The organism is Rummeliibacillus sp. TYF-LIM-RU47 (assembly GCF_008638315.1).
Classification (GTDB): domain Bacteria; phylum Bacillota; class Bacilli; order Bacillales_A; family Planococcaceae; genus Rummeliibacillus; species Rummeliibacillus stabekisii.
Genome location: NZ_VVIR01000008.1, coordinates 1 through 45,828 on the forward strand (window position 1 = coordinate 1; position 45,828 = coordinate 45,828).

Here is a 45,828-nt window from a genome sequence, read left to right on the forward strand (position 1 = left end):
TCAAATAGTCTAGTAATGATGGCAAAGAGGTCACACCCGTTCCCATGCCGAACACGGAAGTTAAGCTCTTTAGCGCCGATGGTAGTTGGGGGCTTCCCCCTGTGAGAGTAGGACGTTGCTAGGCAATAGTTAAGGTATTAAGCAGATTATGCTTAATACCTTTTTATTTTGTTTAATTGTTACTAGTGTAGAATTCTATTCTAGTATTTAAAGGTAGGACCCTTTATTTACACTTTTACCACTTAGTCATTATTGAACATGCTATCCATTTGTCTAAATTTTCTCATCATCATGCACTTTAAATTTGTTGATATCTTTATAAATATTAATTGTATGTTCTAGGAAGTAGATTTTAGTAACTCAATGAAGCATAGAGATAAATTATTTTGAAAATATATAAATTATCCATAATGCTAGACGAATACGTAGCATATGATTAAATACACGTGTTTAGCACATAGCTATACTGGCCTCAATAAGATTAGTAAACGTCTTTGGCAACATGTATAATAAACATACCAGTAGTCATGAAAGGATATAGAGATGAGTAAATTATTTTTCACATTTGAAGGTCCAGAAGGAGCAGGCAAAACAACAATTTTAAAAATGGTTGTTAGTAAACTGCAAGAAGAGGGAAAGAAAGTAGTAGCGACACGAGAACCAGGCGGAAGTATAATTGCTGAAAAAATACGCCAAGTTATATTAGATCCCTCTCATTTAGAGATGGATCCAAAAACAGAAGCGTTATTATATGCGGCGGCTAGAAGCCAGCATTTTGTTGAAAAGATAAAGCCTTCATTAGATGAAGGAAGTATCGTTTTGTGTGACCGTTTCTTGGATTCTTCATTAGCTTATCAAGGTATAGGCAGAGGCCTTGGTATTGATGCGGTAAAGAGCATCAATGAATTTGCTATAGGAAATCGCTTGCCTGACGCAACGATTTTGTTTGATATAGACCCTCAAGTAGGACTTGATCGAATAGCCGCGCATAGTGAGCGCGAGGTCAATCGATTAGATGCAGAAAGTTTAGCTTTCCATCAAAAGGTACATCAAGCATACTTACAATTAGCAAATAAATATCCAACTCGCATTTATAAAGTAGATGCCAATAAGCCCCAAGAAGAAGTTTTTCAATCTGTATGGAAAATTATGATCGAATTATTGAACTAATGAATTATTACTGTGTTTTAAAGTGTGGTATAATAGAAAAAAGAAATAGAGGAGTGAATGCCGATGAAATTAGTTGTGGCAGTAGTTCAAGATCAGGATAGTAACCGTCTTTCTAACGCTTTAACGAAACATGATTTTCGCGCAACAAAATTGGCCAGTACTGGAGGTTTCCTTCGTTCAGGTAATACAACCTTCTTAATTGGTACTGAGGATTCACTAGTTCAAAAATTATTAGGCGTTATTCGAGATAATTGCCGCTCCCGTGAACAAATGGTAGCTCCTATCTCACCGATGGGTGGAAATGCAGATGCATATATCCCTTATCCAGTAGAAGTAGAAGTAGGCGGCGCAACTGTCTTTGTATTACCTATCGAACAGTTCCATCATTTCTAAACGGTGGAGGGAACATTTTTTTGAAGATTAATCAAGATTTACGGATCGGTGTAGACACAACTAGACAAAAATTGCCTAATCACCAGCCAACTGCACGTTTTGGAGATTTTGTTGTTCAGTCAGGACAACGAATGCAAACAGAGCAATTAACAAGACTGTTAGGTGATATATCGACCGCTGGTGATCGTATTGCAAAATCCAAAAACCTTCGTGATTTAGCTAAATTTAAAATGCTTGTGAAGCGATTTTTAAAAGAAGTCATCTCTTCGGGGATGGAATTAAAGCAATCGCATACCTGGAACCGTTTTGGGGAAGGGCGTCGGTTGAAAATAGTGCAAACCATTGATGACAAACTAATTGAACTGACGGAGGACCTTTTAAATGAAGAAAAATCTTCCGTTGATTTATTAGCTAAAATAGGTGAGATTAAAGGATTGTTAATCAATCTTTATACGTAAAGCCCGTGTTATTCGGTACGCCGAAGCACGGGATTTTTTCAAAACAAGAGGGTGTGATGGAACCGTGGAGAATATAGAAGACTTACTTCAACTGCAGCCTATTGTAACGAAACAGCTTCAAACCATATTCGAAAAAAATCGTGTTGGACATGCCTACATTTTTGAAGGCTCTAAAGGAACTGGCACTGAAGAATTAATGCTTTTTTTTGTTCAATTAATTTTATGTGAAAATCCCCGTTTGAATGTTCCATGTGAAACATGCAGAAACTGTAAGCGTATCCTGTCTGGCAATCATCCTAACCTTCACCAACTATACCCGGATGGACAATTTATAAAAGTAGATGCAATAGACACATTGCTTAGTGAGATGAGCAAGACAGGCTTAGAAGCAGGGCGTAAGGTTTATGTGATACATAGCGCTGAACGTTTAAACGTAAAGTCAGCCAATAAATTGTTGAAGTTTTTAGAAGAACCTGAAGGAAACGTGACAGCCATATTTCTAACAGAAAATATAAATGCTATAATTCCAACGATCCGCTCTCGTTGTCAACATATTAAATTTAGAGATATACCACGAAATTTATTGATTGAAAAATTAACGGAGAGTGGAATTACCCAATCTATGGCAGCAACAGTCAGCATGTTGACCCATAATGTTGAGGAAGCTTTTGCTCTTGCAAAGGATGAGTCGTTTGCACAGGCAAGAAAAACAGTGTTAAAATTGGTAGAAGCAACCTTTAAAAATGTACATGAAGCAATGCTTATCATACATGAAGACTGGTTGCCTCAATTTAAAGAAAAAGAGCAAGTAGAAATTGCTTTAGATTTAATGCTGTTTGCCTTTCGTGACATTGTCTCCATTAAAGCTAATTCAGAAGTAATGTGCACATACCCAGATACGTTACCCGTATTCAAGGATGCTGCACTTCGAACAAGCTTCAATACATTATCAACCCAATTGCAAGCAATATTAACAGCTCGCAGGCAATTGAAAAGCAATATGAATAAAACGCTAATGATGGAACAGTTGATTTTAAATTTGCAGGAGGTAAAATCCTTTGTATAAAGTAGTTGGTGTCCGTTTTAAAAAAACGGGTAAAATATATTATTTCGACCCTGGCGACTATCTGTTAGAAAAAGGCCAATACGTCATAGTTGAAACAGCAAGAGGCGTAGAATACGGGAAAATTGTTGTAGCAATGAAGGAAGTTGGAGAAAATGATGTCGTATTGCCGCTTAAACAAGTAGTTCGTCCTGCTGATGAACGTGACCGCATTCAGGTTGATGAAAATGAAACTGAATCAACACGTGCGTTTGGAATTGCCACGGATAAAATAGTAGAACATAGTTTGGAAATGAAATTAGTAGATGTTGAATATACGTTTGACCGCAATAAAATTATTTTTTATTTTACAGCTGAAGGCAGAGTTGACTTCCGAGAATTGGTTAAAGATCTTGCAGCTATTTTCCGTACACGTATCGAGCTCAGGCAGATAGGTGTTCGGGATGAAGCGAAAATGTTAGGTGGAATAGGACCATGCGGCAGAATGCTTTGCTGTTCTACCTTCTTAGGAGATTTTGAACCTGTGTCCATAAAAATGGCAAAAGATCAAAATCTCTCGCTCAATCCTTCTAAGATTTCAGGTCTATGCGGTCGCTTAATGTGCTGTTTAAAATATGAAAACGACGAGTATGAAGAGGCGCGGGCACATATGCCAGACATTGGTGAAACAATTAGAACGCCGGATGGCAGAGGAAAAGTCAGCGGCCTAAATATTTTAGAAAGAATACTTCAAGTGGAGTTATATGAGGAGCAGCGAATATTAGAATACACATTGGACGAAATTCTTCAATACGAAAGTTCAGTTCAATAGATAATAACGAGGTGGCTTGAGTGAAGGACCGTAATTTTTTAGATACTGTTATGGAGTTCGAACAACAGCTTGAATCGATGCAAAAACAATTTGAGGCATTGAAGAAATTTGTTGCACTCATGATGGAAGAGCATCAAACATTACAGATGGAGAACAGCCATCTGCGTTCTCGCTTAGAAGAAGTCCTTTCTGTCCATCAGAAAGAGAACGAAAAAGAAGCCATTCAAGAGAAGCAAAATGCGATGGATATAGGGGAGGGCTACGATAATTTAGCCCGTCTCTACCATGAAGGATTTCATGTTTGCCATGTTCATTTTGGCAGTTCACGAAAAGGTGAAGACTGTTTATTCTGTTTGTCATTCTTAAATAAACAATAATAATAAAAAGGCTGATTCCACATAAAAGATCGTGGTGGTCAGTCTTTTGCTATGTGGAGGATTTTTAATGGAAGACTGGTTAAAGGAAGATGAAAGAATGGACTATTTATTGGCAGAGGATTTGCGCATAATCCAAAGTTCATCTGTATTTTCATTTTCACTGGATGCTGTGTTGTTATCGAAATTTGTTAACGTTCCTTTTCAAAAAGGAAAACTGGTGGATTTATGTACAGGCAATGGTGTAATTCCTCTCTTTTTAAGTGCGCGTACAAAAGGGCATATCACCGGTGTAGAATTACAAAGTCGGTTGTATGATATGGCTGAAAGAAGTGTACGCTATAACAAATTAGAAGAACAAATAACCATCATACAAGGAGATGTACGTACCATTTCACCCCAACTAGGAGTAGAAAAATATGATGTGGTGACATGTAATCCTCCTTACTTTCCTGCACATGAGGCAAGTGAAAAGAACCTTAAAGAGCATGTTGCAATTGCTCGACATGAAATTCACTTGAAGTTGGACGAAATGATTTATTCAGCAAGCAAACTCTTAAAGCAGGGTGGGAAGGCAGCGTTTGTACATAGGCCTGGTCGCCTTTTAGATATTGTGACCGCAATGCGAAACAATCGATTAGAGCCAAAACGGATACGCTTTGTCTATCCGAAAGAAGGTAAGGAAGCTAATACACTCCTAATTGAAGGCATAAAAGATGGCAAGGCTGATCTAAAAATATTGCCTCCTCTTTATGTGTATGGTGAGGATGGTGCTTATACACCAGAAGTAAGAGAGATGCTATATGGCGACAACGAATAAACATATGATGTATGTGGTAGAATGCAGCGATGGCAGTTATTATACTGGCTATACTAATAATTTAGAGAAGCGTTTGGCTGCACACAATGCTGGTAAAGGTGCAAAATATACGAAACCGAGATTGCCTGTACACTGTATTTACGCTGAAGCATTCCATACAAAGCAAGAGGCCATGAGTGCAGAATACCGTTTCAAACAATTATCTAAAAAGCAAAAGATCGACTATATTGCAGCATGGAGTGAAAAAAGTGAAATCACAAAAGAGTTCAATGCATGAACAGCAGAGTTGCTTGTACTTAGTAGCGACACCTATAGGAAATTTAGAAGACATAACAATGCGTGCCATCCGTATTTTAAAAGAAGTAGATATTATTGCAGCGGAGGATACACGGAATTCTAGAAAAATTTGCAACTATTTTGAAATCGACACACCCTTAACCAGCTATCATGAGCATAATCTGGAACAGGGAGGAGAAAAAATCCTACACTATTTACGAGAGGGAAAAAAGGTTGCATTAGTTAGCGATGCTGGTCTGCCTTGTATTTCTGACCCTGGAGCAGATATTGCAGCTAAGGCAATTGATGAAGGATTTGCAGTCATCCCTATACCAGGCGCAAATGCTGCACTTACAGCTTTAATCGCATCTGGCCTTACTCCTCAGCCATTCTTTTTTTACGGCTTTTTAAGTCGAAATAAAAAGGAACGAAAAGAATCTTTAGAGAACTTAAAAAAACGTCAGGAAACCATTCTTTTTTATGAAGCACCTCACCGCTTAAAAGACACTCTTAAAGACATGCAAGCCATATTAGGCGATCGAAAAATCGTCATGGCACGTGAATTGACAAAGAAATTTGAAGAATTTTTGCGTGGTACTTTAGAAGAAGCGGTTGAATGGGCAATGGCTAATGAAATCCGAGGAGAATTCTGCTTAGTAGTAGAAGGAAGCAAAGAAGCAGAGGAAAATGAAGAAGATAACTGGTGGACACAGCTGACAATAGAAGAACATGTCAACCTTTTAATCGAAGAACAAGGTATGTCGTCAAAAGAAGCAATTAAAGAAGTAGCAAAAATACGGAAGCTAAGTAAGCGAGAGGTTTATCAAGCATACCATGTCGAATAAAAAACAATAAGAAAAAATGAAAAGGCCCATGTGGATGAGTAGCATTCCACGTGGGCCTTTTCACTAATATATTAAACAAGATTCATGACGGCTCTCAAAAATTGTTTTAAAAATAACAAACGGTAGCTAAAGCACCTCTCGATGATATGCTAAGCCTTATTTATTTAATTTAGATTGGATTTCTTTAATAAGAATTTGTGCGCCTTCAGGGCTAAGGATTAGATTGCCTCCAGCTAGGCGGAAGTTATCATCTGATACTTCGCCAGTTACAGCACAAGTCATATTAGGCATATATTTTTTTAAGATGATTTTATCGTCATCCACGTAAATTTCTAGTGCATCTTTTTCAGCGATACCAAGAGTACGGCGAAGCTCGATGGGAATAACCACGCGTCCAAGTTCATCAACTTTACGTACAATACCTGTAGATTTCATAATTAGTGTTCCTCCTATATAAGCTATATATTATTGTTTTTCGTCAAAATTCGACATAATATTCCTTGACTAAGCATTAGTATACCAACTAATACCATATACGTCAATTATTTTTCAAGTTATTTTTTCAACAATTTTCAAGAAATTACCGTTCTTTAAGGAGATTTATCTTATTGGATGTTTTTATTTTGAACAATATTTGTATTTATATACGCTATTTATCTTATTTTTTCAAGAAACACTGTAATACGATGTTATTCGACACGATTTGACAAAAACTGAAGAAGTAATCTTTAATTGAAAGGTTTTTCCGTCTCCTATAGAATAGGAAGTATACTGTAAAGCACTGGAGGAAGTTTTCGTGACAAATGAAAAGAAAACATTCTATATCACAACCCCGATTTATTATCCAAGTGGCAAGTTTCATATTGGTACTGCCTATACAACGGTAGCTGCTGATACAATGGCTCGTTATAAACGTTTGCGCGGTTTTGATGTTAAGTTTCAAACTGGTATGGATGAACATGGCCAGAAGATTCAAGAAAAAGCAGAAGAGGCGAATAAAAATCCGCAAGTATATGTAGATGAAATCGCTCAAGCAGCTAAAAAACTTTGGAAGCTAATGGATATTTCATATGATGACTTCATTCAAACAACTGAAGATCGTCATACAAAGGTCGTAGAAAAAATCTTTAAAAAGTTTTTGGATAATGGCGACATTTATAAAGGAGAATATGAAGGTTGGTATTGTACGCCTTGTGAATCGTTTTTTACAGAAACACAGCTGGATAATGGCAAATGCCCGGATTGCGGTAGACCAGTCCATAAGGTAAAAGAAGAATCCTACTTCTTTAACATGAAAAAATATGCTGATCGTCTTTTGGCATACTACGAAGAGAATCCAACTTTCATTGAGCCTGAATCACGAAAAAATGAAATGATTAACAACTTTATCAAGCCAGGTCTTGAGGATCTTTCTGTATCTCGTACTTCATTTGATTGGGGAATACGGGTTCCTGGCGATCCAAAACATGTCATCTATGTATGGGTAGATGCATTAACGAACTATATTACAACATTAGGGTACGATACAGACAATGATGCCGAATTTAAAAAATATTGGCCTGCAGATGTACATGTAGTAGGAAAGGATATTGTGCGCTTCCATACAATTTATTGGCCGATCTTCCTAATGGCATTAGATTTGCCACTTCCTAAAAAAGTATTCGCTCATGGCTTTATTATGATGAAGGATGGTAAGATGTCCAAGTCTAAAGGTAATGTCGTATACCCCGAGATGCTAATAGAGCGCTATGGATTAGATGCTACTCGCTACTTCTTACTCCGTGAGCTGCCATTTGGACAAGATGGTGTATTCTCGCCTGAAGCATTTGTCGAAAGAGTAAACTTCGACCTTGCAAATGACTTAGGAAACCTGTTAAACCGTACGATTTCGATGATGAATAAATATTTCGATGGCGTCATCCCAACTGAAGGACTTATTCCAACAGAGTTCGATGAAGCATTAAAGATCCAGGCAAAAGAAACAAAAGCACGTTACGAAGAAAATATTGAAAAAATGCAATTTAGCCAAGTGTTAAGTGACATTTGGGCACTTGTTTCTCGTACAAATAAATATATTGATGAAACACAGCCATGGGTACTTGCCAAGGATGAAGAGCTTCAAGGCAAGCTTGGAACAGTTATGTATAATTTAGCTGAAAACCTACGCAAGATCGCTATTATGGTTCAGCCATTCATGACCCAAGCTCCAAAAGAAATCATGCACCAGCTTGGTTTAAGCGAGGGTTTACTTGCTTGGGAAACATTAGATGATGAAAATGGCATTCCAGCGAAAACGAAAGTGATCGATAAAGGTGTTCCAATTTTCCCACGTCTAGATCCAGAAGAAGAAATTACGTATATCCGCGATCAAATGCGCGTTTCGGTTAAAACAGAAGAGCCGAAAAAAGAGGAAGAACCAAAAGAGGAATTTCCTGAAATAACGATTGATGATTTCATGAAAGTCGATTTGCGCGTGGCTACGGTTACAGCTTGCGACAAGGTGCCTAAAGCAGATAAATTATTAAAGCTTCAACTGGATTTAGGCTATGAAAAGCGTCAAGTTGTGTCAGGTATTGCGCAATATTACAAATCAGAGGAATTAATTGGACGCAAAGTAATTGTGGTAGCCAATTTAAAACCTGTAAAACTTCGTGGCGAATTATCTCAAGGGATGATTTTAGCCGGCAGCAAAGATGGTATTTTAACACTGGCAACAGTTGATGAAAAGCTTGAAAACGGCGCCCAAGTAAAATAGAAAAGAAAAAAGCCTGCCTATAAAGCAGGCTTTTCTTTTCAAATAAGCTTCATATTAGAGAAATTTGTAAAACGGTTTTTTTTAGTTTTTTAGACCTATTAAGCGAATATATTTTATGTTTCGACAGTTATCTTTATGAGTAAAAAGTATAGAAACAGATGAAATGTTTGTAATATAAATGTAATTTGACTGTGAAGCGTGAAATAATTTAATTCGTTACAATGAAATTCATGTGAGGAGAATGAAAATGTTTATCGATACACACGTCCATTTAAATTCTGAACAATACGAAGAAGATCTTCAACAAGTTATTGACCGTGCGTTAGCCAATAATGTAAAGAAAATGGTAGTAGTAGGTTTTGACCAGCCGACGATCACACGTGCAATGGAACTGGTGGAAACATACGACTTTCTTTATGCAGTAATTGGCTGGCATCCAGTAGATGCAATTGATTGCACAGAAGAAGATTTAAATTGGATTGAGCGTTTAGCTGCCCACCCGAAAGTTGTAGCTATTGGCGAAACAGGATTAGATTATCACTGGGATAAATCGCCAAAAGAAATACAGCAAGACTTACTTAGAAAACAAATTCAACTTGCGAAACGGGTAAAACTGCCGATTGTCATTCACAATCGTGAAGCAACAAATGACTGTATCCGCATTTTACAAGAGGAAGATGCTTCAGAAGTAGGCGGTGTTATGCATTGTTTCAGCGGTAGTGTAGAAACAGCTAAAATCTGTATTGGGATGAATTTTATGATCAGTTTAGGCGGACCAGTGACATTTAAAAATGCCAAAAAACCAAAAGAAGTTGCTGAAGCTATTCCCCTAGACTATTTGATGGTGGAAACAGATGCGCCATTTCTTGCTCCGCATCCTCATCGCGGTAAAAGAAATGAACCTTCCTATGTACCTTTAGTTGCGGAAGAAATTGCAAGACTAAAAAACATAGCAGTGGAAGAAGTAGCCGAAGCTACAACGCAAAATGCACTTCGTTTCTATAACATTTCAAATTAAAAGACTGAACAAACGTCTCCCACACAAAAAATATGAATAGTTTTCATTAGTTAGGAATAATACTAGTTACTGGAAGTTAAATTACCAATTAGTATTTTTCAAAAAGCAAAAAGGAGGCGTTTTTTCATGATGAAAGAAAAGTTGTCTATAACAAAGAACTTAAAAAGAATATTTGGCGTGACAGTCTTAGCTATTATGGCATCACCTGTATTGACGAGCTCTATTTTTGCAGAAAATAGCTTTAATATACAGCAGAACCAACAGGTACAAAGCAATGAAAATGCAATGGATAGAGGAGACACTTCGACTACTGTCGCTGGCTTTTTAAAGCAACCCGCAAATGATGCAGCACAATCGGAAGTTCGAGTAGAAAAGGCCATCGATGTAGTGGAAAACTCCCATAAAAAAATTACAATGGTCAGCTCAGCCCGCAAATATCATACGACAGACCGTTTGAACTTGCGTAAGGGACCGGGTACAAAATACAAAGTAAAAACATTGATACCTAAAGGCCATAATGTAACATACAAAGGTCGCAAAGGAAACTGGTATAAAGTTAGCTACAAGAACCACACAGGCTATGTAGCAAAACAATATTTACGTATTGGTATTAAGAAAGTATCAAAACCTGTATCTAACAAATCAATGTATGTTTCTTCTACAGCCTATACAGCTTATTGCAAAGGATGCTCAGGTAAAACAGCTACAGGGATCAATCTGCGCAAAAATCCATATAAAAAGGTGATTGCAGTCGATCCTAAAGTGATTCCATTGCGTTCTATGGTGTATGTGAACGGATATGGTCTAGCAGTTGCTGGCGATACCGGGGGGGCCATTAAAGGCCGTAAAATTGACGTCTTTATGCCATCGAAGAAAAAAGCATATAGCTGGGGACGACGTACTGTTAAAGTCACTATTCAAAAGTAAAGTTAAGATTTCCTAAGTGAGAGCTTCCTTATCGATTGATGATAAGGGAGCTTTTTCGTATTTAATTGAATCTTCATGGATAGCTTTGTATATGCTTATAACCAAAGATCCCATAGAAACTGTACAAACTATACAATAACCAATAAAATAAACAAAGGAACTTCGAAGAAAAGAGGACTTATAATCCGTGGACATTAAGGAAATTATTGTAGTTGAAGGAAAAGATGATACAACAGCGATTAAAAGAGCAGTAAATGCCGATACAATTGAAACAAACGGATCAGCTATCTCAGATGAGACACTGCGAAATATACAACACGCCCAACATGTAAGAGGTGTCATCGTGTTCACTGACCCAGACTATCCTGGCAGGCGTATTCGTGCCATTATTGAGGAACGAGTTCCTGGTGTAAAACATGCATTCTTGCCCAAGGAAAAAACAAAAGCTAAAAACGGAAAAAGCTTGGGGATTGAGCACGCAAAGGACGAAGATATACGCATGGCACTATCCAAGGTGTATTCGCCCCAGCAATCTGAAAAATTTATAAGCACGATTACAATAGACGATTTACTAGCAGCTCACTTGCTCTCTCATCCTGATGCTAAAAAACGGCGTGAACGATTAGGAGAGTTGTTAAACGTAGGTGCAACAAACAGCAAACAATTGATCAAAAGGCTGACAATGTTCCAAATTACAGAACAACAATTCGGTGAAGCCATTCGACAAATGAATCAGGAGGAAAAAAATGAATAAAGATATAGCTACACCACTGCGCACTCAAGAAATACTAAAAAAATATGGCTTTTCATTTAAGAAGAGCCTAGGACAAAATTTCTTAATTGATCCTAATATTTTACGTAATATTGTAAGCCATGCAGAGTTGACAAAGGAAAGTGCTGCCATTGAGATAGGACCGGGAATCGGAGCACTCACAGAGCATTTGGCGCGCTCTGCGGGTAAAGTTATTTCTTTTGAAATAGACCAACGTTTACTGACTGTACTTGCTGATACGTTGAGTCCTTATGATAATGTGAAAATTATTCATTCCGATATTTTAAAAGCGGATGTATCCAACATACTAGCAGAGGAATGTGAAAATTATAATGATATAATGGTGGTTGCAAACCTCCCTTATTACGTTACAACCCCAATCCTATTAAAATTATTAATGGATAAATTGCCGATTCGCGGTATGGTGGTTATGATGCAAAAAGAAGTGGCTGACAGGATATCAGCGGTTCCAGGGACTAAAGCATATGGCTCTCTGTCTATTGCGGTGCAGTATTATATGCAAGCTGAAGTAGTGATGACTGTTCCGAAAACAGTATTTATGCCTCAGCCAAATGTCGATTCGGCGGTTTTACGCCTTCTCCGTCGTGAAAAACCGCCGGTAGAGGTGATTAATGAAGCGTTCTTTTTTGAGGTAACGCGGAGTTCGTTTGCTCAGCGTCGCAAAACAATACTAAACAATCTGCAATCACAGTTGGAGAACGGAAAAGCGAAGAAGGAACAAATTTTATCTGCGCTTGCAGAGGTGAATATAGATCCAACGCGTCGCGGTGAAACCCTTTCTATTGTTGAGTTTGGAAGATTAGCTGATGCCTTATTACCTCACTTCCAAAAATAACCACTATATTGATATAATGATAAAAAATATTTTTTTATAAAAAATTTATTGACAACGTTTTATCAGATTGATAAAATATAAATTTTATGTTGACAATATTTCAGACATTTTGTATAATGGTTATTAGTGAGGTGTAAGCGAAAATGCCAAAAACTTTAGCCGACATTAAAAAGTCGTTAGATTGTCATTTGGGTAGACGTTTGCAATTAAAAGCAAACGGTGGTCGCAAGAAAACGATTGAGCGCGCTGGAATATTACGTGAAACATATCGCGCAGTATTTGTAGTTGATCTTGATCAAGACGATAACGCGATTGAGCGTGTGTCTTACAGCTACACAGATATCTTAACAGAAGCAGTAGAAATAACATTTGATGATGAGGTTGCAACAGGTGTTGCTGCAGCTAAATAAGCAAACAGAACTATAAACCAAAGCATTTTGTACAGCACTCTAGAAACACTCTGGCATACAGAGAATGTTTCTAGAGTGTTTTTTATATTGTTGGTTATACTAAAAGTCCAGGCGTTAAAGGGAGGAATTTCGTATGGCGAGAAAGTCGATTATGTCCGAACAGTTGAAAATAGAAATCGCAAAAGAATTAGGCTTTTACGATACGGTTCAACGTGAAGGATGGGGCGGAATCAAAGCGCGAGATGCCGGAAATATGGTGAAGAGGGCTATTGAAATGGCGAAAGAGTCTTTAGCGGACGGCCAAAAGCAGTAAATATTTTCACGTATATTAACAAATAGACGCACTGGAAAAGGCAGTTCTTCCTAAATGATAGGAAGGCTGCTTTTTGTTATATCCCAGGTATCAAGCGAATGGCCCATCAAACATAACCTGTGGTAAAATAGTGTGAAGTAGACAAAGAACGGAGATTGCTTCTTCTTTTATATTTGAAAGGAGGCGGAGGTATGCTTTATGTAAAAGCACCTGCCAAAATAAATTTAACGCTGGATGTACTATACAAAAGGAAAGACGGCTATCATGAGGTTGAAATGATTATGACGACTGTGGATTTAGCAGATCGCGTTGGTTTATCAAAACGGAGTGATGGGCAAATCCATATACACTCAAGTAGCACCTTTGTGCCGGATGACCAACGAAATTTGGCATATCAAGCAGCCAAGCTATTACAAGATACATACGGAGTCAAAGATGGTGTCTCAATTTCTATTGATAAGCAGATTCCAGTAGCTGCTGGTCTAGCAGGAGGAAGCAGTGATGCCGCTGCAACATTAAAAGGGTTGAATACTCTTTGGAATTTGGGGTTATCCATTGACCAATTGGCAGAATTGGGAGCGGAAATCGGATCAGATGTTTCTTTCTGTGTATACGGTGGGACCGCTATAGCCACAGGCAGAGGCGAAAAAATCAAACATATCGCAACTCCACCTGCATGTTGGGTTATACTGGCAAAGCCTGCGATTGGCGTTTCAACAGCAGCAGTGTATGGCGGTCTAGATATGAATAAGGTCGAACATCCAGACACACAACAAATGGTACAAGCTATTGAAGATAAAGATTATTCTCGATTATGCAACAGTGTTGGTAATGTTTTGGAGAGTGTAACATTAGAACTTTATCCCGAGGTATCCATTATTAAAGAGCAAATGAATAGATTTGGAGCAGATGCCGTATTAATGAGTGGCAGTGGGCCAACAGTATTTGGCTTAGTTCAAAATAAAGCACGGGTGAGTCGCATCGTCAACGGCCTGAGAGGCTTTTGCGATGAAGTATATGCAGTGCGTTTAATTGGTGAAAGAGATGCACTTGCTTAAAGACGCATAATTGTGGTATTTTTTGATTAAAACATTCGGGTAAAAGGAGAGGGTGCTATGAAATGGAAGCGCAGTGAGCGTCTTGTTGATATGACGCATTATTTATTGGAGCATCCACAAAAGCTAATCCCCCTTACTTTTTTTTCAGAGTTATATCAATCTGCTAAATCCTCCATTAGTGAGGATTTAACGATTGTAAAAGATACATTTGAAGAAAGAGGGATTGGGGTTTTAGTGACAGTTCCCGGAGCAGCAGGCGGGGTCAAATATATACCCAAGGTGTCTGAGAAAGTAGTCAAAGAGGTAATTGACGAATTAATAAGTGAGTTAGGCCATTCCGACCGTCTATTGCCAGGCGGCTATTTATTTATGACGGATTTACTTGGCAATCCCGAATTAATGAATAGAGTAGGGAAAGTGTTTGCATCAGCTTTTTGTAGCCAGGAAATAGATGTCATTATGACAGTTGCGACTAAGGGAATTTCGATAGCTCATGCCATTGCAAGACACTTAAACGTACCGGTCGTAGTCGTGCGCAGAGATAACAAAGTAACCGAAGGCTCAACTGTCAGCATTAACTATGTTTCAGGCTCATCACGCCGCATTGAAACGATGGTTTTATCGAAACGTAGTATGAAAAGCGGTCAAAGAGTGCTTGTTACAGACGACTTCATGAAAGTCGGCGGCACGATGAATGGCATGAAAAACCTGATTGAAGAGTTTGATTGCACACTAGCAGGAATGGCTGTACTAGTAGAGGCCGCACATACAGATGAACGTTTAGTCGATAATTATTACTCTTTAGTGAAGTTAAAAGAAGTAAATGAAAAAGACCGTACGATCAAATTAGAAGAAGGCAACTATTTTTCGAAAGGCGGATATGACAGATGAAAGTAATCTCAACAAAAAACGCTCCAGCAGCAATTGGACCATATGTCCAAGGAATGGTAGTCAACAATACTTTTTACAGTTCAGGCCAAATTCCGTTAACAGCGGAAGGGGAATTTGTTGGCGGAGATATTACGGAGCAAACAAATCAAGTATTCGAAAACGTCAAAGCAGTTTTGGCTGAAGCAGGTTCTTCATTAAACCAAGTGATTAAAACGACAGTCTTTTTAACTGATATGGAAGACTTTGCAGTAATGAATGAAATCTATGCCGAACATTTTGGCGCACATAAGCCAGCTCGCACAACAGTGGAAGTATCAAAATTGCCAAAAGATGCAAAAGTTGAAATCGAAGTAATTGCTTTAGTATAAAACAAAAGGCCACAATTTTGTGGCCTTTTTATTTTGTTTAAAGTAATATTTTAAATTTTATAAAAATTTTTTATAATAAAGAAGGGATTAGCTCTCTGCTTATAGAATTAGGATGTTAATAGATTCTATCTAACAACTAAGATGAGAGGTGGTGAGAAAATGGAAGTAACTGATGTAAGACTTCGCCGTGTAGAGACTGATGGCCGCATGCGCGCCATTGCTTCCATCACACTGGACAACGAATTCGTTGTGCATGATATACGTGTGATTGATGGGAATGCTGGATTATTTGTAGCAATGCCAAGCAAAAGAACGCCAGACGGAGAGTTCCGAGATATTGCCCATCCAATCAATTCTGGCACACGATCTAAGATCCAAGAATCTGTATTACATGCTTATGCCAATAGCCACGAAGAAGAATTTTTGGTGCTAGAGGAAGAGAAAGTTTAATAGCAAAAGAAGCAAGGGCCAATTCTTATTGAATGGGCTCTTTTTTATGTTGGAATTTCCTTTTATGTAAAGATTATTAATCTAGCCTGCATATATAGTCTATTACCACATTTTTCCCTAAATAAAACCTCCCATAATAGAATTAAAAGAGTTATGATAAAGAGGAAGAACTTTTTAGAAAAAGAATTATATAATAAATGGTTTCTTAATGATTTGTCAAGTCGCAATGTCTTGAAAATATGTTTAGTTTGCTTTATAGTCAAAAGAGAAAAAATCTGTTTGACTGGAGGACTTGTAAGTATGACCAATATTTATGCCGTAATCTTGGCTGCTGGCCAAGGCACACGTATGAAGTCCAATTTATATAAAGTTCTTCATCCTGTTTGCGGAAAACCAATGGTAGAGCATGTGGTAGACAATATTCAACAGTTGGATGCCAGCCGTATTGTTACAGTGGTAGGACACGGTGCAGAAAAAGTGCAAGAACAATTAAACGATCGTAGTGAATATGTTCTGCAAAAAGAGCAGCTTGGCACTGCGCATGCTGTTCAACAAACAGAATCTTTGCTTCAAAATTTAGATGGTACAACACTGGTGATTTGTGGTGATACACCACTTATACGTCCAGAAACAATGAAAGCTCTCTATGAACATCATGAAGCAAATAAAGCAAAAGCGACAATTTTGACAGCTATAGCTGAAGACCCTACAGGTTATGGACGTATTTTACGTAGCAGCGATGGCAAGGTTGCACAGATTGTTGAGCAAAAAGACGCAACAAAAGAACAACAAGAAGTGACGGAAATCAATACAGGCACATACTGTTTTGATAATAAAGCGCTTTTTGAAGCTTTGAAAGAAGTAAAAAATGACAATGCACAAGGCGAATATTATTTGCCCGATGTGATTGAAATCTTACAAAGTCGCGGAGAAATTGTAGAAGCTTACGTGACTAAAGAATTTTCGGAAACACTAGGTGTTAATGATCGAGTAGCATTAGCACAAGCTGAAAGAATTATGCAATCTCGCATTAATAAGAAACATATGCAAAATGGTGTAACAATCATTAATCCAGACAATACTTATATTAGTGCTGAAGCTGTAATAGGCCGTGATACGGTGATTCAACCAGGAACGATGATTGAAGGCCCATCTAATATTGGCGAAAATTGTCTTATTGGGTTGAACAGCCAAATCCGAAATAGCCAAATAGGCAACCGTACAAAGATTGATCATTCTGTCATAGAAGACAGTCGGATTGATGATGATGTAGCAGTTGGCCCTTATGCACATATTCGTCCTGCAACGCACATTATGGATCGCGCTAAAGTCGGCAACTTTGTCGAATTGAAAAAGACAACGCTTGGCGAAGGAAGCAAGGCATCGCATCTTACATATCTAGGCGATTCCACAATCGGCGCAGATGTAAATATTGGATGCGGTACTATTACAGTCAACTATGATGGCAAAAATAAATACGAGACGATTATTGAAGACAACGCATTTGTTGGCTGCAACGCCAATTTAATTGCACCGGTTACTATCGGCAAGAATGCATTTGTTGCTGCAGGTTCAACCATTACGAAAAATGTACCAGAAAACGCTCTTGCTATAGGACGTACAAGACAAGAGAATAAAGAAAACTATGTTAACAAATTAAAATAATTAAAACATTAACAGGAGGCCAACATGCCGTATCAATATGCTAACTCAAATTTAAAAATCTTTTCATTAAATTCAAATGAACCACTTGCTGCTGCAATCGCAAAAGAAGTAGGTGTAGAGTTAGGGAAATGTTCAGTCAAACACTTTAGCGATGGAGAAATCCAAATCAATATTGAGGAAAGCATTCGTGGGAACGATGTGTTTATCGTTCAATCTACTTCAGCGCCAGTAAACGAAAACTTAATGGAATTGTTGATTATGATTGATGCGTTGAAACGTGCTTCTGCTCGCACAGTTAACGTCGTAATGCCTTATTACGGATATGCACGCCAAGACCGTAAAGCGCGTTCACGTGAACCTATTACGGCAAAATTAGTGGCTAATCTATTAGAAACAGCAGGCGCAACACGCGTACTTGTTCTTGATTTGCACGCACCACAAATCCAAGGCTTCTTTGATATTTTAATTGACCACTTAATGGGTGTTCCTCTATTAGCGGATTACTTCAAGAAAAAAGGCTTTAATCCTGAAGACGTAGTTGTTGTTTCACCAGATCACGGTGGAGTAACACGAGCTCGTAAAATGGCAGAGCGTTTAAAAACACCAATTGCCATTATCGATAAACGCCGTCCAAAGCCAAATGTAGCAGAAGTGATGAACATTGTAGGGAATGTAGAAGGAAAAATCTGCATTTTAATCGACGACATTATTGATACAGCAGGCACAATTACAATTGGTGCGGAAGCACTTGTCAAAAGCGGCGCTAAAGAAGTATATGCATGTTGTACGCATCCTGTTCTTTCAGGTCCTGCAATTGACCGCATCGAAAATTCAGTAATCAAAGAATTAGTTGTAACCAATTCAATTCAGTTGCCAGAAGAAAAGAAAATTCCAAAAATCAAAGAATTATCAGTTGCGACTTTGTTGGCAGATGCCATCGTACGCATTTATGAGAATAAATCTGTAAGTAAATTATTTGATTAATGTTTCGTAGTCTTTCCATCCACATCCTATAGCTTAGGGTGTGGATTTTTGTATTTGATAGGTTTCGTTTATCTTTTGTAAGGGTATATACATAAAGCATTAGTTATTTTGAGGAAGGGGACGAAAATCTATGAGCACTGTCATTCAAGCGAATTCACGTGAAACCGGACATCATTCCAATCTTACAAGTCTTAGAAAAGAAGGGTATGTCCCAGGCGTAGTTTATGGCTTCCAAGTAGAATCAACACCCATTGCCGTTAGTGCAAGAGAACTCGAAAAAACATTAAGAGAAGATGGTCGTAACGCCGTCATTACGTTAGAAGTAGAAGACAAAAATGTTCAAGCCGTTCTAAATGATATCCAAAAGGATAATTTAAAGGGCGATTATCTCCATATCGACTTTTTAGCAATCAACATGTCTGATGCATTAGAAGTAGCTGTTCCGATTACGGTCGTTGGAGAATCCACAGGCGTTAAAGAAGGCGGTGTCTTGCAACAGCCAAATCGTGAGCTGACATTAAATGTGAAACCTTCTGATATACCTGAGAGCATCGAAGTAGATATTTCAGGGTTAGCCATTGGCGATACAATTACCATTAATGATATTCGTGATCAAGTCGAATTTGAGATTGTCGATGATGATGAATTGACACTTGTGACAATTTCAGCGCCAGTCTCAGCGGCAGAGCTAGAAACAGACACAGAAACAGAAGAGCCTGTTGCCGATAATGGAGCTGATGAATAATATATACTATTAACCTTGTGCTTTCTTAATTGAAGGCCCAAGGTTTTTATATTTTAATTAAATTTTTTTGAGACAAAGATTAATTAATATATTTTTGTTTTCCCATATAGTGTTCGACAAAAAAACTGTTTTTTCAACTTGCTTATTGTACTTTTAAACTTGGTAAGGTATTTATATATGCTAATATAACCTGTTTCTGTTATATTGGATTAAAGTGAATGAACCGCATCAAATAATGTTTATGTGATAAAATAACTGGGATTAGTAGTAAAGGAAGATGCAAAAATGAAACTTGTGATTGGCCTAGGTAACCCAGGCAAAGAATATGAACATACGCTCCATAACGTTGGTTTTGATACGATTGATTTATTAGCGGAAAAATGGGGTATATCATTAAATCAACAAAAATTTAATGCAATTTATGGAACTGCACATCTTCCAGAAGGAAAAGTAATGGTGATGAAGCCACTTACTTACATGAACCTTTCTGGTGAAGCGGTGCGTCCTTTAATGGATTATTTTGATATTGAGCTGGAAGACATTGTGGTCATCTATGATGATTTAGATTTAGAAAAGGGAAAATTGCGTTTGCGTCAAAAGGGTAGCGCAGGTGGCCATAACGGCATAAAGTCGTTAATCCAACACCTAGGCACACAAAATTTTAATCGTATTCGTATAGGAATTGATCGTCCACCTGTAGGAATGAAGGTAGTCAATTATGTTCTAAGCCACTATCAAAAAGAAGATTTGCCGACTATGGAAGATGCATTTAAAAATGCCGCAGAAGCTTGTGATTATTGGTTGACGAAGCCTTTTGTTGAAGTCATGAATAAGTTCAACTAATTCTTCAAGCATAAAAAACTGAAAGCTGTCTATACTTTTACTAAAGGGAGGCATGCTTATGGCTATTCGTTACAAATGTCGTCATTGCAGTACGGAGATTGGTGTATTGCCATTTGATTCTGATGATAGTATTCGCAAACTGCATCAACTCAATGAAAAAGATGCCCAAGAATTTATCCGTCATGAGCAAAATGGCGATACGACCGTAGATAGTATATGTGAACACTGTGAAGATTCGCTAAAGAAATTCCCAAATTATCATGCATTAAAAAATTGGTTACAGTGAAACGCTTTGGCGCTTTTTGCGTCCAAGGCCTTTTTCTGTATGTTCTATAAATAAAGTCCGAGAGAGAAGGGAGATTTGTATGGAAATTTTGCGTCATCTATTGACTAGCGATCCGCAAGTACAAAAATTATTAGATGAAATAAAGAAGGGACAGGGAGCAGAGCTGGTAACGGGTCTGTCGGGCAGCGCGCGTCCCGCATTTTTAGATACAATATTTTATACTCTGCAAAAGCCGCTTTACATAATTTCGCCAAACTTGTTGCAAGCGCAAAAAATGTATGATGATTTGGCTAAACTGATAGGAGAGGACATGGTCCATTACTATCCAGCTGACGAATTTATTGCCGCTGATATGGCCACATCCAGTCCAGAGCTCAGAGCAGCACGTATTGAAACATTGGATCATATGATTCATCAACAAAAAGGAGTATATGTTATTCCTATAGCTGGTATGCGTAAAATAATGGCTCCGAAAGAAGTATGGATGAATTTAAATTTAACTGCCAAGCTTGGTGAAGAAATCGACGTAGAAGAATGGTTGAACCAATTAGTGACAATGGGGTATTCAAGAAGCCAAATGGTCACCTCTCCTGGTGAATTTGCACTGCGAGGTGGTATTTTAGATATTTATCCTCCTTATTCTGAAAATCCTGTTCGCATCGAGTTATTTGATACAGAAGTTGATTCTATTCGCACATTCTCAGCAGATGACCAACGTTCTATTAATAAACTAAAGAATATACATCTCTTACCTGCGACAGAATTTGTTGTGACAAAGAATCAAAGGCAGCAATTCGCGCAAAAGCTGGAAAGTGCATTAAGTGAGAGCTTAAAAAAGGTAAAGAAAAAAGAGATACAAGAACAATTATATCAAAATGTTCAATTGGATATAGAATTGCTTCAGCAAGGTGAGCTGCCGGAGTTTGCTAATCGTTACGGATCTCTGTTATATGAAAAACCTGCATTCTTGGGCGACTATTTTGCGAAAGATGGGCTTGTTGTATATGACGAGTACGGAAGAATCCAAGAAGTAATGGAAGCTTGGGAAAAAGAAGAGAAAGAGTGGTTCATTTCCCTTATAGAAGAAGGAAAAATGGTGCATGCAGTGAAGCCTTCTTATTCAATGAAAGAGGTCTCGGCTATGATTCAATTGCCAATACTTTACTTTTCATTGTTTGCCAGAAATTTCTCTGGCGTACGTTTCCGAGATATCACTAGCCTTTCTTGCAAGCCGATGCAGCATTTTCATGGTCAAATGCCGCTGTTAAAAGGGGAAATTGAGCGTTGGCAGCGTGAAAAATTTACAGTACTGTTTATGGCGGAAGATGGAAGTCGTCTACCAACTATCCAGACCACTTTAGAAGATTACGATATTCATATACAAATTGGAACGCCTGAGGCAGAAGGCATTTTTGCGATTACGGGTAATCTTTCCGCAGGTTTTGAACTACCGATGCAACGTGTGGCAGTAGTGACAGAAGAAGAGTTGTTTAAACAAAAGCCTAAAAAGAAAAGAAACCGCGCTCAAAAAATGTCCAATGCAGAGCGGATTAAAAGTTATACAGAAATCAAGTCTGGCGATTACGTGGTCCATGTGCATCATGGGATCGGCAAATATGTAGGAATTGAAACGCTAGATGTGGGGGGGAAACATAAGGATTATCTCCATATCCGTTATCGTGCAGACGATAAATTGTATGTGCCTGTCGATCAAATTGATTTGATTCAAAAGTATATTGGTTCGGAAGATAAAGAAGTGAAACTCCATAAGCTTGGAGGTACAGAGTGGGGCAAAACGAAAACAAAAGTATCGAGAGCTGTCCAAGATATCGCTGATGATCTGATCAAGCTTTATGCTAAGCGTGAAGCAGAAAAAGGATTTGCCTTCTCTCCAGATGGAGATGAGCAACGGGCATTTGAAGAAGCATTCCAGTACGAGGAAACAGAGGATCAACTACGGACGATTCAAGAAGTGAAAATAGATATGGAAAAAGAAAGGCCAATGGACCGCTTAGTATGCGGAGATGTAGGTTATGGCAAAACAGAAGTGGCCATACGGGCTGCATTTAAAGCTGTACTAGACGGCAAGCAAGTAGCCTTTTTGGTCCCAACTACTATTTTGGCTCAGCAGCATTATGAAACGTTACTAGAGAGATTCCAAGATTATCCTGTTACAATCGGCGTACTGAACCGTTTTCGTTCTCGCAAGCAACAAAATGAAACTATAAGCGGACTGAAAGCTGGTACGGTAGATATCGTAGTAGGCACACACCGCCTTTTATCAAAAGATGTCGTGTATAAGGATTTAGGTTTATTAGTTGTCGATGAAGAACAACGATTCGGTGTAACACATAAAGAGAAAATTAAAAAATTACAAACAAAAGTAGATGTATTAACATTAACGGCAACACCGATTCCCCGCACATTGCACATGTCGATGGTCGGAGTACGTGATTTATCTGTAATCGAGACACCACCAGCTGACCGCTTCCCTGTTCAAACGTATGTAATGGAACATAACGGTGCACTTGTGAGAGAAGCGATTGAACGCGAATTAGCACGTGATGGGCAAGTATTCTATCTGCACAACCGTGTAGAAGATATTGCGAAAAAGGTTGAAGAGATTCAAATGCTTGTGCCTGATGCAAGGGTCGGCTCTGCCCATGGCAGAATGACTGAAAGAGATTTAGAAAACGTCATTTTAAAATTCCTTGAAGGTGAATACGATGTATTAGTCACGACCACCATCATTGAGACAGGTATTGATATTCCTAATGTTAACACACTGATTATTAATGACGCTGATCGTATGGGGCTGTCGCAGCTGTATCAATTAAGAGGGCGTGTCGGCAGGTCTAGCCGTGTGGCGTATGCCTATTTCATGTATCAACGTGATAAAGTCTTAACTGAAGTAGCAGAACAACGGCTACAGGCAGTAAAAGAATTTACAGAGCTTGGTTCCGGTTTTAAAATTGCGATGCGCGATTTATCTATCCGCGGAGCAGGTAACTTGCTTGGTGCACAACAGCATGGCTTTATTGATTCAGTTGGATTTGATTTGTATTCACAAATGTTAGAAGAAGCGATTACGGAGCGGCAAACAGGCGTGAAAAAGGAAGAAGAAAAGGATATTGAAATCATTATTCCATTTGATGCATATATTCCAGATACTTATATTCCTGATGGCTATCAAAAAATCCAAATGTATAAACGCATTAAGAGTATGGATGAAGAAGAAGACTACTCTGAGATTATTGATGAGCTGCAAGACCGATTCGGAGATTTCCCAGTTGAAACGGAACGCTTGTTGCGTATTGGCCGTATGAAGGTATGGGCGAAACAAGCAGGAGTAGAATCAATCAAAACGAAAAATAAAATCATCACGATTGAAATCTCGGAAGAAGGTACTGCCAAACTAGATGGAGGCAAAGTTGTAGCCGAATCAATGGTATTTGGTCGGGCAGTAGGCTTCCAATTGGAAGGCCAAAAATTACTTTTAACGATAGATGAAAAGAAAGCAGAAGCAAAATCAACGTTTGACATATTAGAAGCTTTGCTGAAATTATTGCCAACAGCACTCCGTGAAAAGACGGAGGCATAGAACTAATAATTGTTATGTATAAATTTCCCTTTATAAGGCCAAACTACCGACAAGACTATTTATGAAATCTTGTCGAAAGTGAGGCATTCGAATGAAGGCAACAGGCATTGTACGACGGATCGATGATTTAGGGCGCGTAGTCATTCCAAAAGAAATAAGAAGGACTTTGCGTATCCGGGAGGGAGATCCTTTAGAAATTTTTACTGATCGAGAAGGCGAAATTATACTTAAAAAATATTCACCTATTAATGAGCTAGGTGATTTTGCACTTTCTTATGTAGATACATTATTTGAAACATTAGGTACGAGCGCTTTGGTTAGCGATAGAGATCAGGTAATTGCTGCCGCAGGTGTTTCAAAAAAGGATTATTTGCATCGTGCCATTTCTCCTTTTGCAGAAGAACGTATTCTACAAAGGAATTTGATTGTAGAGAAGCATGAGAGTTCGATTGAAATTGTCCCTGGACAAATAGAACAGATCAAATCATATTGTATTGCACCGATTGTTGTAGCAGGAGATGCCATTGGCGCAGTCTATATTTTATCTAAAATGCACTTTATTGGTGATACGGAACAAAAGGTCGCAGAAACAGCGGCACACTTCCTAGCGAAGCAAATGGAAGGATAGAAAACGGTAACAGACTGCTTATATAAGCAGTCTGTTTTTTTGTAAGGCGGTCAGAAGTGTATCTCCTTACTCAATTTACACATATGCTATACTTTGGTAGTAAAAAGAGTTTGTTTTAGAAATGAGTGAGAAATATATGCCTGAAAAGTGGGGTATGAAGGTATATTTAAAGGGCGTGGCAATGCTAACGGTGGCCTCTCTTTTTGTGAAAGTACTGAGTATGGTGTACCGCATTCCTTTTCAAAACCTAGTAGGAGACCGAGGCTTTTATATTTACCAGCAGGTCTATCCTTTTGCTGCTATATTTGTCACATGGACTTCAAGCGGACTAGCTGTAGCTATTTCAAAAATACTGGCAGATGAAGATGCCAATAAACATACGAGTGAGTGCAATGCAATATTGCGATTTTTATTTAGCGTTTTAGCTGTGATATCTGCCATTTTATTTATAGTACTATTTTTTGGCGCTCCTTTTTTTGCAAAGATGATGGGAGATCAAGAGCTAGCCGGATTAATAAAAGTAGCTTCATTTGTTGTATTTTGTATTCCATTTCTTTCAATATACAAAGGATTCTTTCAATCAATTGGGAACATGCAGCCGGTTGCCTATGCGCAAATGATAGAGCAGGCTGTAAGAGTAGCGATCATTATTGTAGGTACTTGGCAAGTTGTTGCTATGACACATTCGCTATATGCAGCTGGCGAATTGGCAATGGGGGGGACTGTAGCCGGTGAACTGGCAGGAGTTTTTCTGTTAGTTTGGTTTGGAAGGAAATCCTTTTTCTCTCATGAAGGCTTAAAGAGTATTCCTATTCAATCATTGAATAAATGGGCAATGACCAAAAAGCTTTTGCTTTTCAGCTTCAGTGTCAGCTTGAGCAGTTTGATGCTACTGCTGTTTCAACTAGTTGATTCATTTACTATTTTCAGTGCGTTACAAAAAATGGGCTTACCTTCTTTACAAGCGATGGAAACTAAGGGGATTTATGATCGGAGTCAACCGCTCGTACAGGTAGGGTTGGTGATTGCTTCCTCACTTTCACTCGCTATTGTGCCGTTGATTGCCCATAACCAAAAAAACAGGGAGCATGCTAAACGATACATCAAAATCACCTATCGTGCCTCTCTTTTATTTGGTGTAGCGGCTGCTGTCGGATTAATTCTAGTGATGCCAAATATAAATAAAACATTATTTGAAACAGCCGATTTATCGAATGTCTTATCGATTTTTATCATTCAAATTATATGGCTTTCACTCATATTGACCATCACAGGGATACTACAAGGGTTAGGTAAATTAAAAATACCATCGTTTATTTTATTGATGGGTATTTTGGTGAAATGTTTATGTAACTCTTTATTTGTACAAACATTCGGTATAGCAGGGGCAGCTATTGCAGGGAATATGGGCTTAATGATGTCAGCCATCGTACTGGTTGCTTATTTAAAAAAGTTACAAACTATAAAACTGGCTCCATGGCGTTTCTACAAAGGCATGACGGTGGCCGCCCTTCTTATGGCGTTTGTCCTTGTATTATTCTCCGTCTTTTTAGAACCTTATGCTAGAAACTTCTCTGATGGAAGAACGATGGCTTTATGTCTAACGATCATAAAATCATCGATTGGCGCTTTCATCTTTCTGACTACGTTAGCAAAAATGCGTACGCTAGCAGTTCGAGAATGGTTCCTATTGCCTCTAGGAAAATACATGGCCGCCTACCAACTCCGGTTGGGAAGAATGAGGAGAGATACAGAAGAAAAGGTTCGACAATGATTTGTTAGCCTGCTACCAACTCGATATAATGAAAAATGAATTCACATAACATGCAGTATTTACAAGTAAGAAAGAAGCACAAGATTAAAGGAGAGAATGTGTATGCATCAACTGACTATAATAGGCTTAGGAGCGGGAGATTTCGAACAATTGCCAATGGGTGTCTATAAAGCACTCAAAGCAGCTAAAAAGGTCTATGTTCGAACAAATGATCATCCTGTACTAACAGAATTGGCTAAAGAGGGACTAACATTCGAAAGCTTTGATGCTGTGTATGAAAAACATGATGACTTTTTGCCCGTCTATCAAGAGATTGCTGATTCACTGCTTCAAGCAGCAGGGAAGGACGAGGTTATATATGCTGTGCCTGGCCATCCACTAGTTGCAGAAATGACAGTGCAGCTGCTGATCGAAGCAGAGAAAGAAGGAAAAGTAAGTCTCAAAATAGAAGGTGGTCAGAGCTTCTTGGATGCTGTGTTTGGCGCATTGCGAATTGATCCAATTGATGGCTTTGAATTAGTTGATGGCAGTACATTTTCAATACATGAGACCAATATGTACAAGCACCTACTGATTGCACAAGTGTATGACCAATTCAGTGCATCAGAGGTAAAGTTAACTTTAATGGAGAAATATCCGGCTGAATATCTAGTGACCATTGTGACAGCTGCTGGATCGAAGGATGAAAAGTTGCGCACTGTTCCATTATTTGAACTCGATCATGGTGTTGAAGTAAATAATTTAACAACTGTTTATGTGCCACCTATTAAAAAGAGAGAAGACGGTTTAAGAGAGTGGTCTACATTCCGCGATATTATTGGAGTGCTTAGAAGCCCTGAAGGATGTCCATGGGACCGGGCACAAACACACGAGAGCCTTAAAAAGTATATGCTGGAGGAAGTGCATGAGTTCCTTCAAGCAGTCGAGGAACAAGACGAAGACCATATGATTGAGGAGCTTGGCGATGTATTGTTACAGGTCTTCTTGCAAGCACAAATCGCAGAGGATGATGGCTTCTGGAATCTAGAGGACGTTCTTCAGGGGATTGCTTCTAAAATGATCCGCCGCCATCCGCATGTTTTTGGCGAAGTAAAAGTAGATAATGCGGAAGACGTAGTGAAGAACTGGGAAGAAATCAAGAAGGAAGAGCATCAGCCTACGAAAACAGAACCACTTTTAAAAGAAGGGTATCGTGCAACCTCTTCACTGCAAACTGCATATAACTATCAAAAAATTGCCGCTAAGGTAGGCTTTGAATGGCCAGACGTTGAGGGAGCATGGGCGAAGGCAAAAGAAGAGTGGGAAGAATTCCAAGAAGAAATAAAAGACGGTACAGATGAAACAAGGCTCGATGAGTTCGGCGATGTGCTTTCTACGCTTGTCAATTTAGCACGCGTCTATAAGATCCCAGCAGAAGAAGCGATGATCCATGCAAACGCAAAATTTGCAAAAAGGTTTGGATATGTAGAACAAAAGGTAATGGCTGGACGAAAGGATTTTAAAAAATACACACTTGAGGAATTAGATGAGTTTTGGGAAGAAGCAAAACAATTACAAAGTAAGGAGTCATAGATATGAGATTAGATAAATTTTTGAAAAACTCTCGGCTGATCAAACGCCGTACATTAGCAAAAGAAGTAGCAGACCAAGGACGTATTACTATTAATGGAAAAGTGGTAAAAGCAAGCAGCCCCGTAAAAGTAGGCGATGAATTAGCGATTCGTTTCGGCCAAAAAATCGTGACTGTTCGCGTGGAGGAACTAAAAGATATCGTCCGCAAAGAAGAGGCTGCAAATATGTTTACCATTTTGAAAGAAGAAAAAGTAGAGAAAATTGAGCCAGAATTTATTGATGACGAAGAGTAGCAACTAACAAGAAATCAAAATATAGTCGAAGTGGAAATAACGTAGACTGCTGAGGCATAGCACGATGCATGTCCTTAGGAAGTTTAATGTTTCCACTTCTTTTCAAAATTAAATCAGTAAACAACTCCCCATTTTCTAGCTCTCTCATTTTCTAGCCCCATATTCCTTTTCTACCGACAATAGGTATTTACTTAGACCGGAACCATGCTCCCCTTTTTAAACTGTAGAGAATTTTCACTTTCCCCTCATATTCCTCATTCTCCTAACATATAGATTAGTAGACAGGCTAAGGAGGGGAAAAATGATGACATTCCAACAAGAAAACGCGACTTATACTATTCCAACAGGAGACCACTTGCTAACGGTTCGAAATCGCAAGCGAATGGATGTGACATCTGTAAAATCGATTGAACGCTTTGACCAAGAGGAGTTTTTAGTACTCACCTCTCAAGGACATTTGCAAATTCGAGGAGAAGATTTAAGAATTGTCCATTTAGATGTAGATAAAGGGCTTCTGACTTTAGAAGGGTCAGTGAAGACACTGCAATATGATGAAGAGGATAGCGGCATATCAAAAGGCATTTTGCATAAATTATTTGGATGACCGTTTCACAACAGTTCCTTAGTATAGCAGCACTCATAGCTAGTGGCGTTATAGGGGCCGCAATTATTGATTTGGTACGATCTTTCAGCTTTTATGCCGCACCCAAATCGCTCTTGCGAAAAGGCTATATCCTATTTGAATTAACAGCATGGATTCTTTTAGGGATTGGAACATTCCTACTATTAATGGTTGTTCGAGATGGAGAATGGCATTTTGTAGATTTTCTTTCACAATTGCTGGGCTTTTGCCTGTACCAATTATTTTTGCAAAGCTTAGTTCGATTCTGTGGAAGACTGTTTGTCAGACTTGTCATCCATCCGATTTGGTTTATTATTCGCCTCATTATAGGCATAGTCCGACAAATCATTAGGATAATTGTTAAAATTGTTATGATTATTCTATTTCCGTTACGATTTGTTGTCGAAAAAATTAAAAATTTTACTCTTAAAAAATAGGGTAAAATTAGATATAATGGCATTAATGCTAAATGAAAGGGTATAGTTCCTTGCTTGAAGGAATTATACCCTCTTATGGGGAAGTTAGAAATCACCAAGTAAAGGAGGTTAGGGTTACCACCCGCTTATATGCAAAAACCATCGAAGCAAATGTACAAAAAAACTACACAAATGCCAACAGACTATGCAAGAGCAGAGATGCAAAAAAACAGCACACATCAAAAACGCAAGATTGGCTTATATCGTCGTCTTGGGGTTATGACACTTCTATTTGTTCTTATGGCTGGTTCCCTTTTCTTTATGTTGGCGAAACAAAAGCACACTCTCGCAGTGAAAGAACAACACAAAACGGAGCTGCAGAAGACGCTTGCAAAGCAAAAAGAGAAGCAGGAAGATCTAAAAATTCAAATTGCTAAATTGAATGATGATGATTACATCGCAAAACTTGCAAGGAAGGATTTATTCTTATCGGAAGACGGAGAAATTATTTTTTCAACACCTAAATCGTCTGAAAAGGATAAGAAAAAAACAGATTCAAAAGAGTAGTCTTATTGACACTCTTTTTTTGTTGGCTATAATAAAGATAAGAATCAAAGAACACATATTTGAATATAAGACTAATAAGTCGCTTACATTTTAAGGAGGAGCATTTTTTTTATGTCAATTGAAGTAGGCAGCAAGGTACAAGGTAAAGTAACAGGAATCACAAATTTCGGAGCATTCGTAGAGCTGCCAAATGGCTCAACAGGTCTTGTTCATATTAGTGAGGTTGCTGACAACTATGTTAAAGACATTAATGACCATTTGAAAGTTGGAGAAATGGTCGAAGTAAAAGTAATGAATGTAGAAGCAGACGGTAAGATTGGTCTATCCATTCGCAAGGCAAAACCTCAACCTGAGCGACCAGAACGACCAGAACGTCCTCATCGCCCACGTAACAACAACCACCGTTCAAATGACCGTGGTGAACATCGCCAACCTAAGGAAAACTTTGAGCAAAAGATGGCTCGCTTCCTTAAAGACAGTGAAGATCGTCTTTCAACTTTGAAGCGTGCACAAGATTCAAAACGTGGTGGCCGAGGTGCAAGAAGAGGGTAACTTGCTATCTATTTTAATCGTAGAAAAAGTGTATTAATCAATTTACTAATAAACGAAAGTGAAACTTCACTCAGTATAGGGAGACCTTCTACTGATGTTGATGTCTTACTGTCCGTTCTTACGGTCGCCCTGAGATATTCATCCAGAGGCGGCCGCTTTTTATCTATAATTCTTTCGAAATACAAAAAAGAAGCCTTCCAATTGGAAGGCTTCTTTTTTTATGATGGCGGCCGAGGGGATCGAACCCCCGACCTTACGGGTATGAACCGTACGCTCTAGCCAGCTGAGCTAGGCCGCCGTGTTAGCAACATAATACATAATACAAGAATTGTTTTCACTATGTCAAGCGCTTTTTGTTTTATTTTTATAAACTATGTGATTTGCCGTCGAACGATTTTTAAAATATTGAACACAAACAGACAAAATTTACAGTCATATCCATGTATAATGGCAGAAATATATATAAGAATATTGGAGGTATGTCACGATGAGAAAAGAATTTATCCAATCAAATAAACTATCCATACCTAAAGTTTCGATCGGCCTGAAGCAGGCTTATCCGGTGCTTTTTGGGCTAGCACTTTGCTTTTCTGCTTTTTTCTTATCCAAAGCAGTCCTATTTGAGGCGATTGTTCCCTTCTTCTTGCCTATTATGGCTGTTGTATATGCCAATCATCGAGATTACTTTATGTGGGCCCTTTTCGGAGGAATGCTTGGTAGTGTGACATTGGGCGTTGGCGAGTCCTTGATTCACATAGGCGAACTAACCATCTTTGTACTATTGCTAAAGACGTTCATACGCAAATTGCCAATTGCTTTCGTTGTAGGAATTTCCGTTTTGCTTATGCAAGTGACTTGGCAAATGATTTCTTATCACGGTGAGCCACCTTCCATGATTTTATTATATGTGGGATATGAGAGTATATTATCAATCTTTATGACTTTATTTTTAATGCAGTGCTTATTACCGATGCCTGCACTATGGAATGCTTCCTGGACATTGGAGCGGATTGGCGCTGCTCTGGTAGCCCTCGCTATAATGTTGACATCTACAAATAATATTGTATTGAATATCCTGTCACCTACTTACATTGCACTGCAGCTAGTCATACTAGGTGCTGCCTATGTAGGGGGCGTGACATTATCAACCGCAATCGCTGTATTAATGGGTACGATTATCAGCTTGTCTCATTTATCCTTTAGTGGAATGATTGCAGTGTATGCATTGACTGGGCTTTGTGCAGGTATATGTAAGAAGGTGGGTAAATTCGGTATCATCATAGGCAGTGGCATTGCGACGGCATTTTTTATGCTCTACGATGCAACATTGCCGATTGATCAAACATATTGGATTGCGCTGGGTATCGCTGCATTATTGTTTTTAACTATACCAAAAAGCTGGCTCTCATATTGGCAGCAACAATTATATCCGAATCATGAGGATACCCTGTTAGAAAGACAGCGTTGGCTTACAGAAAAGGTAACTATGAAACTGACCAATTTTAATGACTTTGTGACATTTATGAAAGAACTTGTGAATGATCGTTTTAGCATAGTGGAGCAGCAAGAAGAAGAAATAGAGGCAAGACCACTGTCCCCGTGTGAAACATGCTATCAATTTGAACGGTGCTGGGGGAAAAAAGAGGAAATGCGCTCGATAATGGAGCAGTGGCTCAAGGCAGATACCATTAATGATCACGGAGCAAAAAAGCAATCAGAAGATAAATTGCGCTACAAATGTGTACGCTCCCCATCCCTATTGAATGCTTTAGCAGAATACGTATCAAAGCAGCAGTTAAGCGGACAATTTCATCATGGAAAGAAAATGATTGCCTTACAACTAAGAGATATGTCGCTGCATATTGACCATGTGATGAAAGATATGACGAATGACGCCGTCTCTTTCCAACAGCATGAAGATTTGCTAGTGTCTCGCTTTAAAGAAATAGGAATTGATTTCTTCCAAATTGATATCTTGGCAAATGAACCGGGTAATAGGAAAGTAGTTTGCTGTATCCCATTCAAAAAGGCTCAATGGGAAACAGACCAAATGGTAGCTGAACGACTTATTTTACCTGCCTTACAGGATGTTTTTAAGGAGCCATTTGAAATTAACCAAACGATTAAAAAGACCAAACCCTATGCGCATTTGCAAATCACCTTTCAATCAGCTATTCGTTTTGATCTTTCGTATGATGTCTTATCTACATCTAGAGACAATACGATGTACTCTGGTGACTCACACGCAGTATTCTCGCTAAATCCGGGTCTTACAGCGATTATGCTGTCAGATGGAATGGGGCATAACAAGCAATCCCATAAAGAAAGCAGGAAGCTCATTCGCTTAATGCGGGAATGCTTGCATCATCAAATGTCTCCTGAAACGGCTATGCATACACTTCACTATGTGATGTCACTTAAACAGGAGGAAATGTATGCCACAATGGACTTTGCTTTAATTGACTTACAGCATGGCAAGTTGTGGTCTTGGAAAGCGGGCAGCATGGCAACTTACTTGGTAAGGGGGAGAGAGGTAACACGACTTGAAAGTGCCAGCGAACCATTTGGTATCTATACATCCTACTCAGTAGAAGCAGAGCAAAGGACACTTAAAGCAGGGGATATTATCTTTATGTGTACAGACGGACTTTTCTTTGAAGATATGCCATGGGAAAAACAAGAAAAAATGCTTCGCAATTGTCTTCTGCAACATAGAAGCTTGCCAATTAATGAAATATGTCCAGAAATTATGAGATCATTCCGGAATAATGACAAACCAGTCGATGATTGTACAATTGTTTGCGTTGAGATTCAGCATAAAACAGTTGATTGGTCATTATTTAAGCCAACTTTCCAAGAAACTTCACACAAAAGAGTGGTAAACTAACAGTGAGGTGAGAAAATGGCGCCGTTCGAAACGAAAGTAAAAGAGTATATTCAGCAATATGGGTTATGTCATAAGGAAGATCGATTGCTTGTAGCTTGTTCTGCTGGGGCAGATTCAATGGCTTTACTGCATTTTCTCTATCAAGAAAAAGAGAGACTGGGTGTTTCCGTTGCAGCTGTCCATGTCAACCATATGTTAAGAGGAAGCGAATCGGAAGAAGACCGTCGATTTGTAGAAAGCTTTTGCCAGGATAAAGGGATACCGGTCTATGCTGCCGATATCCCAATTCCCGCTATACTAGAAAAAGAAAGTGGCAATATGCAAGCGGTGTGCAGAAGAGAACGCTATGCCTACTTTAAAGAAGTCATGCAGGAAACAGAAAGCACAAAGCTTGTTGTAGCCCATCATGCAGATGATCAAATAGAAAGTGTCATTATGGCACTTACCAGAGGTTTATTAGAAGGCGGCATGCAAGGAATTAAACGGTGTCGCCCTTTTGCAAACGGCGAATTGATTCGTCCGTTTCTTTCTGTGACAAGGGAAGAAATAGTAGATTATCTACAAAGAAATCATCAAGGCTACAGGGAGGATTCTAGCAACAAGAAGGATTCTTATACACGCAATCGCATCAGGCACCATGTTGTACCACTCCTAAGAGCTGAAAATGAAAACATTGCAGAAGCTATTATGCACTACACAGAAAAAGTGCAAGAGGATGAACAATTGTTACAAAGCTATGCAGAACAAGCGTTACAAGAGCTATTAGTTGAAAAACAGCGTGATTTATGGAAAATTAATATCAAAGCATTCCATAATCAACCCCTTGCTTTACAAAGAAGAATCATTCTACTACTATTAAAATATCTTTACGAAAATCCAAACATTGAACAAAGCTACACACTTAGCAATGCTATATTAAAACTGACACAATCAACAGATGGAAATGCAACAATTAATTTACCAAAAGGAGCCCTAGCAATACGGGAGTACGACCAGTTGTCGCTTGTAAAAGCACATAAGGAGTCACCTGCACTAATCGCTAGAACATTGCGATTTGGCCAATGGATTGATTTGCCGAATGATTTGCGTATGTATATAGGGAAAGCAGACCATGCTGTTCCTACGAACACCACATCCTTCGCAAAATGCTACTTTGTAAATACTTCAGATTTTGCACTACCATTACATATTCGTGGCAGAATGGATGGCGACCGTATCGATTTGCTAGGAACAAATATAAAAAAACGAGTATCTCGCCTTTTTATAGATGAAAAGATTCCTGCGGCGTTAAGGGAGAATTGGCCAATTGTCACATCTGATGATAATTTGGTGATTGCAGTTCCTGGGCTCCGCATGAGCAACTATCTTTCTACTAGCAAGCGGGCAGAAGATGATGCCCTATTCATCATCGACAAGAGAGTTCTATCATAAAACCTAAAGGGAAATGAAGAATACTCTCGCCGGTTGAAATTTTCGCTTTACCATGTTGATTTACTACCAAGGAGGAAACACAAGATGCTTGAGAAAGACATTGAAAACGTATTAATTTCAGAGGAAGAGCTACAGCACAAAATTAAAGAACTTGGCGAATCGTTAGCTGCTGAGTACCAAGATGATTTTCCATTGATGATCTGCGTATTAAAGGGTGCTATGCCGTTCATGGCAGATTTAATCAAACGAATGGATTCTTATGTTGAACTAGATTTCATGGATGTTACAAGCTACGGAAACGCAACTGTTTCTTCTGGTGAAGTAAAGATTGTGAAAGACTTAAATACAAGTGTGGAAGGCCGCGACATCATCATAGTAGAAGATATTATTGATAGTGGATTAACTTTAAGCTATTTGGTTGATTTGTTTAAGTACCGCAAAGCAAAATCAATAAAAATCGTAACATTATTGGATAAACCATCTGGACGCAAGGTAGATTTAAAAGCGGATTATGTTGGTTTTGAAGTGCCGGATGCATTTGTAGTCGGCTATGGTTTAGACTATGCAGAAAAGTATCGTAATCTTCCATATATTGGTGTATTGAAGCCTGCTGTATATTCAAACTAAGACGTTTTCTCGCTGTAAACAAATTTTCCGGGAAACGTGCTAGATAAAAGGCTTTTCATTGTACTAACCAAAAGTTCATATGTTAAGATTTACTATAGTTTTTCTGTTTATCTTGTGAGGAGGCTGGGGATGAATCGAATATTTCGATACACCATATTTTATTTATTAATTTTCCTCGTGATCATTGGGATTTTTGGTACGTTTAATAATGCGAACCAACCTACAAAGGAAATTCAGTATCACGAGTTCATTACAGCATTAGAGAACGGCAAGGTAACTGAGGCTACTATACAACCGGATCAGTTAGTTTATGTCGTCAAAGGGAAAATCGAGGGATATAAAAAAGGCGAATCATTCGTAACAAATATCCCGCGTGATGACCAAGAGTTAATGAATGAAATTCGTAAAGAAGCTAAAACGAGTTCTAAAATTCACTTCTTAGGCGCACCAGAATCAAATGGATGGATACAGTTCTTTACAGGAATCATTCCATTTGTAGTCATCTTTATTCTGTTCTTCTTCTTGTTGAACCAAGCTCAAGGCGGCGGCAATCGCATGATGAGCTTTGGTAAAAGTAAAGCAAAACTTTATGATGACCAGAAGAAAAAAGTTCGCTTTACCGATGTAGCCGGTGCGGACGAAGAAAAACAAGAATTAGTAGAGGTTGTAGATTTCCTTAAAGACCATACTAAATTTGCTGAAATTGGCGCACGTATACCTAAAGGGATCTTATTAGTGGGCCCTCCTGGTACCGGTAAAACATTATTAGCTCGAGCTGTAGCAGGGGAAGCAGGTGTACCATTCTTCTCAATCAGTGGTTCTGATTTCGTCGAAATGTTCGTCGGTGTTGGTGCTTCTCGAGTACGTGATTTATTTGAAAACGCTAAGAAAAATGCTCCATGTATTATCTTTATTGATGAAATCGACGCAGTTGGTCGTCAACGTGGTGCTGGATTAGGCGGCGGTCATGATGAACGTGAACAAACGCTTAACCAATTGCTTGTTGAAATGGATGGCTTTGGCGCAAATGAAGGTATTATCATTATCGCCGCTACAAACCGCCCAGACATTTTAGACCCTGCACTCTTACGTCCGGGTCGTTTTGACAGACAGATCACTGTTGGTCGTCCAGACGTCAAAGGCCGTGAAGCTGTACTTAAAGTACATGCTCGTAAAAAACCTTTAGATGAGTCAGTTGACTTGAAAGCTATCGCACAGCGTACACCAGGTTTCTCGGGCGCTGATTTAGAAAACTTATTGAACGAAGCTGCATTAGTGGCTGCACGCGAAAATAAGAAAAAAATTGATATGGGCGATATTGATGAAGCAACAGACCGCGTTATTGCTGGTGTTGCGAAAACAAGCCGTGTCATTTCTGAGAAAGAGCGCAATATTGTTGCATTCCATGAAGCTGGCCACGTTGTTGTTGGTTTAACATTGGATGAAGCAGAAAAAGTCCACAAGGTTACGATTGTGCCACGCGGTCAAGCAGGCGGATATGCAGTAATGCTACCAAAAGAAGACCGTTATTTCATGACAAAACCAGAGCTACTTGATAAAGTTGCCGGTTTACTTGGTGGACGTGTAGCAGAGGATATCGTCTTTGGCGAAGTATCTACTGGCGCACATAATGACTTCCAGCGTGTAACAAGCATTGTACGTTCTATGGTTACTGAATATGGTATGAGCGATAAACTTGGCCAATTGCAATTTGGTTCAAGCCAGGGAGGCAACGTCTTCTTAGGTCGTGATATCAATTCTGAACAAAACTACTCAGATAAGATTGCATATGAAATTGACCAAGAGATGCAATTTATGGTTAAAGAACAATATGAACGAACAAAACGAATCTTGACAGAACGCCGTGACCTTCTAAATCTGATTGCTACTACTTTACTTGAAGTAGAAACATTGGATGCTGAACAAATTGAGCACTTAGAAAAATACGGTAAGCTTCCTGAACGTTCATACGAAAGAAAAACACATCACGAAGCGGTTGTGGAAAGCAAAGAATCAACGGATGCTGATATCGTAACAGAAACAAAAGTGAATCCTTCAGGCAGTGGAGACCCTACTGTTTCTGATCTTCCAAAAAACGATAATCATACAAGCCGCAACGATAATATCTAGACAGTAAGCCATACTGTAAAGTGAAAAGCTGATCCCTTGCTAGAAGGTGGTCAGCTTTTTCCTATACTAAGGAGATATGCTTTTAGTGATGGGATAGAAATGAGGGGAATACTTTTGATATTAGTGATGGATGTAGGGAATACCAATATTTCGATAGGTGTGTATAAAGAAGATAAACTGCAACATCATTGGCGTTTAAAAACAGATGTGCACAAAACGGAAGATGAGTATGCCATGCAAATAAAAATGCTGTTTATGCACAAATCTTTATCTCTATCCGACATACGTGGTATTATAATTTCCTCAGTAGTGCCACCGATTATGTTTACCTTAGAATTAATGTGTAAAAGATATTTTGCTGTAGAACCCCTCGTGGTGGGACCTGGCGTTAAAACAGGGTTGAATATCCATAGCGAAAATCCTAGGGAGATCGGTGCTGACCGCATTGTTAATGCAGTAGCTGCCATCCATGAATATGGAGCTCCGCTTATTGTTGTAGATTTTGGTACTGCCACTACGTATTGTTATATTGATGAAAAAGGTCGTTATCTAGGCGGAGCTATTGCGCCTGGTATTTCAATCGCAATGGAAGCCTTATTTACCAAGGCTTCGAAACTTCCTCGCGTTGAATTGGCCCGCCCTCAAAGTGTTATCGGGAAAAACACGGTTTCCTCCATGCAAGCAGGCATTGTCTACGGGTATATAGGACAAGTTGAGGGAATAGTAAATCGTATGAGGCAAGAAGGTAGCGAAGGAGCTTTAGCCGTTGCAACAGGCGGCCTAGCAGAACTGATTGCAAAAGAATCGCGGGTTATTGATGTTGTAGATCCCCTTTTAACATTAAAAGGATTACATTTAATTTATAAAAGAAATCAAGAAGAAAAGAGGAATAAAAATGGCTGATTATTTAGTAAGAGGGCTTGGATTTAATGGGAGTGTACGTGCGTTTGCTGTAAGTACAACAGAAACAGTAGGAGAAGCGCAACGACGCCATGATACATGGCCAACTACTTCTGCTGCATTAGGGCGTACAATGACAGCTGCTGTCATGATGGGTGCTATGCTAAAAGGTGAGGATACAATCACGGTTAAGGTGGAAGGTAACGGGCCGATTGGTCCAATGGTTGTGGTAGCCAATGCTAAAGGTGAAGTGCGCGGCTATCCTACACACGCTCATGTTGAATTTGATTTAAATGAAGTAGGCAAATTGGATGTACGACGAGCAGTTGGTACAGAAGGAACGCTTACAGTTGTAAAAGATCTTGGATTACGTGAACACTTTACTGGTCAGGTGCCAATCGTTTCAGGTGAAATTGCTGAAGACTTTACCTATTACTTTGTAAAATCAGAGCAAGTTCCTTCTTCTGTAGGTCTTGGTGTACTTGTCAATACGGATGATAGCATTTTGGCTGCTGGTGGCTTTATCATTCAAGTAATGCCTGGTACAGATGATGAAACAATTACTGACATTGAAAACCAACTATCAAAAATTGAACCTGTTTCAAAAATGATTCAAAAAGGTTACTCTCCTGAACAAGTGTTAGAAGAAGTGCTTGGAAAAGATAACGTTGAATTCTTAGATACTATGCCTGTTCAATTTAAATGTACTTGCTCAAAAGAACGTTTCGGCGCTGCTATATTGAGCCTTGGCGAAAAAGAAATTCAAGATATGATCGATGAAGATGGTATGGCAGAAGCTCAATGCCATTTCTGTGAAGAAAAATATCACTACTCAAAAGAAGATTTAGAAGGTTTTATTGACGAAATTCGTGCTCAAAAATCTTAATGCGATAAATGTAGCTGCTTATAACTAGGGACGGAAATGATTGACAAACCTAATTGCAAAAGCATAAAATAAAGATAATAAAACCAACAAAAATACTAGGGTTTAGGAGTGGAGATAATGAGTAAAATTGTAAATTCAGTAGTGGATTTAGTAGGCAATACACCGATCGTCAAGTTAGATAATATAACTGGTCCAAACGACGGGAATGTTTATGTAAAACTCGAATACTTCAACCCAGGTAGCAGTGTAAAAGACCGTATTGCTGTTGCAATGATTGAGGCAGCTGAGAAAGAAGGCAAGTTAAAGCCTGGTAGTACGATTATTGAACCGACAAGTGGGAATACAGGTATCGGTCTTGCAATGGTTGCAGCTGCAAAAGGATACAAAGCAATTCTTGTCATGCCAGATACGATGAGTATGGAAAGACGCAATTTATTGCGTGCCTACGGTGCAGAGCTTGTTTTAACACCAGGTGCTGATGGAATGAAAGGCGCTATTGCTAAAGTGGATGAATTAGCTAAAGAGAACGGCTGGTTTGTACCACAGCAATTTGAAAACCCTGCTAATGCTGAAATACATCGCCGGACAACAGGACCGGAGATTATAGAAGCATTTGAAGGACTTAACTTAGATGCGTTTATCTCTGGTGTAGGAACTGGTGGTACGATTACAGGAACTGGCGAAGTGCTGAAAGAAAAATACCCTAATATTGAATTGATTGCAGTGGAACCAAAAGACTCAGCAGTTCTATCAGGCAATAAACCGGGCCCTCACAAAATTCAAGGAATTGGGGCAGGATTCGTACCTGAAGTCTTAGATACAGAAATCTATACCTCTATATTACCAGTTGAAAATGAAGATGCCTTTGAAACAGCGCGTAAAGTAGCGAAAGAAGAAGGAGTCTTAGGTGGTATTTCTGCAGGTGCAGCGATGTATGCAGCGATTGAAACAGCTAAACGCCTAGGCAAAGGAAAGAATGTTCTTGCATTACTTCCTGATAATGGTGAACGTTATTTAAGTACACCTTTATATCACTATGATGATTAATTCATATTCAAGAGAATGCCTGTCCTTTATGGATAGTGCATTCTTTTTTTCTGCCATGCAGCCGGTTCGCCCCCTTTTCCTGATGTACAAGGTATTGATATACTGATTGTAGGAATAGACAAAGGAGCGCAAGCACATGAAGTTAATGAATAACCAACCGTTAGTCATTCATGGCCATACACTTGATTTTGGCAAAGAAACGATTGTTATGGGCATTTTAAATGTAACACCAGATTCTTTCTCTGATGGAGGAAGATTTGATGCAGTAGATAGCGCATTGGAACATGCTAAAAGAATGGTAGCAGATGGAGCGAAGATTATAGATATAGGTGGAGAATCTACAAGACCGGGCCATACTGCCGTTACGGCAAAAGAAGAAATGGCGCGTATCCTACCTGTCATACGTGCTATTCGTAAGGAACTAGATGTATTAATTTCTGTCGACACATTCAAATCAGAGGTAGCAAGAGCTGCGGTAGAAGCGGGAGCACATATTATTAATGATATATGGGGAGCTACATATGACTCAGAGATTGCTAAAGTAGCCGCTGAATACAAAGTGCCCATTATTTTAATGCATAATCGGCAGGATGAAAATTATGGTGAAGATTTCTGGGGCAGTGTAAAGAGTGATTTAGAAAGAAGTATTGAAATCGCTCGTCAAGCCGGTGTGGATGATCGTTTTATTTGGCTAGATCCAGGCATTGGCTTTGCGAAGACGCATGAACAAAATATTGAAATGATGAAGAATCTGTCAAACCTTGTGGATATGGGCTACCCTGTATTACTAGCAACTTCACGGAAAAGAATGATCGGCAATGTACTCAATCTTCCGGTAGATGAACGTATGGAAGGTACAGCTGCTACTTGTTGTTACGGTGTCGATAAAGGATGTCATATGGTACGGGTTCATGATGTGTTGCCAATTGCTCGCATGATGAAAATGCTGGATGCACTAAGATAAAAATGCGTTTAATGCGAGTTACTACAGCTTCACTAGATGTGAATTAATTTAATGAAGCTCAACGGCCAGTGTAAAGTTTTAAGGTCTACCTGTTCATTAAGTCGATATAGAGGATAAGGAGTGAATGAGATGGATTATATTCATATAAGAGATATGGAGTTTTACGGTTATCATGGAGTTTTAAAGGAAGAAACTGTGTTAGGTCAAAGATTTCGCGTTACTGTAGCCCTGGCTACTGATTTGAAGAACGCTGGCCAAACTGACAAGTTAGATAATACCGTTAGTTATGCGGATGTATATACGCTATGTGAAAAAATCGTAGAGGGTAAACCTTACAAACTGATTGAAGCAGTAGCTGAAGAAATTGCTAATGTTATTCTTGAGACTTATAAAGTGGAAGTCAAAGGCATACGTGTGGAAGTGATCAAACCTGACCCTCCGATTAAAGGCCACTATAAGGAAGTAGCAGTTGAGATTACAAGAGGTGCTTTCAATGAATGATGTATATATTTCTTTAGGTTCAAATATGGGGGATAAAGCAGAAACGCTCAAACAAGCGGTACAAATGCTTCAAAGTAATCCTGAGGTAGATGTAGCGAATACTTCTTCTATTTACGAAACAGACCCGGTAGGTTATACAGACCAAGATCTATTTTTGAATATGGTGGTGCATGTACATACAACACTGTCAGCTTTACAAATGCTTGAGGTTTGCCAGGAAATTGAACAAGAATTAAAGAGAGAACGTTTGATTAGATGGGGGCCGCGTACAATAGACCTTGACATTTTGCTCTATAATCATGACAATATTGAAACAGAGAAACTGATTGTGCCCCATGAAAGAATGCACGAAAGAGCGTTTGTTCTTGTTCCATTGCTTGAAGTGACACCAAATCTTTACTCCCCTCGTACGCGAGAGTCGTATCAGAAAACGCTCCAAAATATAGGGCAGAGTGGTGTAAGACAATGGAAGAATCGGAGTTCTCTTGATTTTTAATACAAAGTGTTATGAATATAAGCATATCTTCCGCATTGGGATGATGAAGCGATAATTACTAAATCCTAAAAGGGAGGAAAAACATTGGCTACACAAGAAAAACCTTTTCAAATAGGCGATATTGTCATGGATAATCGCGTTGTACTTGCACCAATGGCTGGCGTCTGCAATTCTGCATTCCGTCTAACTGTAAAAGAGTTTGGTGCAGGTTTAGTATACGCTGAGATGATTTCAGATAAAGGGATTGTCCAAAGGAACAGAAAAACCTTAGACATGCTTTATATAGATGAACGGGAAAATCCGCTTTCCCTCCAAATCTTTGGAGGCGATAAAGAAACGTTAGTAGAAGCAGCTCAGTATGTGGACAAATATACGAATGCGGATATTATAGATATCAATATGGGGTGCCCCGTCAATAAAATTATTAAATGTGAGGCAGGGGCTAAATGGCTCCTTGATCCGGATAAAATTTACGAAATGGTTTCCGCTGTTGTGGATGCAGTCGATAAACCAGTCAGCTGTAAAATGCGTATCGGTTGGGATGAAGACCACGTGTATGCAGTGAAAAATGCTCAGGCCGCAGAACGTGCGGGTGCAGCGGCAATTGCAATGCATGGACGTACACGTTTGCAAATGTATGAAGGGCATGCAAATTGGGACATTTTAAAAGAGGTGAAAGAAAATATCTCTATTCCGTTTATCGGAAACGGTGATGTTGAAACACCTGAAGATGCTAAACGCCTATTAGATCATACAGGCGCTGATGGCGTGATGATTGGTCGAGCAGCACTTGGGAACCCATGGATGATCTATCGGACAGTAGAATATTTGAAAACGGGAAGGCTCATGCCGGAACCGCCAATACGTGAAAAAATTGAAGTATGTTTATTACATTTTGAGCGTTTGCTCGTGCTGAAAGGCGAAAATATTGCAGTCCGCGAAATGCGTAAACATGCTTCATGGTATTTAAAAGGATTGCGTGGCAACGGAAAAACACGCAATCAAATCAATCAAGCTGAGACAGCTGAAGAGCTGCGCGCTATTTTAAATGAACTAGTCTTAGAAACAGAAGAAAGCGAAAATGATGCGTCTTCTATTCAAATTGGTTAATTACGAGAAGAGCTGCCACTAAGATTGTGGCGGCTTTTTCCTTACCTTAGCAATAGTTGTAAAATGAAAATTGAGCAGAAAGACGTGAATCAGTTGTAAAAATTGTGTACAATAACTAGTATGGGCTATTTAGCGGCACAACTATAAGGAGTGAAAATTGTGGCAGAAGAATTAAATGACCAGCTATTGGTGAGACGCCAAAAGATGGATGCAATAAAAGAACAAGGCTTAGATCCGTTCGGTGGACGTTTTGAACGTACACATTTAACAAATGAAATAAAAGAACAATTTGCGAATTTCTCAAAAGAAGAATTAGAAGAGAAAGAACATGAAGTGGTAATTGCTGGCCGTATCATGACAAAACGCAGCAAGGGGAAAGTTGGATTTGCAAACATCCAAGATCTTGGCGGGCAAATTCAAATCTATGTACGTAAAGATGCAATCGGTGAAGAAGCTTATGATATTTTCAAACATGCGGACCTTGGTGATATTGTCGGTATTAAAGGGACTGTATTCATTACCCATGTTGGCGAATTAACAATTAAAGCATTAGAATTCACATTCCTATCTAAATCTTTGCGTCCATTACCTGAGAAGTATCACGGCTTGCAAGATGTAGAGCAACGCTACCGTCAACGCTATTTGGACTTAATTTCAAACGAGGATAGCAAAAAGACATTTATCGCTCGCAGTCAGATTATACGCTCAATCCGTAATTTCTTAGATAATAAAGGCTATTTAGAAGTAGAAACACCTATGTTGAACTCAATCGCAGGTGGAGCAGCAGCTCGTCCGTTTGTTACGCACCATAACGCGTTGGATGCAACTATGTATATGCGTATTGCGATTGAATTGTATCTAAAACGCCTAATTGTCGGCGGCTTGGAAAAAGTCTATGAAATTGGACGAGTATTCCGTAACGAAGGCGTGTCAACTCGCCATAACCCAGAGTTTACACTACTGGAATTATATGAAGCGTATGCAGATTTCCATGATATTATGGACCTTACAGAAGATTTATTTGTCCATGTGGCAAGTGAAGTAATGGGTACAACACAAATTCAATACGGTGAAGACACAATTGATTTGTCTAAAGGCTGGAAACGTCTGCACATGGTAGATGCTGTTAAAGAAGCAACAGGCGTTGATTTCTGGAAAGAGATGACGAAAGAAGAAGCTTTAGCAGTAGCACGTGAGCACCATATCGATGTGAAAGAAACAATGGAAGTTGGCCATATTATTAATGAATTCTTTGAACAAAAAGTAGAAGAATCACTAGTACAACCAACATTTGTCTATGGACATCCAGTGGAGATTTCTCCACTAGCTAAGAAAAACCCTGAAGATCCTCGCTTCACGGATCGCTTTGAATTGTTCATTGTCCGTCGTGAACATGCCAATGCGTTTACGGAACTAAATGATCCAATTGATCAACGTGAACGTTTCGAAGGTCAAATGCGCGAAAAAGAGCAAGGAAATGATGAAGCGCATGAGATGGATGAAGATTTCTTAGAAGCATTAGAATACGGCATGGCTCCTACAGGTGGTTTAGGTATTGGAATTGACCGTTTAATTATGCTTTTGACTAACTCACAATCTATTCGCGATGTATTGTTATTCCCATTAATGCGCAATCGTGATTAATAGAAACAATGCTTATCTAACTGTAGGCAAATCCATTACTTTGGGTTTGCCTACAGTTTTTTATATATATAAATGTTACGTTTCTAATTTAGTGGTGATGGATTTAATAACTTAACCCGACTTGTCTTGAGAAATGTTATTCGTATGATAGTAAGTAGAACACGATAATCGATAAAAATAGAAACATATAGTTTGGGGGCCAAAACCAACTTAATTGGTGAATTATTAGAATGTCGGAATTTGCTTTTTACCTTTTGTCTAATTTCCCTTGCAGAGAAAGGTTTTTGTTGATATACTTATCTGGTTGCCTAATTTAGATTAACTGAGATTGAAAATTCTTTTGATAAAGTTTGTTAAAAGTGTTGACTTAGTTAAGTAGACTTGGTATTATATTTAAGTCGCTTATGACGAACAAATGAAGAACAACAACAGAATAAAAAGTTGTTGACTCCAAAAAGAAGTTATGGTAGACTTAATAAGTCGCCAAAACAGGCGATAAAAAATGAACCTTGAAAACTGAACAAGCAAGATGTTAATCATTTAAACTTACTAACAATTGTTAGTTTTAAAGTCATCATCGTAAAGATGATGCGCTAGTGAAATTTTGAGCAATCAAACACTTTTATGGA

At 38.8% G+C, this 45,828-nt stretch carries 47 protein-coding genes, 1 tRNA gene, 1 rRNA gene and 2 pseudogenes; 48 read left to right on the forward strand and 3 right to left on the reverse strand.

Translation table 11 applies throughout. The features are described from left to right. Positions 1–8 precede the first annotated feature (8 nt). From rrf to rsmI, 10 genes are all read left to right on the forward strand, one after another. A 5S ribosomal RNA gene (rrf, locus tag F0527_RS16410) occupies positions 9–124 on the forward strand. Positions 125–543: 419 nt separating this feature from the next. Further along, on the forward strand, positions 544–1,170 hold the full coding sequence (gene tmk / locus F0527_RS16415; RefSeq protein WP_150285657.1) for a dTMP kinase: 627 nt from the start codon (positions 544–546) through the stop codon (positions 1,168–1,170). Between the two features lie 63 nt (positions 1,171–1,233). Further along, a complete protein-coding gene (locus F0527_RS16420) occupies positions 1,234–1,563 on the forward strand; it encodes a cyclic-di-AMP receptor (protein WP_066791257.1) in 330 nt (109 codons plus the stop codon). Positions 1,564–1,583: 20 nt separating this feature from the next. Next, entirely contained in the window at positions 1,584–2,021 is a 438-nt protein-coding gene (locus F0527_RS16425; RefSeq protein WP_066791258.1) for a YaaR family protein, read from the forward strand. A 64-nt stretch (positions 2,022–2,085) separates the two neighbouring features. Then, positions 2,086–3,087, forward strand: coding sequence for a DNA polymerase III subunit delta' (gene holB, locus F0527_RS16430; protein ID WP_150285658.1), 1,002 nt, complete (start codon positions 2,086–2,088; stop codon positions 3,085–3,087). Beyond that, the gene (locus tag F0527_RS16435; RefSeq protein WP_066791262.1) at positions 3,080–3,895 is read left to right on the forward strand and encodes a PSP1 domain-containing protein; all 816 of its coding nucleotides are present in this window, start codon (positions 3,080–3,082) and stop codon (positions 3,893–3,895) included. The genes holB and F0527_RS16435 overlap by 8 nt, the downstream gene beginning before the upstream one ends. 20 nt (positions 3,896–3,915) lie before the next feature. After that, positions 3,916–4,272, forward strand: coding sequence for a DNA replication initiation control protein YabA (gene yabA / locus F0527_RS16440; protein WP_066791264.1), 357 nt, complete (start codon positions 3,916–3,918; stop codon positions 4,270–4,272). Between the two features lie 67 nt (positions 4,273–4,339). Next, positions 4,340–5,089: a tRNA1(Val) (adenine(37)-N6)-methyltransferase gene (locus F0527_RS16445; RefSeq protein WP_150285659.1), complete on the forward strand. Its 750-nt coding sequence runs from the start codon at positions 4,340–4,342 to the stop codon at positions 5,087–5,089. Then, positions 5,073–5,366 carry a GIY-YIG nuclease family protein gene (locus F0527_RS16450; RefSeq protein ID WP_150285660.1) on the forward strand — a complete coding sequence of 98 codons (294 nt, stop codon included), beginning with the start codon at positions 5,073–5,075 and terminating at the stop codon, positions 5,364–5,366. The genes F0527_RS16445 and F0527_RS16450 overlap by 17 nt, the downstream gene beginning before the upstream one ends. Beyond that, on the forward strand, positions 5,338–6,210 hold the full coding sequence (gene rsmI / locus F0527_RS16455; protein WP_150285661.1) for a 16S rRNA (cytidine(1402)-2'-O)-methyltransferase: 873 nt from the start codon (positions 5,338–5,340) through the stop codon (positions 6,208–6,210). The genes F0527_RS16450 and rsmI overlap by 29 nt, the downstream gene beginning before the upstream one ends. Positions 6,211–6,366: 156 nt before the next feature. On the opposite strand, the gene F0527_RS16460 is transcribed toward rsmI, so the two are convergent. Beyond that, positions 6,367–6,645 (reverse strand): transition state genes transcriptional regulator AbrB, encoded by a 279-nt coding sequence (locus F0527_RS16460; protein WP_066791272.1) that lies wholly within the window; start codon positions 6,643–6,645, stop codon positions 6,367–6,369. 361 nt (positions 6,646–7,006) lie between these two features. On the opposite strand from F0527_RS16460, the gene metG reads away from it, so the two are divergent. The 22 genes and pseudogenes from metG (at position 7,007) to F0527_RS16565 (ending at position 28,419) form a co-directional block, all read left to right on the forward strand. After that, positions 7,007–8,965: a methionine--tRNA ligase gene (metG, locus tag F0527_RS16465; protein WP_150285662.1), complete on the forward strand. Its 1,959-nt coding sequence runs from the start codon at positions 7,007–7,009 to the stop codon at positions 8,963–8,965. Between the two features lie 247 nt (positions 8,966–9,212). Further along, positions 9,213–9,983, forward strand: coding sequence for a TatD family hydrolase (locus tag F0527_RS16470; protein ID WP_150285663.1), 771 nt, complete (start codon positions 9,213–9,215; stop codon positions 9,981–9,983). 414 nt (positions 9,984–10,397) lie between these two features. Continuing rightward, a pseudogene (locus F0527_RS17290) lies at positions 10,398–10,571 on the forward strand (SH3 domain-containing protein); the annotation flags it as partial. Between the two features lie 51 nt (positions 10,572–10,622). Continuing rightward, positions 10,623–10,910 (forward strand): annotated as a pseudogene (locus tag F0527_RS17295) (3D domain-containing protein); the annotation flags it as partial. A 187-nt stretch (positions 10,911–11,097) separates the two neighbouring features. Then, positions 11,098–11,664 (forward strand): ribonuclease M5, encoded by a 567-nt coding sequence (rnmV, locus tag F0527_RS16480; RefSeq protein WP_150285664.1) that lies wholly within the window; start codon positions 11,098–11,100, stop codon positions 11,662–11,664. Next, the gene (gene rsmA / locus F0527_RS16485; RefSeq protein WP_150285665.1) at positions 11,657–12,538 is read left to right on the forward strand and encodes a 16S rRNA (adenine(1518)-N(6)/adenine(1519)-N(6))-dimethyltransferase RsmA; all 882 of its coding nucleotides are present in this window, start codon (positions 11,657–11,659) and stop codon (positions 12,536–12,538) included. Before rnmV ends, rsmA begins: the two co-directional genes overlap by 8 nt. 143 nt (positions 12,539–12,681) lie before the next feature. Beyond that, positions 12,682–12,948 carry a biofilm formation stimulator Veg gene (gene veg / locus F0527_RS16490; protein ID WP_066791286.1) on the forward strand — a complete coding sequence of 89 codons (267 nt, stop codon included), beginning with the start codon at positions 12,682–12,684 and terminating at the stop codon, positions 12,946–12,948. A 133-nt stretch (positions 12,949–13,081) separates the two neighbouring features. Beyond that, positions 13,082–13,261, forward strand: coding sequence for a small, acid-soluble spore protein, alpha/beta type (locus F0527_RS16495; RefSeq protein WP_066791287.1), 180 nt, complete (start codon positions 13,082–13,084; stop codon positions 13,259–13,261). 191 nt (positions 13,262–13,452) lie between these two features. Continuing rightward, positions 13,453–14,319 (forward strand): 4-(cytidine 5'-diphospho)-2-C-methyl-D-erythritol kinase, encoded by an 867-nt coding sequence (gene ispE, locus F0527_RS16500; protein WP_150285666.1) that lies wholly within the window; start codon positions 13,453–13,455, stop codon positions 14,317–14,319. Positions 14,320–14,376: 57 nt separating this feature from the next. Then, the gene (gene purR / locus F0527_RS16505) at positions 14,377–15,210 is read left to right on the forward strand and encodes a pur operon repressor (protein WP_066791290.1); all 834 of its coding nucleotides are present in this window, start codon (positions 14,377–14,379) and stop codon (positions 15,208–15,210) included. Continuing rightward, positions 15,207–15,578 (forward strand): RidA family protein, encoded by a 372-nt coding sequence (locus F0527_RS16510; protein ID WP_066791291.1) that lies wholly within the window; start codon positions 15,207–15,209, stop codon positions 15,576–15,578. Before purR ends, F0527_RS16510 begins: the two co-directional genes overlap by 4 nt. Positions 15,579–15,737: 159 nt before the next feature. Then, a complete protein-coding gene (gene spoVG, locus F0527_RS16515) occupies positions 15,738–16,028 on the forward strand; it encodes a septation regulator SpoVG (RefSeq protein WP_066791293.1) in 291 nt (96 codons plus the stop codon). A 300-nt stretch (positions 16,029–16,328) separates the two neighbouring features. Continuing rightward, positions 16,329–17,693 carry a bifunctional UDP-N-acetylglucosamine diphosphorylase/glucosamine-1-phosphate N-acetyltransferase GlmU gene (glmU, locus tag F0527_RS16520; protein ID WP_150285667.1) on the forward strand — a complete coding sequence of 455 codons (1,365 nt, stop codon included), beginning with the start codon at positions 16,329–16,331 and terminating at the stop codon, positions 17,691–17,693. A 24-nt stretch (positions 17,694–17,717) separates the two neighbouring features. Next, on the forward strand, positions 17,718–18,677 hold the full coding sequence (locus tag F0527_RS16525) for a ribose-phosphate diphosphokinase (protein WP_066791297.1): 960 nt from the start codon (positions 17,718–17,720) through the stop codon (positions 18,675–18,677). 130 nt (positions 18,678–18,807) lie between these two features. Then, the gene (locus tag F0527_RS16530) at positions 18,808–19,422 is read left to right on the forward strand and encodes a 50S ribosomal protein L25/general stress protein Ctc (RefSeq protein ID WP_150285668.1); all 615 of its coding nucleotides are present in this window, start codon (positions 18,808–18,810) and stop codon (positions 19,420–19,422) included. A gap of 285 nt (positions 19,423–19,707) precedes the next feature. After that, positions 19,708–20,265 (forward strand): aminoacyl-tRNA hydrolase, encoded by a 558-nt coding sequence (gene pth, locus F0527_RS16535; RefSeq protein WP_150285669.1) that lies wholly within the window; start codon positions 19,708–19,710, stop codon positions 20,263–20,265. A 58-nt stretch (positions 20,266–20,323) separates the two neighbouring features. Continuing rightward, complete coding sequence (locus tag F0527_RS16540) at positions 20,324–20,551, forward strand: anti-sigma-F factor Fin family protein (protein WP_066791303.1); 228 nt, start codon at positions 20,324–20,326, stop codon at positions 20,549–20,551. 79 nt (positions 20,552–20,630) lie between these two features. Further along, entirely contained in the window at positions 20,631–24,152 is a 3,522-nt protein-coding gene (gene mfd, locus F0527_RS16545; RefSeq protein ID WP_150285670.1) for a transcription-repair coupling factor, read from the forward strand. A gap of 91 nt (positions 24,153–24,243) precedes the next feature. Then, positions 24,244–24,780 (forward strand): stage V sporulation protein T, encoded by a 537-nt coding sequence (gene spoVT / locus F0527_RS16550; RefSeq protein ID WP_066791307.1) that lies wholly within the window; start codon positions 24,244–24,246, stop codon positions 24,778–24,780. Between the two features lie 121 nt (positions 24,781–24,901). Continuing rightward, positions 24,902–26,554 (forward strand): putative polysaccharide biosynthesis protein, encoded by a 1,653-nt coding sequence (locus F0527_RS16555; protein WP_223823637.1) that lies wholly within the window; start codon positions 24,902–24,904, stop codon positions 26,552–26,554. 102 nt (positions 26,555–26,656) lie between these two features. Beyond that, positions 26,657–28,126 (forward strand): bifunctional methyltransferase/pyrophosphohydrolase YabN, encoded by a 1,470-nt coding sequence (yabN, locus tag F0527_RS16560; protein ID WP_150285671.1) that lies wholly within the window; start codon positions 26,657–26,659, stop codon positions 28,124–28,126. Between the two features lie 2 nt (positions 28,127–28,128). Continuing rightward, positions 28,129–28,419: an RNA-binding S4 domain-containing protein gene (locus F0527_RS16565; protein WP_066791312.1), complete on the forward strand. Its 291-nt coding sequence runs from the start codon at positions 28,129–28,131 to the stop codon at positions 28,417–28,419. Here F0527_RS16565 and F0527_RS17155 read toward each other — a convergent pair. Then, positions 28,400–28,567: a hypothetical protein gene (locus F0527_RS17155; RefSeq protein WP_190323520.1), complete on the reverse strand. Its 168-nt coding sequence runs from the start codon at positions 28,565–28,567 to the stop codon at positions 28,400–28,402. The genes F0527_RS16565 and F0527_RS17155 overlap by 20 nt on opposite strands. Before the next feature lie 156 nt (positions 28,568–28,723). On the opposite strand from F0527_RS17155, the gene F0527_RS16570 reads away from it, so the two are divergent. The 4 genes from F0527_RS16570 to F0527_RS16585 all read left to right on the forward strand — a co-directional run bounded on the left by F0527_RS16570 (position 28,724) and on the right by F0527_RS16585 (position 30,576). Further along, positions 28,724–29,023, forward strand: coding sequence for a YabP/YqfC family sporulation protein (locus F0527_RS16570; protein WP_066792039.1), 300 nt, complete (start codon positions 28,724–28,726; stop codon positions 29,021–29,023). After that, complete coding sequence (gene yabQ / locus F0527_RS16575) at positions 29,020–29,478, forward strand: spore cortex biosynthesis protein YabQ (RefSeq protein ID WP_066791313.1); 459 nt, start codon at positions 29,020–29,022, stop codon at positions 29,476–29,478. The genes F0527_RS16570 and yabQ overlap by 4 nt, the downstream gene beginning before the upstream one ends. A gap of 129 nt (positions 29,479–29,607) precedes the next feature. Then, positions 29,608–30,024, forward strand: coding sequence for an FtsB family cell division protein (locus tag F0527_RS16580; protein ID WP_066791314.1), 417 nt, complete (start codon positions 29,608–29,610; stop codon positions 30,022–30,024). A gap of 111 nt (positions 30,025–30,135) precedes the next feature. Continuing rightward, on the forward strand, positions 30,136–30,576 hold the full coding sequence (locus F0527_RS16585; RefSeq protein WP_066791315.1) for a S1 domain-containing RNA-binding protein: 441 nt from the start codon (positions 30,136–30,138) through the stop codon (positions 30,574–30,576). Positions 30,577–30,800: 224 nt separating this feature from the next. Here the strand turns inward: F0527_RS16585 and F0527_RS16590 are convergent. Then, positions 30,801–30,874 (reverse strand) — tRNA-Met (locus F0527_RS16590). 189 nt (positions 30,875–31,063) lie between these two features. Between F0527_RS16590 and F0527_RS16595 the strand changes: the two genes are divergently transcribed. The 12 genes from F0527_RS16595 (at position 31,064) to lysS (ending at position 45,199) form a co-directional block, all read left to right on the forward strand. Further along, a complete protein-coding gene (locus F0527_RS16595; RefSeq protein WP_066791317.1) occupies positions 31,064–33,463 on the forward strand; it encodes a SpoIIE family protein phosphatase in 2,400 nt (799 codons plus the stop codon). Positions 33,464–33,478: 15 nt separating this feature from the next. Continuing rightward, positions 33,479–34,894 (forward strand): tRNA lysidine(34) synthetase TilS, encoded by a 1,416-nt coding sequence (gene tilS, locus F0527_RS16600; RefSeq protein ID WP_150285672.1) that lies wholly within the window; start codon positions 33,479–33,481, stop codon positions 34,892–34,894. An 84-nt stretch (positions 34,895–34,978) separates the two neighbouring features. Further along, positions 34,979–35,521, forward strand: coding sequence for a hypoxanthine phosphoribosyltransferase (gene hpt / locus F0527_RS16605; RefSeq protein WP_066791321.1), 543 nt, complete (start codon positions 34,979–34,981; stop codon positions 35,519–35,521). Positions 35,522–35,650: 129 nt separating this feature from the next. Next, positions 35,651–37,651: an ATP-dependent zinc metalloprotease FtsH gene (gene ftsH / locus F0527_RS16610; protein ID WP_066791322.1), complete on the forward strand. Its 2,001-nt coding sequence runs from the start codon at positions 35,651–35,653 to the stop codon at positions 37,649–37,651. 114 nt (positions 37,652–37,765) lie between these two features. After that, positions 37,766–38,554 carry a type III pantothenate kinase gene (locus F0527_RS16615; protein ID WP_184117621.1) on the forward strand — a complete coding sequence of 263 codons (789 nt, stop codon included), beginning with the start codon at positions 37,766–37,768 and terminating at the stop codon, positions 38,552–38,554. Beyond that, positions 38,547–39,437, forward strand: a complete 891-nt coding sequence (gene hslO, locus F0527_RS16620; protein ID WP_150285674.1) for an Hsp33 family molecular chaperone HslO — start codon at positions 38,547–38,549, stop codon at positions 39,435–39,437. The genes F0527_RS16615 and hslO overlap by 8 nt, the downstream gene beginning before the upstream one ends. A 117-nt stretch (positions 39,438–39,554) precedes the next feature. Next, positions 39,555–40,484 (forward strand): cysteine synthase A, encoded by a 930-nt coding sequence (cysK, locus tag F0527_RS16625; RefSeq protein WP_066791325.1) that lies wholly within the window; start codon positions 39,555–39,557, stop codon positions 40,482–40,484. Between the two features lie 136 nt (positions 40,485–40,620). Then, positions 40,621–41,448: a dihydropteroate synthase gene (gene folP / locus F0527_RS16630; RefSeq protein ID WP_066791327.1), complete on the forward strand. Its 828-nt coding sequence runs from the start codon at positions 40,621–40,623 to the stop codon at positions 41,446–41,448. Positions 41,449–41,577: 129 nt separating this feature from the next. Continuing rightward, positions 41,578–41,949, forward strand: coding sequence for a dihydroneopterin aldolase (folB, locus tag F0527_RS16635; protein WP_150285677.1), 372 nt, complete (start codon positions 41,578–41,580; stop codon positions 41,947–41,949). Further along, positions 41,942–42,445: a 2-amino-4-hydroxy-6-hydroxymethyldihydropteridine diphosphokinase gene (gene folK / locus F0527_RS16640; RefSeq protein ID WP_150285675.1), complete on the forward strand. Its 504-nt coding sequence runs from the start codon at positions 41,942–41,944 to the stop codon at positions 42,443–42,445. Before folB ends, folK begins: the two co-directional genes overlap by 8 nt. Before the next feature lie 84 nt (positions 42,446–42,529). Then, the gene (gene dusB / locus F0527_RS16645; protein WP_255476145.1) at positions 42,530–43,555 is read left to right on the forward strand and encodes a tRNA dihydrouridine synthase DusB; all 1,026 of its coding nucleotides are present in this window, start codon (positions 42,530–42,532) and stop codon (positions 43,553–43,555) included. A gap of 159 nt (positions 43,556–43,714) precedes the next feature. Next, positions 43,715–45,199, forward strand: a complete 1,485-nt coding sequence (gene lysS, locus F0527_RS16650) for a lysine--tRNA ligase (RefSeq protein ID WP_084246977.1) — start codon at positions 43,715–43,717, stop codon at positions 45,197–45,199. Positions 45,200–45,828 lie beyond the last annotated feature (629 nt).

Coding starts and splice junctions, on each gene's coding strand:
- F0527_RS16470 (WP_150285663.1), top strand. CDS start 9,213: ATGTTTATCGATACACACGTCCATTTAAATTCTGAACAATACGAAGAA.
- F0527_RS16420 (WP_066791257.1), top strand. CDS start 1,234: ATGAAATTAGTTGTGGCAGTAGTTCAAGATCAGGATAGTAACCGTCTT.
- folP (WP_066791327.1), top strand. CDS start 40,621: ATGAAGTTAATGAATAACCAACCGTTAGTCATTCATGGCCATACACTT.
- folB (WP_150285677.1), top strand. CDS start 41,578: ATGGATTATATTCATATAAGAGATATGGAGTTTTACGGTTATCATGGA.
- F0527_RS16530 (WP_150285668.1), top strand. CDS start 18,808: ATGAGCACTGTCATTCAAGCGAATTCACGTGAAACCGGACATCATTCC.
- tmk (WP_150285657.1), top strand. CDS start 544: ATGAGTAAATTATTTTTCACATTTGAAGGTCCAGAAGGAGCAGGCAAA.
- F0527_RS16595 (WP_066791317.1), top strand. CDS start 31,064: ATGAGAAAAGAATTTATCCAATCAAATAAACTATCCATACCTAAAGTT.
- purR (WP_066791290.1), top strand. CDS start 14,377: ATGAAATGGAAGCGCAGTGAGCGTCTTGTTGATATGACGCATTATTTA.
- mfd (WP_150285670.1), top strand. CDS start 20,631: ATGGAAATTTTGCGTCATCTATTGACTAGCGATCCGCAAGTACAAAAA.
- F0527_RS16540 (WP_066791303.1), top strand. CDS start 20,324: ATGGCTATTCGTTACAAATGTCGTCATTGCAGTACGGAGATTGGTGTA.
- F0527_RS17155 (WP_190323520.1), bottom strand. CDS start 28,567: ATGAGAGAGCTAGAAAATGGGGAGTTGTTTACTGATTTAATTTTGAAA.
- yabQ (WP_066791313.1), top strand. CDS start 29,020: ATGACCGTTTCACAACAGTTCCTTAGTATAGCAGCACTCATAGCTAGT.
- F0527_RS16570 (WP_066792039.1), top strand. CDS start 28,724: ATGACATTCCAACAAGAAAACGCGACTTATACTATTCCAACAGGAGAC.
- F0527_RS16565 (WP_066791312.1), top strand. CDS start 28,129: ATGAGATTAGATAAATTTTTGAAAAACTCTCGGCTGATCAAACGCCGT.
- cysK (WP_066791325.1), top strand. CDS start 39,555: ATGAGTAAAATTGTAAATTCAGTAGTGGATTTAGTAGGCAATACACCG.
- ispE (WP_150285666.1), top strand. CDS start 13,453: ATGCTTTATGTAAAAGCACCTGCCAAAATAAATTTAACGCTGGATGTA.
- F0527_RS16460 (WP_066791272.1), bottom strand. CDS start 6,645: ATGAAATCTACAGGTATTGTACGTAAAGTTGATGAACTTGGACGCGTG.
- spoVG (WP_066791293.1), top strand. CDS start 15,738: ATGGAAGTAACTGATGTAAGACTTCGCCGTGTAGAGACTGATGGCCGC.
- F0527_RS16445 (WP_150285659.1), top strand. CDS start 4,340: ATGGAAGACTGGTTAAAGGAAGATGAAAGAATGGACTATTTATTGGCA.
- yabN (WP_150285671.1), top strand. CDS start 26,657: ATGCATCAACTGACTATAATAGGCTTAGGAGCGGGAGATTTCGAACAA.
- F0527_RS16450 (WP_150285660.1), top strand. CDS start 5,073: ATGGCGACAACGAATAAACATATGATGTATGTGGTAGAATGCAGCGAT.
- hpt (WP_066791321.1), top strand. CDS start 34,979: ATGCTTGAGAAAGACATTGAAAACGTATTAATTTCAGAGGAAGAGCTA.
- F0527_RS16580 (WP_066791314.1), top strand. CDS start 29,608: ATGCAAAAACCATCGAAGCAAATGTACAAAAAAACTACACAAATGCCA.
- F0527_RS16555 (WP_223823637.1), top strand. CDS start 24,902: ATGAGTGAGAAATATATGCCTGAAAAGTGGGGTATGAAGGTATATTTA.
- spoVT (WP_066791307.1), top strand. CDS start 24,244: ATGAAGGCAACAGGCATTGTACGACGGATCGATGATTTAGGGCGCGTA.
- folK (WP_150285675.1), top strand. CDS start 41,942: ATGAATGATGTATATATTTCTTTAGGTTCAAATATGGGGGATAAAGCA.
- veg (WP_066791286.1), top strand. CDS start 12,682: ATGCCAAAAACTTTAGCCGACATTAAAAAGTCGTTAGATTGTCATTTG.
- F0527_RS16495 (WP_066791287.1), top strand. CDS start 13,082: ATGGCGAGAAAGTCGATTATGTCCGAACAGTTGAAAATAGAAATCGCA.
- pth (WP_150285669.1), top strand. CDS start 19,708: ATGAAACTTGTGATTGGCCTAGGTAACCCAGGCAAAGAATATGAACAT.
- ftsH (WP_066791322.1), top strand. CDS start 35,651: ATGAATCGAATATTTCGATACACCATATTTTATTTATTAATTTTCCTC.
- tilS (WP_150285672.1), top strand. CDS start 33,479: ATGGCGCCGTTCGAAACGAAAGTAAAAGAGTATATTCAGCAATATGGG.
- F0527_RS16510 (WP_066791291.1), top strand. CDS start 15,207: ATGAAAGTAATCTCAACAAAAAACGCTCCAGCAGCAATTGGACCATAT.
- F0527_RS16585 (WP_066791315.1), top strand. CDS start 30,136: ATGTCAATTGAAGTAGGCAGCAAGGTACAAGGTAAAGTAACAGGAATC.
- F0527_RS16525 (WP_066791297.1), top strand. CDS start 17,718: ATGCCGTATCAATATGCTAACTCAAATTTAAAAATCTTTTCATTAAAT.
- hslO (WP_150285674.1), top strand. CDS start 38,547: ATGGCTGATTATTTAGTAAGAGGGCTTGGATTTAATGGGAGTGTACGT.
- rsmA (WP_150285665.1), top strand. CDS start 11,657: ATGAATAAAGATATAGCTACACCACTGCGCACTCAAGAAATACTAAAA.
- glmU (WP_150285667.1), top strand. CDS start 16,329: ATGACCAATATTTATGCCGTAATCTTGGCTGCTGGCCAAGGCACACGT.